Origin of the sequence: Ruminococcus sp. FC2018, from assembly GCF_000621805.1 — a bacterium.
Taxonomy (GTDB): Bacteria; Bacillota; Clostridia; order Oscillospirales; family Ruminococcaceae; genus Hominimerdicola.
Window position 1 is genome coordinate 57,672 of sequence record NZ_JHXH01000009.1, and the last position, 56,066, is coordinate 113,737.

The 56,066-nt window shown below is 47.0% G+C and carries 54 protein-coding genes and 5 tRNA genes (1 of these 59 only partly in view); 28 read left to right on the plus strand and 31 right to left on the minus strand.

All coding sequences use genetic code 11. The annotated features are described in order from the left end of the window. The 4 genes in view from T494_RS0107535 to malQ are tightly spaced (at most 4 nt apart) and all read right to left on the minus strand, a layout consistent with a single transcriptional unit that may run on beyond the window. Nucleotides 1-995, minus strand: the 5' portion of a protein-coding gene (locus T494_RS0107535; RefSeq protein ID WP_028505774.1) for a class I tRNA ligase family protein. The gene continues 1,024 nt to the left of window position 1, outside the view; the window shows 995 of its 2,019 coding nt (coding positions 1-995); the start codon lies at nt 993-995; its stop codon lies beyond the left edge, outside the window. Continuing rightward, a complete protein-coding gene (locus T494_RS12645) occupies nt 995-1,579 on the minus strand; it encodes a phosphatase PAP2 family protein (RefSeq protein WP_051540212.1) in 585 nt (194 codons plus the stop codon). The genes T494_RS0107535 and T494_RS12645 overlap by 1 nt, the downstream gene beginning before the upstream one ends. 1 nt (nt 1,580) lies before the next feature. Then, a complete protein-coding gene (locus T494_RS0107545) occupies nt 1,581-3,968 on the minus strand; it encodes a glycogen/starch/alpha-glucan phosphorylase (RefSeq protein ID WP_028505775.1) in 2,388 nt (795 codons plus the stop codon). A 4-nt stretch (nt 3,969-3,972) separates the two neighbouring features. Beyond that, on the minus strand, nt 3,973-5,589 hold the full coding sequence (gene malQ / locus T494_RS12650; RefSeq protein ID WP_051540214.1) for a 4-alpha-glucanotransferase: 1,617 nt from the start codon (nt 5,587-5,589) through the stop codon (nt 3,973-3,975). Between the two features lie 206 nt (nt 5,590-5,795). Here malQ and T494_RS0107555 point away from each other — a divergent pair, with 206 nt between their 5' ends. The 8 genes from T494_RS0107555 (at nt 5,796) to T494_RS13860 (ending at nt 10,461) form a co-directional block, all read left to right on the plus strand. Next, nucleotides 5,796-7,148 (plus strand): hemolysin family protein, encoded by a 1,353-nt coding sequence (locus T494_RS0107555; protein WP_028505776.1) that lies wholly within the window; start codon nt 5,796-5,798, stop codon nt 7,146-7,148. 29 nt (nt 7,149-7,177) lie between these two features. Beyond that, a complete protein-coding gene (locus T494_RS0107560) occupies nt 7,178-8,521 on the plus strand; it encodes a transglutaminase domain-containing protein (protein WP_028505777.1) in 1,344 nt (447 codons plus the stop codon). Nucleotides 8,522-8,672: 151 nt separating this feature from the next. After that, entirely contained in the window at nt 8,673-9,806 is a 1,134-nt protein-coding gene (locus T494_RS0107565) for a hypothetical protein (RefSeq protein WP_028505778.1), read from the plus strand. A gap of 137 nt (nt 9,807-9,943) precedes the next feature. Beyond that, nucleotides 9,944-10,019 (plus strand) — tRNA-Val (locus T494_RS0107570). Between the two features lie 111 nt (nt 10,020-10,130). Continuing rightward, a tRNA-Asp gene (locus T494_RS0107575) sits at nt 10,131-10,207 on the plus strand. An 18-nt stretch (nt 10,208-10,225) separates the two neighbouring features. Then, nucleotides 10,226-10,298 (plus strand) — tRNA-Phe (locus T494_RS0107580). Between the two features lie 13 nt (nt 10,299-10,311). Next, nucleotides 10,312-10,384, plus strand: a tRNA-Gly gene (locus T494_RS0107585). A 3-nt stretch (nt 10,385-10,387) separates the two neighbouring features. Further along, nucleotides 10,388-10,461 (plus strand) — tRNA-Gly (locus T494_RS13860). A gap of 108 nt (nt 10,462-10,569) precedes the next feature. On the opposite strand, the gene T494_RS0107590 is transcribed toward T494_RS13860, so the two are convergent. From T494_RS0107590 to T494_RS0107605, 4 genes are all read right to left on the minus strand, one after another. Beyond that, a complete protein-coding gene (locus tag T494_RS0107590; RefSeq protein ID WP_028505779.1) occupies nt 10,570-11,127 on the minus strand; it encodes a zinc ribbon domain-containing protein in 558 nt (185 codons plus the stop codon). A gap of 181 nt (nt 11,128-11,308) precedes the next feature. Beyond that, nucleotides 11,309-11,650 (minus strand): ArsC/Spx/MgsR family protein, encoded by a 342-nt coding sequence (locus T494_RS0107595; RefSeq protein WP_028505780.1) that lies wholly within the window; start codon nt 11,648-11,650, stop codon nt 11,309-11,311. After that, a complete protein-coding gene (gene dtd / locus T494_RS0107600; RefSeq protein WP_028505781.1) occupies nt 11,647-12,108 on the minus strand; it encodes a D-aminoacyl-tRNA deacylase in 462 nt (153 codons plus the stop codon). The genes T494_RS0107595 and dtd overlap by 4 nt, the downstream gene beginning before the upstream one ends. A 22-nt stretch (nt 12,109-12,130) precedes the next feature. Continuing rightward, entirely contained in the window at nt 12,131-12,988 is an 858-nt protein-coding gene (locus T494_RS0107605) for an aldose 1-epimerase family protein (RefSeq protein ID WP_028505782.1), read from the minus strand. A gap of 294 nt (nt 12,989-13,282) precedes the next feature. Between T494_RS0107605 and T494_RS12655 the strand changes: the two genes are divergently transcribed. Both T494_RS12655 and T494_RS0107620 read left to right on the plus strand, forming a co-directional pair. Further along, nucleotides 13,283-14,194, plus strand: coding sequence for a prohibitin family protein (locus tag T494_RS12655; RefSeq protein WP_197021138.1), 912 nt, complete (start codon nt 13,283-13,285; stop codon nt 14,192-14,194). A 380-nt stretch (nt 14,195-14,574) separates the two neighbouring features. Next, nucleotides 14,575-14,979: a DUF3592 domain-containing protein gene (locus T494_RS0107620; RefSeq protein WP_028505783.1), complete on the plus strand. Its 405-nt coding sequence runs from the start codon at nt 14,575-14,577 to the stop codon at nt 14,977-14,979. 40 nt (nt 14,980-15,019) lie between these two features. Here T494_RS0107620 and T494_RS0107625 read toward each other — a convergent pair whose 3' ends face one another. The 3 genes from T494_RS0107625 to T494_RS12660 all read right to left on the minus strand — a co-directional run bounded on the left by T494_RS0107625 (nt 15,020) and on the right by T494_RS12660 (nt 17,686). After that, nucleotides 15,020-15,517 carry a hypothetical protein gene (locus T494_RS0107625; protein WP_028505784.1) on the minus strand — a complete coding sequence of 166 codons (498 nt, stop codon included), beginning with the start codon at nt 15,515-15,517 and terminating at the stop codon, nt 15,020-15,022. 69 nt (nt 15,518-15,586) lie between these two features. Next, complete coding sequence (locus tag T494_RS0107630; RefSeq protein ID WP_028505785.1) at nt 15,587-17,107, minus strand: bifunctional ADP-dependent NAD(P)H-hydrate dehydratase/NAD(P)H-hydrate epimerase; 1,521 nt, start codon at nt 17,105-17,107, stop codon at nt 15,587-15,589. Nucleotides 17,108-17,125: 18 nt separating this feature from the next. After that, nucleotides 17,126-17,686, minus strand: a complete 561-nt coding sequence (locus T494_RS12660) for a DUF6106 family protein (protein WP_051540219.1) — start codon at nt 17,684-17,686, stop codon at nt 17,126-17,128. Between the two features lie 174 nt (nt 17,687-17,860). On the opposite strand from T494_RS12660, the gene T494_RS0107640 reads away from it, so the two are divergent. From T494_RS0107640 to gpmI, 11 genes are all read left to right on the plus strand, one after another. Next, the gene (locus T494_RS0107640; protein ID WP_028505786.1) at nt 17,861-18,655 is read left to right on the plus strand and encodes an amidohydrolase family protein; all 795 of its coding nucleotides are present in this window, start codon (nt 17,861-17,863) and stop codon (nt 18,653-18,655) included. Between the two features lie 23 nt (nt 18,656-18,678). Further along, nucleotides 18,679-19,653 (plus strand): biotin--[acetyl-CoA-carboxylase] ligase, encoded by a 975-nt coding sequence (locus T494_RS0107645; protein ID WP_028505787.1) that lies wholly within the window; start codon nt 18,679-18,681, stop codon nt 19,651-19,653. Nucleotides 19,654-19,784: 131 nt separating this feature from the next. Next, a complete protein-coding gene (locus tag T494_RS0107650; protein ID WP_028505788.1) occupies nt 19,785-20,642 on the plus strand; it encodes a pyridoxamine kinase in 858 nt (285 codons plus the stop codon). 5 nt (nt 20,643-20,647) lie between these two features. Further along, the gene (locus T494_RS0107655) at nt 20,648-21,193 is read left to right on the plus strand and encodes a tRNA (cytidine(34)-2'-O)-methyltransferase (protein WP_028505789.1); all 546 of its coding nucleotides are present in this window, start codon (nt 20,648-20,650) and stop codon (nt 21,191-21,193) included. Further along, entirely contained in the window at nt 21,186-22,058 is an 873-nt protein-coding gene (locus tag T494_RS0107660) for a DegV family protein (protein ID WP_028505790.1), read from the plus strand. Before T494_RS0107655 ends, T494_RS0107660 begins: the two co-directional genes overlap by 8 nt. A 25-nt stretch (nt 22,059-22,083) precedes the next feature. Continuing rightward, entirely contained in the window at nt 22,084-22,302 is a 219-nt protein-coding gene (locus tag T494_RS0107665; protein WP_028505791.1) for a hypothetical protein, read from the plus strand. 121 nt (nt 22,303-22,423) lie between these two features. Further along, nucleotides 22,424-23,644, plus strand: a complete 1,221-nt coding sequence (locus T494_RS0107670) for a phosphoglycerate kinase (RefSeq protein WP_028505792.1) — start codon at nt 22,424-22,426, stop codon at nt 23,642-23,644. A 108-nt stretch (nt 23,645-23,752) separates the two neighbouring features. Further along, nucleotides 23,753-24,607, plus strand: a complete 855-nt coding sequence (locus T494_RS0107675; RefSeq protein ID WP_028505793.1) for a hypothetical protein — start codon at nt 23,753-23,755, stop codon at nt 24,605-24,607. Nucleotides 24,608-24,626: 19 nt separating this feature from the next. After that, nucleotides 24,627-25,181: a DUF3592 domain-containing protein gene (locus tag T494_RS0107680; RefSeq protein ID WP_028505794.1), complete on the plus strand. Its 555-nt coding sequence runs from the start codon at nt 24,627-24,629 to the stop codon at nt 25,179-25,181. Between the two features lie 271 nt (nt 25,182-25,452). Then, on the plus strand, nt 25,453-26,229 hold the full coding sequence (gene tpiA, locus T494_RS0107685) for a triose-phosphate isomerase (RefSeq protein ID WP_028505795.1): 777 nt from the start codon (nt 25,453-25,455) through the stop codon (nt 26,227-26,229). A gap of 40 nt (nt 26,230-26,269) precedes the next feature. Then, nucleotides 26,270-27,850 (plus strand): 2,3-bisphosphoglycerate-independent phosphoglycerate mutase, encoded by a 1,581-nt coding sequence (gene gpmI / locus T494_RS0107690; RefSeq protein ID WP_028505796.1) that lies wholly within the window; start codon nt 26,270-26,272, stop codon nt 27,848-27,850. Nucleotides 27,851-28,217: 367 nt separating this feature from the next. Here the strand turns inward: gpmI and T494_RS0107695 are convergent, their stop codons facing one another. The 9 genes from T494_RS0107695 to T494_RS0107735 form a co-directional block, all read right to left on the minus strand. Then, nucleotides 28,218-29,504, minus strand: a complete 1,287-nt coding sequence (locus T494_RS0107695; protein ID WP_028505797.1) for a folylpolyglutamate synthase/dihydrofolate synthase family protein — start codon at nt 29,502-29,504, stop codon at nt 28,218-28,220. Nucleotides 29,505-29,523: 19 nt separating this feature from the next. Continuing rightward, nucleotides 29,524-29,901 carry a VOC family protein gene (locus T494_RS0107700; RefSeq protein WP_028505798.1) on the minus strand — a complete coding sequence of 126 codons (378 nt, stop codon included), beginning with the start codon at nt 29,899-29,901 and terminating at the stop codon, nt 29,524-29,526. A 24-nt stretch (nt 29,902-29,925) separates the two neighbouring features. After that, on the minus strand, nt 29,926-31,767 hold the full coding sequence (gene uvrC, locus T494_RS0107705; protein ID WP_028505799.1) for an excinuclease ABC subunit UvrC: 1,842 nt from the start codon (nt 31,765-31,767) through the stop codon (nt 29,926-29,928). Nucleotides 31,768-31,781: 14 nt separating this feature from the next. Continuing rightward, on the minus strand, nt 31,782-32,147 hold the full coding sequence (locus T494_RS0107710; protein WP_028505800.1) for an ACT domain-containing protein: 366 nt from the start codon (nt 32,145-32,147) through the stop codon (nt 31,782-31,784). Between the two features lie 12 nt (nt 32,148-32,159). Then, nucleotides 32,160-33,386: a HAMP domain-containing sensor histidine kinase gene (locus T494_RS0107715; RefSeq protein WP_028505801.1), complete on the minus strand. Its 1,227-nt coding sequence runs from the start codon at nt 33,384-33,386 to the stop codon at nt 32,160-32,162. After that, on the minus strand, nt 33,383-34,045 hold the full coding sequence (locus tag T494_RS0107720) for a response regulator transcription factor (RefSeq protein ID WP_028505802.1): 663 nt from the start codon (nt 34,043-34,045) through the stop codon (nt 33,383-33,385). Before T494_RS0107720 ends, T494_RS0107715 begins: the two co-directional genes overlap by 4 nt. Nucleotides 34,046-34,195: 150 nt before the next feature. Next, the gene (locus tag T494_RS0107725) at nt 34,196-34,969 is read right to left on the minus strand and encodes an ABC transporter ATP-binding protein (protein ID WP_028505803.1); all 774 of its coding nucleotides are present in this window, start codon (nt 34,967-34,969) and stop codon (nt 34,196-34,198) included. Between the two features lie 19 nt (nt 34,970-34,988). Next, nucleotides 34,989-37,328 carry an FtsX-like permease family protein gene (locus tag T494_RS0107730; RefSeq protein WP_197021139.1) on the minus strand — a complete coding sequence of 780 codons (2,340 nt, stop codon included), beginning with the start codon at nt 37,326-37,328 and terminating at the stop codon, nt 34,989-34,991. Between the two features lie 78 nt (nt 37,329-37,406). Then, nucleotides 37,407-37,706, minus strand: a complete 300-nt coding sequence (locus T494_RS0107735) for a hypothetical protein (protein ID WP_028505805.1) — start codon at nt 37,704-37,706, stop codon at nt 37,407-37,409. A gap of 217 nt (nt 37,707-37,923) precedes the next feature. On the opposite strand from T494_RS0107735, the gene T494_RS0107740 reads away from it, so the two are divergent. Both T494_RS0107740 and T494_RS0107745 read left to right on the plus strand, forming a co-directional pair. Next, the gene (locus tag T494_RS0107740; RefSeq protein ID WP_028505806.1) at nt 37,924-40,623 is read left to right on the plus strand and encodes an ABC transporter ATP-binding protein/permease; all 2,700 of its coding nucleotides are present in this window, start codon (nt 37,924-37,926) and stop codon (nt 40,621-40,623) included. A 113-nt stretch (nt 40,624-40,736) separates the two neighbouring features. Then, complete coding sequence (locus T494_RS0107745; protein WP_028505807.1) at nt 40,737-41,675, plus strand: DMT family transporter; 939 nt, start codon at nt 40,737-40,739, stop codon at nt 41,673-41,675. A 36-nt stretch (nt 41,676-41,711) separates the two neighbouring features. Here the strand turns inward: T494_RS0107745 and T494_RS0107750 are convergent, their stop codons facing one another. The 10 genes from T494_RS0107750 to T494_RS12670 form a co-directional block, all read right to left on the minus strand. Then, a complete protein-coding gene (locus tag T494_RS0107750; RefSeq protein WP_028505808.1) occupies nt 41,712-42,563 on the minus strand; it encodes a prephenate dehydrogenase in 852 nt (283 codons plus the stop codon). Nucleotides 42,564-42,668: 105 nt separating this feature from the next. Then, the gene (locus tag T494_RS0107755) at nt 42,669-44,042 is read right to left on the minus strand and encodes a Sapep family Mn(2+)-dependent dipeptidase (protein WP_028505809.1); all 1,374 of its coding nucleotides are present in this window, start codon (nt 44,040-44,042) and stop codon (nt 42,669-42,671) included. Further along, on the minus strand, nt 44,035-44,907 hold the full coding sequence (locus tag T494_RS0107760) for a metallophosphoesterase (protein ID WP_028505810.1): 873 nt from the start codon (nt 44,905-44,907) through the stop codon (nt 44,035-44,037). Before T494_RS0107760 ends, T494_RS0107755 begins: the two co-directional genes overlap by 8 nt. 4 nt (nt 44,908-44,911) lie before the next feature. After that, nucleotides 44,912-45,757 (minus strand): patatin family protein, encoded by an 846-nt coding sequence (locus tag T494_RS0107765; RefSeq protein WP_051540223.1) that lies wholly within the window; start codon nt 45,755-45,757, stop codon nt 44,912-44,914. 31 nt (nt 45,758-45,788) lie between these two features. Next, nucleotides 45,789-46,310 (minus strand): hypothetical protein, encoded by a 522-nt coding sequence (locus tag T494_RS12665; protein ID WP_037344267.1) that lies wholly within the window; start codon nt 46,308-46,310, stop codon nt 45,789-45,791. An 18-nt stretch (nt 46,311-46,328) separates the two neighbouring features. Next, complete coding sequence (locus T494_RS0107775; protein WP_028505812.1) at nt 46,329-46,931, minus strand: hypothetical protein; 603 nt, start codon at nt 46,929-46,931, stop codon at nt 46,329-46,331. Beyond that, complete coding sequence (locus tag T494_RS0107780) at nt 46,928-47,446, minus strand: MotA/TolQ/ExbB proton channel family protein (RefSeq protein ID WP_028505813.1); 519 nt, start codon at nt 47,444-47,446, stop codon at nt 46,928-46,930. Before T494_RS0107780 ends, T494_RS0107775 begins: the two co-directional genes overlap by 4 nt. Before the next feature lie 140 nt (nt 47,447-47,586). Beyond that, on the minus strand, nt 47,587-48,855 hold the full coding sequence (locus T494_RS0107785; protein WP_242836412.1) for an ROK family transcriptional regulator: 1,269 nt from the start codon (nt 48,853-48,855) through the stop codon (nt 47,587-47,589). A gap of 180 nt (nt 48,856-49,035) precedes the next feature. Then, nucleotides 49,036-49,287: a YdbC family protein gene (locus tag T494_RS0107790; protein WP_028505815.1), complete on the minus strand. Its 252-nt coding sequence runs from the start codon at nt 49,285-49,287 to the stop codon at nt 49,036-49,038. A gap of 30 nt (nt 49,288-49,317) precedes the next feature. Then, complete coding sequence (locus T494_RS12670) at nt 49,318-51,261, minus strand: polysaccharide biosynthesis C-terminal domain-containing protein (RefSeq protein ID WP_051540225.1); 1,944 nt, start codon at nt 51,259-51,261, stop codon at nt 49,318-49,320. A 222-nt stretch (nt 51,262-51,483) separates the two neighbouring features. Here T494_RS12670 and T494_RS0107800 point away from each other — a divergent pair, with 222 nt between their 5' ends. From T494_RS0107800 to T494_RS14010, 5 genes are all read left to right on the plus strand, one after another. Continuing rightward, nucleotides 51,484-52,275, plus strand: coding sequence for an alpha/beta hydrolase (locus T494_RS0107800; RefSeq protein ID WP_028505816.1), 792 nt, complete (start codon nt 51,484-51,486; stop codon nt 52,273-52,275). A 12-nt stretch (nt 52,276-52,287) separates the two neighbouring features. Next, nucleotides 52,288-52,500 carry a DUF1653 domain-containing protein gene (locus T494_RS0107805; protein ID WP_028505817.1) on the plus strand — a complete coding sequence of 71 codons (213 nt, stop codon included), beginning with the start codon at nt 52,288-52,290 and terminating at the stop codon, nt 52,498-52,500. An 83-nt stretch (nt 52,501-52,583) separates the two neighbouring features. Next, complete coding sequence (gene spoIIID / locus T494_RS0107810; RefSeq protein WP_028505818.1) at nt 52,584-52,856, plus strand: sporulation transcriptional regulator SpoIIID; 273 nt, start codon at nt 52,584-52,586, stop codon at nt 52,854-52,856. Between the two features lie 280 nt (nt 52,857-53,136). Then, entirely contained in the window at nt 53,137-53,586 is a 450-nt protein-coding gene (nrdR, locus tag T494_RS0107815) for a transcriptional regulator NrdR (RefSeq protein ID WP_028505819.1), read from the plus strand. A gap of 262 nt (nt 53,587-53,848) precedes the next feature. After that, nucleotides 53,849-55,483 carry a hypothetical protein gene (locus tag T494_RS14010; RefSeq protein WP_197021140.1) on the plus strand — a complete coding sequence of 545 codons (1,635 nt, stop codon included), beginning with the start codon at nt 53,849-53,851 and terminating at the stop codon, nt 55,481-55,483. Nucleotides 55,484-55,583: 100 nt separating this feature from the next. On the opposite strand, the gene T494_RS0107825 is transcribed toward T494_RS14010, so the two are convergent. Further along, the coding region (locus T494_RS0107825) for an IS3 family transposase (RefSeq protein ID WP_028505820.1) at nt 55,584-56,066 on the minus strand (483 nt) is incomplete at its 5' end.

Below are 56,066 nucleotides of genomic sequence, written 5' to 3' on the forward strand. Positions count from 1 at the left end.
CAATCGATATTGCCTGTAAGTCTGAAAGGTACCAGCTTTTTGCCTGTGCGGTATCTTATGCCGTTTGCGGTGAGCACTCTGCAAGCCTTCTCGCAGTCTGCAAGGGCAGTGAATGCAATGGTGAAAGAGGGCTTCTTCGGCTCCTCGATATACTCATGCTTTGGCAGCTCGCTTTGTATCTGTTTGTATTTTTCTTCAAATTCCCGCTTTACATAAATAACAGGCGGTTTAAGGAACTCGGATATAGTTTTCCACACAACCGGACGGATATCCTTGCGTTTCTGCATTTTCTCCACCCAGTCCTGCAGCAGCTTTTCATAGTCGGTGAGCTTGAAATACCAGTTTGTCACCGGTTTCATAGTTGGTTTTTCCCCTGTAAGGGTGCTTACCGGGTCAACAAGATTTTCCGGCATATACTGGTGCCCCATATCGCACTCGTCTGCGTAGCCCTTTTCGGAGGTGCAGCCGTCAACAGGGCATTTGCCTACGACCTGTCTGCCGTTGAGGAACACCCCTGCTTTTTCGTCGAAAAACTGCATGGTAGATATCTTTTCAAGCTGTCCTTTTTCGTAGAGTGAGCTGAGAAATTTTTTTGTAAACTCTGCGTGTATCTCCTTGCTGCGGTCAAGACCTGAAGCGGCGAACAGATTTGGTTTTATGGCGTATTTTTCAAGGGTATCAGCCTGCTTGTTGTGGTTGCTCCGTACAAAGTCCTCAAGGCTGCCCTCAAACTCGCCCTTTTCCACCTTCTGTCTCCAGCCCTCTGCGATAGGTGAGCCGTAGCAGTCGGTACCTGTAACGAAGATGACATTTTCGCTGCCTATCCTGTCACGGAGAAACCTTGCATAGGTATCTGCAAACACCAGCATTCCGCCAACGTGACCAAAATGGAGCTCTTTGTTACCATAAGGCATACCACCGGTTATCACCGCTCTTTTGGGGAATTCCGGGCGTGGTATCTCAAAATTGCGCTTTTCTTTATTCTTTTCTTCCATTATACTACTTCTTCCTTTTCCTTATCCTTTTCAGATTCACAGCTGGGCTGCTCATCCACAGGTGCAGCCGGTGCGAATTTCTTTTTGTATACCGTGGTGCAGATAATTGCAGAGATAATGCCAAGTGCCGCACCAACAAGTACATCTGTGGGGTAGTGAACACCCACATGGAGCCTTGAATATCCCATGAACAGCGACACGCAAAGTGCGGGTATTCCGAACTTTTTGGGCATCATAAGTAAAATAACGATCAAACAACCGAAGGTGGAAGCGGAATGACCCGAGGGGAACGACGGGCTATCCATTTTCCCCACAAGGGAGCTCAGCCCTTCAATCATTTCGTAGGGTCTTGTTCTGACAAAAATATGTTTAAGAACAAATGCTCCGCCGTATGCGATGAACAATGAAGCCGCACACACAAAACCTGTGCGCCTTGTTTTTGGTATTATTACCAGCAGCAGTATCACCGCTATGGCAAGCTCACCGTGATTGCCTATATAGCCCATGAACTTACACATGGGGTCAAGCACGGCGTTTCTCAGATGATCCTGTATCCACAGCAGTACATCACCTTCCCAGCTCATTTTAAACACCTCGCTTTGAAACAGGGACTATCTTCCAGATGTTCTGTGCGTAGTCCCTTATAGTCCTGTCGGATGAGAATTTTCCTGCGCTGCACATATTCAGCCAGCATTTTCTTGCAAATGCCAGTTTGTCCTTGTAATCGCTGTTGCATCTGAGCTTTGCAGCCACATAGCTTTCAAGGTCGCCCACAACGTAGTAGTGATCGGGAACGTGCCAGCTTGCACCATCGGTGAGAGCCTTGTAAAGCTCCTTGAAGCTGCCCTCCTGATCCGAGGGGACACCACCGTCGTCAAAGTTTGAATCTATCAGCTTCTCAAGCACACGACCGATCTTTTCGTTTTCAAATACCAGCTTTCTGGGGTCGTAGTCCGGCATTATATCCGCAAGCTCCTCAACTCGTGCACCGAAGATATAGTTGTTCTCCTCGCCGGCCTCCTGCACTATCTCGACATTTGCCCCGTCGTAGGTGCCAAGGGTAACAGCACCGTTGAGCATCAGCTTCATATTGCCTGTGCCGCTTGCTTCGGTGCCTGCGGTGGAGATCTGCTCCGAAACGTCAGCTGCGCACACCAGTTTTTCGGCGGCGGAAACGTTATAGTTCTGCACAAATACCACCTTGAGCAGGTCTTTTGTCTGCTCGTCGGAGTTCACCATTTTTCCTATCTCGCCCAGCAGCTTTATTATTGCCTTTGCACGCCTGTAACCGGGTGCGGATTTGGCACCGAAGATAAAGGTGGTGGGTGTAAAGTCCCTGATGCTTCCGTCCTTGATGCCATAGTAGATATAGATTATGGACAGTGCGTTGAGCAGCTGCCTTTTGTATTCATGCAGTCTTTTTATCTGGATATCGAAAATGGTATCCGGATTTATTTCGATGCCGTCATTTTGCTTTATGAAATCAGCAAGCTGCTGTTTTTTGGTCTTTTTGATACGGATAAACTCACCCAGCACATTTTCATCATCTGCATACTTTGCAAGCTCCTTGAGTCTGTCAAGGTCGGTTATCCAGCCGCTGTCACCCAGAAGCCGTGTGATAAGGGCGGAAAGCTCCTTGTTGCAAAGTGCGAGCCAGCGTCTTTGGGTAATGCCGTTGGTCTTGTTCTGGAACCTTTCGGGGTAAAGCTCATACCATTTTTTCAGGGCATCTTTTTTCAGTATCTCGGTGTGTATCTCCGCAACGCCGTTTATATACGATGAAACGTAGATAGCCATATAAGCCATATTGACTCTTCCCCCGGCAACAGGCTGTATTGCGGCGATATCCTTTTTATCCATGCCTTTTGAATACATATCCCTTATGAACCTTTCGTTTATCATAAGGATATAGGTGTAAACCTTGGGGATAACGCTTTCCACCAGGGAGCAGTCCCACTTTTCAAGTGCCTCTGCCATGATCGTATGGTTGGTATAATTGAATATCTTGTGCGCTTTTTCAAAAGCCGTTTCAAAGTCATAACCCTCACATACCAGCTGTCTTATTAGTTCGGGTATAGCGATGACCGGGTGGGTATCGTTGAGCTGTATGGTAAGGTACTTTTCAAGCTCATCAAGGCTGCCAAAGCGTGCCTTGTGCTTACGTATCGCATCTGCAACAGAGGCAGCGGAGAAGAAATACTCCTGTCTGAGTCGGAGCTTTTTGCCCTCGCTTGTATTATCGTTGGGGTAAAGCACCCGTGAGATATCCTCGGCTGCATTTTTTTTCGCCTGTGCACCGGTATAGTCGCCGTCGTTGAACTTATTAAAGTCAAAGTCGTCTACCGCTTCTGCCTGCCACAGCCGCAGATTACCTACGTTGTCCGTGCCGTATCCGATGATAGGCATATCGTATGGAACAGCTCTTACAGTCATATCTGCATATTGAATGTTCACAGCGTCCTGCTGGCATCTTACAGACCAGGGATCGCCGTATTTTGTCCAGTTATCCGCCTCTTCCTTCTGGAAGCCGTCAACTATCTTCTGTTTGAAAAGACCGTATTTGTATCTTATTCCGTAACCGTCAAGGGGCAGGTCAAGTGTGGCGGCGGAATCAAGAAAGCATGCAGCGAGCCTGCCCAGACCGCCGTTGCCCAGGGCTGCGTCTTCGATAGTCTCCAGCTCGCCAAGGCTCCTGCCGTGCTGTTTGAGAACATCCTCCACATCCTCGTATACCCCTGCACACATCAGGTTGTTGTGAACGGCACGTCCCATAAGAAATTCCATTGAAAGGTACATGGCACGTCTGCCCGAAAGGTGTTTTTCAAGGCTTTGGGCGTGATTTGGTGAAATATGCTCCATCACAGCTGAGCTTACACATTCGTGGAGCTGCCAGTCAAGGGCGTTTTCCACGGTGGTGTTGTACTTGCTGCGAAGCTGGCTTTCAAGAGCCTTTGCAAATATGCTTTTATCCATTATATCAATCCTTATCCTTAGTTTTATCTTTGGTTTTCTTTTTATCCTTATCCTTGACCTGTTTTTCGCTGTCGGAAGGCTTTTCGGATAACTCTTCTCCTTCAGGTGAGCTTTCCTCTGCCCGGGCAGGCTCATCATCCGGGCATCTGCCATAAAGCACCGTAAGCTCACGCAGCCTGGTCAGAAGGCTGTCGGTGATGACATCAAGGCTCTGTATGCGCCACTGCCAGTTGCCTCCAAGAGTAGAGGGCGTGTTCATTCTTGCCTTATTGTCAAGCCCCAGCAGATCCTGCATCTGTGTGATCGCCGTGTCGCTGACGCTTGCCCAGCAGAGCTTTATCATTGCCCATGGCACATCGGCTTGTTTTGTGACCCCAAGGTACTGCATACAATGCTTTGCGGTCTTTTTGTCTGCATTCCTGATCCAGCCGAGTATAGTCTCGTTGTCATGGGTGCCTGTGTAGCAAACACTGTTTGAACCCTGGAAATTGTGGGGGAGATATACGTTGTCTGCACCGCTTCCGAAGGCAAACTCCAGCACCTTCATGCCGGGATAGCCGCTGGCATCAAGCATTTTTGTGACTTTTTTTGTGAGAAAGCCCAGATCCTCTGCGATTATGTCCACGTTGCCAAGCTGCTTGCCCACAGCCTTGAAAAGAGCCATGTCCGGACCCTTGCGCCACCGTCCCTTTCTGGCATTCTTTGCGCCGTAGGGGATACAGTAATAGCTTTCAAATCCACGGAAGTGGTCTATCCTTATGGTGTCGTACATTTTAGATGCGGCTTTGATACGCTCTATCCACCATCTGAATTTCTTTTTCTCTATATAGTCCCAGCGGTAAAGGGGATTGCCCCACAGCTGACCATCCTGGGAAAAGACATCCGGCGGGCAGCCTGCCACCTCGATGGGCTTTTTGTCCTTGTCAAGATAGAAAAGCTCCGGCTGTTCCCACACCTCAACGCTGTCATAAGCAACGTAGATAGGGATATCGCCGATTATCCGTATGCCCTTTGAGTTGGCATACTTTTTGAGCTTTTCCCACTGCTGATAGTATTTATACTGGACAAAGCACCAGAAATCTATTTCGTTGGCATATTTTTTTATTGCCGAGCCGATAGCCTTCTGCTTGCGCATACGAAGACCGTCTTCCCACTCGTACCAGCCCTTTCCGCCGTTTGCGTCCTTCAGAGCCATGAAAAGTCCGTAGGAGTAGATCCAGTCAAGGTTGGAGATAACAAACTTGCTGAAGCCCTTTTCTGTTTTTTTGCGGAAACGCTTGTGAGCCTTTTTGAGCACCTTGAAGGTGTTTTCGTAAACAGCTGAATAATCAACGCTGGTGCTGTCGCTGCCCCAGTTTATCCCCTCAAGGTCCTCCTTTTCCAGGTAGCCCTCCTGGCAAAGAGTATCAAAGTCGATGAAATATGGGTTGCCCGCATGGATAGAGAAGCTCTGATACGGGGAATCTCCGTAGCTTGTGGGTGAAACGGGAAGTATCTGCCAGCAGCTTTGCTTTGCCTTTGCAAGCAGGTCCACAAAGTCGTATGCCTGCTTTCCCATTTTGCCGATACCGTATTCTCCCGGAAGGGAGGATATGTGCATAAGTACACCGCTTGAACGCATATTGGTATTCTCCTTTCGATAAAAGATCACAGTTTAGAACAATTATACTACTTTTTTTCTGTTTTGGCAATAGCAAGCCGGAGAATTTTTCTTTTTATGATGGTATATTTCTATTGACAAACGGGTATTTGTTGTGTAGAATTATAGTGTAAGATGTCGGGGATGTCCCCGGCTTGTTTTTAACTAATGAAAAGGTTGATGTATAAATGGATCTTGCAGGGCGGACCTGGCTGGCAATGACTATTTGCATAGTTCTGACCTTGCTTCTGGGCTTTTTCACGGCGTGTGAAAGTGCAGCGGTGGAGATAACGGAAGTAAGGCTCAGAAAGCTGCTTGCGGACAACAACAAAAAAGCAAGGCTGCTTACAAAGCTCCTTGAAAGTCCGGGGCGGTTTGTCTCTGCCAATGTTATCTCTCGTTCTTTCATGCTTGCAGCTGTTTCGGCTGTGAGCACCTATTATTTCTATCCCCTTTGCAAGGGAGCGTTTTTGCGCTGGCTTTATATTGACACGGCGCATGGAGCGGGATATTACGGGGTCTGCTGTCTTAGCTTTGCTGTGGCGGTGCTTGGTACGGTGCTGGTGGTAACGATAGCAGCGGTAAGCATACCAAGAAGGCTCTGTGCCTGCGGCAGGATCGGGGAGAGGTTCTTCCTTGCCGTCAGCGGAGTGTACAGCGTCTGGATGAGCCTGTTCATGCCTCTGGTGTGGCTGGTGGAGCTTGTATCAAAGGGCGTTTTAAGAATATTCGGCGTTAAAAGCGGCGCAGATACAGAAGCTGTCACCGAAGAGGAGATACTGATGATGGTGGATGCCGTCAACGAAACAGGCGGTATCGAGGAAAGTCAGGCGGAAATGATAAGCAATATTTTTCAGTTTGACGACATAGAGGTGGGAGAGGCTATGACCCACCGCACCGAGATCGTGGGCGTGGAGCAGGACGAGGATATCCGCCGGGCGATAGAGCTGGCTATCCGTGAGGGCAAATCAAGACTTCCGGTCTATTCTCAGAACATGGATAATATCTGTGGTGTTATCTATGTCAAGGACCTGCTTAGTCTGGCACTTGAAAATGACGGCGAATTCCACAGCGCAAAGGAATATATGCGGGAAATCCGGTTTGTTCCCGAAAGCAATAAATGCGGTGAGCTTTTTGAGGAGTTCACCAAGTCAAAGACACAGATAGCTGTTGTTGTGGATGAATACGGAGGAACAGCAGGCATTGTTACAATGGAGGACCTGCTGGAAACTATCGTGGGAAATATCCAGGACGAGTATGACGACGAGGAAGAGGAAATACAGAAGCATTCAAACGTTATATTCGATTTTTCCGGCACGGCGGATTTTACCGATGCCATGGAGGCACTGGGAAAAGAGGCGCCTGAGGATACGGATTTTGATACCATAGGCGGATTTGTTGTAGATATCCTCGGTCATATACCCGAGCAGGGTGAACGGGCTGTCGTAAACTGGGAAAACATTGAGTTTACCGTGCTCTCGGCTGAGGACAATAAAATCGAAAAAGTAAGAGCCGTCATAAAGGATAAGGATAATGTCTGATATGATGCGGTGATAGCGGAGGAGCAGTTATGGCTGTAAAGAAAAAAAACAGAATACTTGTACTTGCCATGACTGCGGTGGTGACAGCTTTTCTCGCCGGCGGAGCGTATGCGGGAACTAACCGTTACGACGAGGTCTATAAGGACGTAAAAATGTATTTCAGCTCGGCAGATACCGACGAGGTGTTCTATAACCAGGCTACACGTACCACCATCAATTATGAGGTGGAGGAAAAGTCGGAGAACAAGACCGAGAAAACACCGCCCCCGGTCACTAAAGAGGAGTTTGACAGCATAAACGATGCCTATGTGTCCCGATACTTCCTGGACTTTCTGGATGACAGCGAGCAAAAGGCTTATCATCAGCTTTACAAGGGCATATATGACTTTAAAAAAAGTATTCCCATTGAAAACAATGTCCTCAAGCAGAGCGATGTGGGAGATTTTATAGTCCTTTTCACCTCCTCAAATCCTTATGTGAATTACATCGGCGCAAACTATACCATCTCTCTGAATAAAAAAGGCTACGTTACGGCTGTGAACGTTGAGTATTCCCTCACCAAGGAGGAGGCGGACAGCCAGCGCAGGGAGCTTGACAGAAAGATAGAAAGCATCATTTCGGGCATTACACCGGGAATGTCCGATTACGACAAGGTCAAGTACCTCCACGACTATATCGTTACCCATTGTACCTACGACGATAAGTGCCCCCAGCCATATTCGGCATACGGGTGCCTTATCCAGGGCAGATGCGTGTGCGAGGGCTATGCCAAGGCTATGCTGGCGCTTTGTGACAAGGCTGGCATCAAAGCTATTCCCGTGGTGGGTAAGGCAGCAGAGACCGGTGACGGTCAGGGACATATCTGGAACAAGATATCAATATCCGATAAGTGGTATAACTTCGATGTTACCTGGGATGACCCCACGGGTGAAATGGGCGAAAAGTATATAAGATACGACTATTTCGGACTTACAGACAAGCAGATAGAGCGAAACCATACTCCCGATAACAACAAATATATGTCATATCCTTCGGCAGAAAGCAGCCAGGCAAATTACTTTGAGATAAACGGACTTGTATGCGACGACGGCAGGGAAGCCGGAGAAATAATGGAAAAAGCGATAATGCTGGCAATAGAGACCAGGGAAGGTTTTGCAAGGATAAGGTGTACCGATAAGGACGCCTATACCCATGCCCTTGAAACTCTTTTTGAGGCAGAAAACGGCACAACAGGGACCTTTACCGTGCTTAACAATTACCTGGAGAGCCGCAGGATGAAAAAAGTGGTAAGCTATTCCATTATCAACAACGATGAGGCGTACACCATAACGGTAAAATTTGACGTTAGTGCGCAAAGTGAGGAAAAAATCTAAAAAACTGTTGAATTTTAGATAATACTGTGTTATAATAATGTTTGTGCAGAAATTATTGCGAGAGAACCTTTTTGCAGTAATATAGAAAAAGAGAATAAATCATTTATATTACAAACAAGGTGCAGTTTTGCTCCCGGAAAGGATGGAACGTATGAGTTCAAAAACAAAGAAAAACGGCAAAAAGTCAAAAGCGGCAAGGAATGTGCTTATATTCTTTATCGTGTTCATACTCCTTGAGATGGCACTGGTGGTCAGTCTGACCATGGTGTTCAGAAATAAGGACGCTACACCAAGACTTGCAGGATATAACTTCTATATAATGAGGACCGATAAAATGGGGACCAGTGTACCAAAGGGCGCACTCGTTGTAGCATCTGACGGCACCCCCAGCAAGGACAGCATAAGCAAGGCTCTGCTTTGCAAGAATGTTCCTACGGTGGGAACAAGCGTGTTCCGTCTGTACTCCATTGAGTCCAAGGAAGGTCAGGAAGGTCTTGTATACAAAGTATATCAGGAATCCGACTATGACGAGAAGGAAAAGAAGATAAATACCCTTTATACCATCAGTTCTTCCAATATAATCGGTATCGCAAACACTTACTACGAAACAGCCGGAAAGCTTATTGCGTTTGTAACCTCCACCGTGGGCATCATTCTTTGTGTGGCTGTTCCTATATTCCTTCTTGTGATTATCGAGCTTATTATTTTCATCGTAAGGCGTTCGTCCTCGAAGTATGATGATGAATATGACGATGAATACTACGATGATGAGTACTATGATGACGACGAGTATTATGACGATGACGAGTACTATGACGATGACGGGTACGACGACGGATATGACGATGAAAACGGCGGCGCACATTCCGATGCTCCGCAGGTACAGCCAAACAAGAAGAACGATGTAAAGCTTGATGATTTCCTGTTCGGCGGCGAAAAGGAAACAGAAAGGATCGCGGCTAAGCACCACGGTGCTGTGGAAGATGATATCCAGCAAATGAAGACTGCTGAAAAAGCTGTTGAGGATACGGCACAGGAAAGCCCGAAGACGGAGATCGACAGTTCCTATTATGAAAAGGCTGCAAAGCTTATTGACGGCGACCAGGGGGCTGCAAAGACGGAGCCTGCAAAGCCTGCTGTTAAGCAGACTGCACAGCCGGCTAAGACCGCTGTACAGCCACAGCGCAGACACAGAGCAAAGGTCAATGATAACAGCTCTATTGAGGATCTGATGAAGCTTATGGATGCTGAGCAGAAAAAGCTCAAGAGCAAGAGCCAGGAATAATAATTGCAGAAAAGCCCCGATAATACGGGGCTTTTTTATGTCTGAGGATATTTTGAAAAAATAATTGAAAAAGTGCTTGACAAATGCGTTTTGTTGTAGTATAATATCAATGTTGCTGAAAAAGCAATAGAGAAAATGGGGGTATAGCTCAGCTGGGAGAGCATCTGCCTTACAAGCAGAGGGTCACAGGTTCGATCCCTGTTGTCCCCACCATAATGAGAAATGCGGAGGTCATCGACCTACGATGGCTTTCGCAGGACTCTTTATATATCGCTCTTCAAATGTCGGCGCTCGGCACGGCAGGTTGAAGATATTTTTTTCGATGGCCGGGTAGTTCAGCTGGTTAGAACGCTAGCCTGTCACGCTAGAGGTCGTGGGTTCGAGCCCCATTCCGGTCGCCACTCTTTTTTAAGAGATTTGCCTCTGTAGCTCAGTAGGTAGAGCAGGGGACTGAAAATCCCCGTGTCGATGGTTCGATTCCGTCCGGAGGCATTCAATTTAATATGCGGCTTTAGCTCATCTGGTAGAGCGCCACCTTGCCAAGGTGGAGGTAGCGAGTTCGAGCCTCGTAAGCCGCTTATGCGGGCTTAGTTCAACGTTAGAATACCTTTCTTCCTGAAAGGAGAAGTGAGTTTAATTCTTACAACCCGCTCCATAAGTATGACCGTCACTCATATGGGTGACGGTCTTTTTTGCATTTTAGGTGTTTTGCTGCACAAAAAAGCTGTACCCTTTTTCAAGAGTACAGCCGATTTGTTGTATATTACTTTTTATCCTGAAGGAACTGCAGCACGCCGCCTACCGCAATAGCGAGGCAAGCAAGAAGCATGATGTAGAATCCTGCGCCCTTGGATACAAGACCAAGTGAGTCTTTGAACTGGAATATCCACTCAAAGATGAAGAACACTACTGCAACACCACCGGCAATAAGCATATTCAAGCCCTTTTTGGTAACTGCAAGGAATGCAGAACAAAGAGCAATGAGAATGCCGAGGATCCAGTGGAATGCGCCGCCGTCAAAGAAGTTGGCAGACTTGGAAATGCCGAACATTGTTACCTTCAGATAAGGCAGGAACATGGAAATAAGAAGAACTACTGCTCCGCCCAGAGCAACAAACTGAGGAATACCAAATGATTTAATGTCAGTGATATTTGACTTGAAATCATTTACCATGTCCTGAGGATTAAATCCGTTTTTGTTACCTCCGAAGTTGTTTGCCTGATTCATTGGCTGCTGTGGCTGCTGTGCCATAGGTGCGCCGCAGGATGAACAGAATGGGCTTCCGTCCGGAACCTGTGCTCCGCATTTTGGACAAAACATATTACTACCCCTTTTCATATTGATTGACGAAATTGCTTATTATTTTTGTCAGACATTCGTCTACGGTCATTATATCATCATTCTTCACACTTTACAATGCTAATTGCATAAAATCGGCGTTTTTAACAATTTACACAGCTATTTCTTTAAGATTATTGACGAATGCACAATGGTTTTATTATTATTCCCAGTTTTTCCAGACATCGGGACAGTAACCAACAGTCGCATGCTTTCCGTTTCTCACAACGGGAGCGGTGATTATCTGCGGATTTTCAAGGAGCTTTTCCTGCTTTTCCTCAGCGCTGCCCAGATATCTGAACAGGGTGGCTGCCTCACCCTTTGCCTTTGGATCCAGCAGCTTGTCAATGTCCCCCACCGCCGCAAGTACGCTTGTGAACTCACCCTTGCTCATGCCCTTGGAGTTAAGGTCAATGTACTGAAAGCTTATCCTGCGCTCTTTGAAATATCTCTGCGCTTTCTTGGTGTCAAATGATGAGGAGCGTCCGAATATCTGTATGTTCATGCAAGTATCTCCCCGTTTCTGCACTCCAGATAAATGGTGAAAGGACCGTCGTTTACAAGCTCGACCTGCATTTCTGCGCCGAAAATCCCGCTTTCAACCTTGCCGTTTATTTTCTCGGCACACTTGGTCTTAAACAGTTCAAAGAGACGGTTCGCCTCGCCGGGACTGCCGGCATAGATAAATGACGGGCGATTGCCGTGGTGGCAGTCGGCAAGCAGGGTAAACTGGGAAACTGCCAGAATATCTCCGTCCACATCGTTTATGGAAAGGTTCGTCTTGCCGTTTTCATCGGAAAAGATACGCAGCTTTGATATTTTATCCGCCAGCTTTTCGCAGTCTGCATCGGTATCATCTTTTGCGGCACCGAAAAGTATCATAAAGCCCTTTTCGATCTTGCCAACTATTTTTCCATCAACGGTAACAGATGCTCGGGTCACTCTCTGGATTATTGTTTTCATGCTGTTTTCTCCTTTTCAGTAGTCAGAATATCACTATGTTGTAATAGTACCTGTACTGCTCGCCTTTTCCCAGCTTTATGGCGTTGGGTTTGTTCTCGATATTTTCAAAATCGTCGTCGTAAAACGTGGGCACAGAGGTCCATGGTTCAAGGCATACAAACTGTGCTCTGTCGTCGCCTGTTGGTGACCACACGGTTATGCAGTCGCTGACAGGATACTCCAGGCGGACATAGCTGCTGCTTTTTCGGGATCTGAGGGAGATAGCCTTTGAGTTGGGATAGTTAATGGGTATGGAATCGTTGTCAAACAGCTTTCTGGTCATGTCCAGCTGTTTGCCGTATTTCACCAGAGTAACAGTCTCATCCCCTATCTTCTGGGTGATATGCTCGTCCAGGTCAAACTCAACATAGTAATCGTCAAAGCTTTCTCCTTCGTTCAAAGGACAGTTGAATGCAGGGTGCGCACCCAGATAAAAATACATATCTTCATCACCGGTGTTGGTCACCAGATTTTCAACGCTCAGGCAGTTGCCGCTGATGGTATATTTAACGTCAAGGCAGAACTTGTACGGATACTGTGCCAGAGTCTCGGTGTTGTCGGTAAGGCGGAAGGAAAGAGAGTCGTCGGTCTGCCCTGTGAACTCAAACTCCATGTCCCTTGCAAACCCATGATTTGCCTTCATGGTGTACTGCTTCCCACCGGCAGTATATTTCCTGTCTTTTGGGGAGCAGATAAAGGGGAAAAGAATGGGCGCATAACGCTTCCATGCGTCGCCGCACTGCCAAAGATACTCCTTACCGCCAAGCTTTACCGAGTGGAGCTCGGCACCGAAGGTGTCGGCGGATATTTCCAGCTTACCATTTTTTATAGTATAAAGCATTTTTGTACCTCCAATGTAATAATTTCATTAAAATCATACCACAATTTTCATATCTTTTCAATAGGGTTTTTCCTGTGCGGCTGGGGAATATGAAAAACGGCGAACAAAGGAGCAAGAATGAGAAAAACAAAGAAAACAGCATATTACATTGATGCAGATGTTCCCATTTTGCTCCCGTTTGCCCGGGAAGACTTTGCGAAAAAAATAAACTCGTGATATAATATGCTAAACCGAAAGGTTGAGGATGTACATCCGCAAATAGGAGAGAAATACACAGACAGAAAGGAATTTAAAATGGCTCAGGATAATGTTATTGACATTGGAAAAAGAAAGAAAGGAACTGTGAAGATAGTTCTTTGTATCGTTGCAGTGCTGTTCGTAGTTTTGGCTGTTATTTCGGCGATAAGGATAGTACCTGCGGGCTGCACGGGAGTTGTTACCACATTCGGAGAGGTATCCGACACATCGCTGACTGAGGGACTGCATTTTGTGATCCCCTTTGCACAGAAGGTCGAGATAATCTCCAACAAGATCCAGATCTATGAGGCTACCGCCGATGCAGTATCAAACGATATGCAGGCTGTAAGCACAAAGATCGCAGTAAACTACCGTATACAGAGCGAGGCTTCCGCAAGGATATTCAGGGATATCGGCGTTGACTACAAGGACGTTATACTTATGCCTACCGTTCAGGAGGGCATGAAGAGCGTCTGTGCAAAGTACAATGCAGAGCAGCTTATAACCAAGCGTGCAAGCGTTGCAGACGAGATAAAGACAGAGCTTGCTGCCAAGGTCTCGGAGTACGGGATCGAGATCGAAAAATTCAACATTGTGAACTTTGATTTCTCAAAGGAATTCAACGAGGCTATCGAAGCAAAGCAGGTGGCAGAGCAGAATTATCTCAAAACCAAGACCGAGCAGAACCAGGCTATCGTTGTTGCAGAGGCAGAGGCTAAGAAAAAGGTGATCGCTGCCGAGGCAGACGCTAAGGCTATCAAGGCAAGAGCAGACGCTCAGGCGGCTGCAAACAAGACCATTGCAGAGTCTCTCAGCCCTACGCTGATACAGTATCAGACCATTGAGAAATGGAACGGCGTACTGCCCAAAGTGGCAAGCAGCGCAAATCCTCTGATCTCACTGGATCTTGACGATGAAGCAAAGACAAGCAGCACCACCACCGACCAGCAGCAGAAAGCTGCACAGTAAACAAAGGCAAGAACCCCGGACCGCTTGTGATCCGGGGCTCTTTTTATGCGTGTATGAAAAGCTGTTTGAGATACTGCGGTCACCGTTGCTGCACAGCTTATCAGCACGGGACGTACGGAGATATAAATATATCATCAACAGGTTTCTTCGCCTGTGCTGTGCAGATGAAAAATCGGCAGCATCTGCGTGCGGTCAGAGCAAAGGTCCTGTTGCTGCGTGGTGAAAAGACAGCTGTCTGTCTTTGGCATAAAGATAGCATGGCAGGGATAGAATGTCAATACGAAAAGCCGAATTTTATCCGAACTGTAAATCCGCTGTTGCATTTTTGATATCGTTGTGTTATAATGGTTACAAGTTTTAGCTTGAAAGGAGCGTTTGTTATGGGTGTCAAAGGCATTTTGCTTATCATTGAGGGACTTGTGTTGGCTGTGGGATTTCTCATGGTTTATATGGCTGTGAAAAGAAAACAGAGGTGCACCGAGCCTGCTGTTGCAACTATCGTGGACATAAAGCGTGACACAGACACCGATGACAAGGGCAACAAGTCATACAGTTACAGACCTGTGCTTGAGTACAAAGTGGGAGTGGAGACCTTCAAGCGCACCGCAAAGGCGACTTCAAAAGACCGCAAGGCATATAAGGTGGGTGCGCAGGTGAACATCAAGTTCAATCCGCTCAAGCCCAAGGAGTTTATGACCGCAAAACAGAAAAGCGGTTACGGCACAGGCATACTGCTTATGGTCATTGCACTGGCGGCAGCGGTGGCAACACTTATTTTTGCATAAGCTATCCTAACGGACCTTTGGTAATTTCCAAAGGTCTTTTTTACTGGCTGTTTTCAAATTCATATTTCAGCTCCCCGGGAAAGCTTATTTCTTTAAGCTCGCCGTCTTTGAAGCGTGCGGAAAAATCCTGTCCGTTGAGGGAAGCTTTTTCGATTATGTCCTCTCCCTCTTTGGAACAGCTCACATCTGTTTTGCCTATTAGCTTTTCCACCGCACCGCAGCAGGTATCTGCCATGGACATACCTCCCAGGCTGCTGCGGTCAAGCTCATATTTCAGCCCCATAAACTCCATGGTACACACCTTGCCTGTAAGACCTATTTTCATCCCTTTGACGGTATCCGGCTGTGAAAACTCCATTTCCCACACGTCTGCATCGGCTCGCTTAACATCGGCTGTATATTGCTTTTCGTGGTGGGTCATGGTAACACGGCAGCTGAACTTTTCGTCTATGTCACAGGGCTTTGCGCCGGCGGAATTTGCACAGGCGGTAAGGCACAGGGCTGCAATGGGCAGCAAAAGATACTTTTTAAGGTGCATTGTTTTCCCTCCGTAAAAAAAGGCTTTCTTCCGAAACCAGAAGAAAGCCGTGTTTTTTAATGCGATGTGTTATGCCTCAAGCTGTGCGAAATATCTTCCCAGAGAAGCGGCAATGTCCGTTGGCAGAACGCTTCTTGGAGAGGAGCCTTCACACAGCATCTCAGCGGTTTTGCCCATGATATAACTTGCCCCTGCGCAGGCATCAACAGGCTTGCAGCCCTGGGCGATCAAAGAGGCAGCCATGCCTGCCAGCAGGTCTCCCGAGCCGCCTTTGGAGAGGGCGGTATTGCCTGTATCTGTCAGGATACACCGGTCACTGTCCACCGCAAAGCTCTCACAGCTTTTTGAAAGCAGGGTAACTCCGTATTTTCCGGCTGTTTCACGGGCAATATCCAGCCTGTTGGAAAGCACCTGTTCAATGTCCCTTCCGCACAGCCGTGCCAGTTCCATGGGGTGAGGCGTAAGTATCACATCGGATTTTTTCTTCTGTAATACATCTATATTCGCCGCCAGGGAATTTATGCCGTCTGCATCTATCACCAGGGGACAAAAGCTGTTCATCACCAGCTCAGCCACCAGCTGTTCAGTCTGCTGTGTGTGCCCAAGACCGCAGCCTATAAGCATACATTGGGAGCGTTTTGATTTTTCAATAAGCACCTGTGTGTTGGCTGCGGTGAGAAAGCCGTCTTTATCTGTTTCAAGGTGGGTGTAGGTACACTCAAGAATACGTGATGAAAGCGAGTTTATGACCTTATCTGCCGAGCAAAGCTCGTACAGTCCCACTCCGCTGCGCAAAGCACCCAATGCGCTTATCCCCGCAGCACCGATATAGCTATGGCTGCCGCACACAGCGGTGACCTTACCGAATGTACCTTTGTTGCCGTAGGCAAGTCTTTCGGGCAGTATGCTCCTGACGTACTGCTTGTCGCACAGCTCAACGGTGAATGGGTCGGTCTCGCAGCCTTGTGGTATGCCGATATCCGCCACCGTGACCTTGCCGCAGAAATACCTGCACGGAGAAAGGAGCAGCCCTGCTTTTTTTCTGTGGAAGGTCAGCGTCATGTGTGCTTTGAAAGAATCCTTGTCTGCAAGCCCGTTTGAGGCGTCGCACCCGGAAGGCAGGTCGCAGGCGATACGAATTGCATCGGTCGAGTTCACAATGGCAAACACACCGGCAATATCTCCTGTCAGACTGCCATGAAAGCCTGTACCGAAGAGGCAGTCGACGATCACATCAAATCCTGAGAAAAAGTCTCTGTCCGGGGACGAACGGAGTATGGTCACATTGGGGTCAAGCTTTGCAAATGCCGCTTTTGCAAGATCTGTGGCTGAGTCGCCGCATGGGAGCATAACGGTCACATCAACTCCGGACTGCGCAAGAAAATCTGCGCAGACAAAGCCGTCTCCACCGTTGTTGCCCTTGCCTGCAAGGATAAGGCAGCGGTGCACACCGCCGGACATACAGGCTTTGAGCACAAAACGCCCCAGAGCCTGTCCTGCGTTATCCATGAGACGGGAAAGGCTGACGCCGCTGTTATGGGAAAGCTTTTCGCAGTTGACCATCTGCTGCACGGTAAGTATGCGCTCCATTTGTGACCCCCCCTTTTTTTACACCTCGTCTGTTTGAACCGGGGTATATATCTTTGTGAACTCGTTTCGTATCTCTCTGGGGAGATAGGGTATCATCATGCTGACAAGTCTGTCGTTGGGCGAAAAGAAAAGTGTGGTATCGCCGTAATCCTTGTATTTGAAATTGATAAAAAATTCTTTCATCTCACCGCTGTTGTCCGATGCAAGCACCATGGTGCTGTCTGCATCGACCTCCATATCGTCGTCCCAGATGCCTATTTCGGAGATATTGTTCAGACTCAGTGAGCAAAGCCTTTTGCGCTTGCTCTGGGCAATTATCTTATCAATATCCAGTTCACCGTTGGTGAAGATATACTCGTATTCTATCTCCAGCTTTTTGGCAAGCTTGAAAGAAAAATAAATTGCCAGTATGCCAAGAAATATTGCAAGCGGCGCAAATTTAGACTCAAACGCCATTGCGGTAAATATAAGTGCCATTGCAAGGGCGAAGGCAGATACCTTCACCATTATTCCCAGCACTTTATCACGCTGTGTGGGTGTCTTTTTGACCACCTGCTCCATAAAACTGTCTGTTACCACTGAAAAATGCTCCCTTCGTTTTATTAAACTTCCCTAATATTTTAACACGTTGCAAGTTATTTTTCAAGGGTTTTGCAAGATTTGCCGAAAATATAGCATTGATTGTTGAAAAAAGCTGAATAATGTGGTAAAATAATATGGATATAAGCATAAAGCAGGGAAAGGGAAGATAAAATGGTAATTGATTTTCATGTACACGCATTCAACCCTAAGATAGCTGAAAAAGCAATAAGTGTTCTTGCTCAGCGCTGCGGCATAACCCCTTACACAAGGGGGCTTGTGGAGCAGACGGTGGAATGTATGGACAGGTGGGGAGTGGACAAGTCGGTGCTTTTGTCCATTGCCACAAAACCCAGCCAGCAGACAGTGATAAACGACTGGGCACAGCAGCAGGAAAGCCACAGATTCATCCCCTTCGGCAGCGTTCACCCGGATGCACAGGATGCTGTGGAGGAAGTGTTCAGGATAAAGCAAAGGGGCTTGCACGGAATAAAGCTCCATCCGGATTATCAGGATTTTATGGTGGACGATCCTAAGGTCGACCCGGTGCTGGACGCCGCACAGCAGGCAGATCTGCCGGTCATATTCCATTCGGGGTTCGACGTGCTTTCACCCGATCTTATACACTGTATGGCCGGACCTGCGCTGAAAATGATAAAGCGTCACAAGGGCTTGAAAATAATACTTGCCCATCTTGGCTGCAACGACCACTGGCAGGATGTGTACGATATCCTCGCGGGAGTAGACGGTGAGGTTTACTTTGACACTGCGTTCACCTCATGGAGATGCCCTGACGATATAATGACGAAAATAATCAGAAAGCATGGTGCCGACAGGATTCTTTTCGGCAGCGATATGCCCTGGGACAGACCCGACAGGATACGGGACAAGATACTGGGGCTGAAGATATCCGACGACGACAAGGAAAAGATACTGGGGATAAACGCACAAAGACTGCTGGGACTGTGAGCGGTCGGCAAGGAGGGATAGCTATGTCCGTAAAAGAAAAAGTAGCAAGTATTCTTGAACAAAACTGCGGAAAGTTCGTATCCGGACAGGAGCTTGCCCAGCAGCTTGGCTGCACACGGGGAGCGGTCTGGAAGGCAATAAGAGCCCTTCAGAAGCAGGGCTTTGAGATAACTGCGGTGACCAATAAGGGATATTGCATGGAAACAGGCGGAGATATACTTACGCTCAGCGGAGTGAAAAAGCATCTCTCCCACAGATGCCGTGATATGGATATCCTGGTCTATGACTGTGTGGACAGTACAAACGATATTATCAAGGAATGTGCCAAAAAAGGTGAGGCGGAAGGCAAGGTAGTTATTGCCAGACAGCAGACAGGGGGCAAGGGAAGACTTGGAAGGTCGTTTTACTCCCCAAAGGACACGGGACTGTATCTGAGTATCCTGCTGAGACCGAAAATGCAGATGTTCAGGGCAATGCGGATAACCACCTGCGCAGCTCTTGCCGTGTGCGATGCAATAGAAAGCGCAACGGGAAGAAAGCCCGATATCAAATGGGTCAACGATGTTTATCTTAACGGAGCCAAGGTGTGCGGCATACTTACCGAGGCGGCTGTGTCGGTGGAAAACGGCGGATTTGACTACGCTGTGCTGGGTATCGGGGTAAATGTATACGCTCCCGAAGGGGGGTTCCCCGACGAGATAGCGGACGTTGCCGGTGCTGTTGCCGATAACACGGTATCCCAGCTCAAAAACAAGCTGGCGGCGGGGATAATAAGCAGCTTTATGGACTATTACCACGATATTGAAAAAGGCGGGTTCCGCCGTGCATACAGCAAAAGGCTGATGTGGAAGGGCGAGGATATATATATCATAAGCCGGGAGCAAAAGACCCCTTGCCGGATAATAGATGTGGACGATGAGTGCAGACTGGAAGTGGAAATGGAAAACGGCGAAAAAAGGCTGATCTCCAGCGGAGAGATAAGCATAAGACGGCGCTGATGACTGCTGTGCGGCAAATAACGGTTGATAACTGTGAGATAATTTGCAAAAATGACCGTTTACCTATTGAAAAATGAGAAAAAATATGTTACAATAAATTGATAAGTATGTGTTGTGAGGGTAGTGCTTTTATGAGAGAGATAAAAAAAGTCGCCGCAATACAGGATATGTCCGGTCTGGGGAGATGCTCCCTGACGGTGATAATTCCTGTTCTGAGCGCAATGGGTATACAGGTCTGTCCTGTTCCCACGGCGGTGCTTTCGGCTCATACGGGCTACGGCGAATTCGTAATGCACGACCTTACAGACTTTATGGTGCCCGTGCTGGAACACTACAAGAAGCTCAGGGTGGACTTTGACTGCATATACAGCGGCTTTCTGGCATCTGCGGAGCAGATAGACCACTGCCTTGACTTTTTCAAAGCCTTTCCAAATGCTCTGAAGCTGGTCGACCCTGTAATGGGGGACGACGGCAGGGCGTATGCCACCTACACCAAGGAGCTTTGCGGCAGAATGGGCGAGCTTGTGGCAGTGGCGGACATAATAACTCCAAACCTTACCGAGGCGGCGATACTCCTTGGGGAACAGTACCCTAAAAATGCAGTATCACAGGAACTTATCAAAAAATGGCTGGTGCGTCTTTCGGAAATGGGAGCGGACACCGTGGTTATAACAAGCGTTATGCTTGAGGACGGGAACATGGCTACTGTGGGCTACAACAAAGCCGACGGCAGCTTCTGGCGGCTGGACAACAAGCTTGTGCCGGCACATTATTCCGGAACAGGGGATATGTTCGCCAGCGTGCTTATAGGAAGCATACTCAAGGGTGACGACCTGGCTGTGGCTATTAACAGAGCGGGAGATTTCACCGAACATTCGGTGAGAGTTACATACAGATGCAAAAGACCGTGGACAGAGGGACTGATGTTTGAAGGCGAGCTGGGGAAGCTGTTTTCGGACAGAAAGTACAACGACTGTGTGAGGATATGATGAGTTTGGATAAAAAAACGGGACCCAGGCTCCACATAGTCCTGGCAGAGCCGAGGATACCCCAGAACACGGGGAACATATCAAGGACCTGCGCAGTTACCGGTGCGGTGCTGCACATGATAAAACCCTACGGCTTCACCATAACCGACAGCCAGCTCAGACGGGCAGGGCTGGATTACTGGGATAAGCTTGAGATATATGAATATGAAGGCCTTGATGAGTTCTTTTCAAAAAACAGCGGAGATATGTTCTTGTTCACAACAAAGGGCAGAAAGGTCCATTCGGATGCCGTTTATGACATAAACAAGGATACATATCTTATTTTCGGCAGAGAGGACAAGGGACTGCCCGAAAAGCTGCTTTACGATAATCCCGATAAATGCGTAAGGATACCCATGCGTAAGACCCTGCGCAGTCTCAACCTTTCAAATTCCGTGGCAATAGCGGCTTATGAGGTGCTCAGACAGTGGGGATATCCCGAGCTTTCCACTAAGGGACAGCTTACACAATACACTTGGCAAGATAGCGGGGAGGATATATTTAATGGCTAAAATAAAATTCCTTACGGATTCCGCCAGCGACATTTCGGTGGAATATGAAAAAAAGTATGACATAATGATACTTAATTTCAAGGTGGCAATGGGCGATAAAAGCTACACCACCCGTGTGGATTTCGATAACAAGAAGTTCTATAAGATGCTGGATGCATATGACGGGGTCCCTACTACATCACAGATAACCGCAATGGAGTATGCCGAGGTTTACAAGGATCTTTACAAACAAGGCTACACCGATGTGATAAACACCACCATAAACAGCCAGGGCTCATCTACATACGGCAACTCCGTTATGGCGGTGGATATGTTCTTTGAGGAGAACCCGGAGGCAAAGGGAAAGATAAACTTTTACAACATCGACGGCAGAGGTTATACCGGCGGCTACGGATACGCCGTTATCCAGGGCGCAAAAAAAGCAAAGAAGGGTATGGCTGCAAAGGATATCGTTGCTTTTATGAAGGACTGGATAGACAACTGTGTTATCTTCTTTGCTCCGTATACTCTTAAATACGCCAGAAAGTCCGGAAGGATACCTTCCGCTGCGGCATTTGTGGGTGAGGTCATGGGACTCAAGCCCGTTATGAGGATACAGGATAACAAGATAGTTACCGAGACTAAGGTCAGGGGCGACAAGGCAGTGATCCCGAAGATACTTGATCTTACTGTTGAACACATGATACCTAAGACACCCTACTGTATCGTTTACGGAAACGACGAGACGGTAATGGAGGAAATGGCTCAGGTTATGATAAAGAAGGTCGGCTATCCGCCGGAAAAATACTTCCAGATCGGTGCGGCAATAGCGATCAACGCAGGTCCCAGAGTTGTGGGTGTTATTTTCAAGGCACAGCATAAGTGAAATTGAGCTTTTGGAGGAGTGCTGAATGAACGGAAGATTGCCGTGGATACTTATGGGCGGCGGTATCGCCATAATACTTGTGACAGGCTGGTGCAGATTCCTTATCGACGTGGACAGAGTATGGTCGATCACGGCACTTGTTGTTGGTCTGCTTATGGTAGGTGCGGGAGCGATCATCAATTCAAAAGGCGGCAATGACAAAAGCGGCAATGACGAGAGCGGCAGGGAAAATGCCGACAAATAACAGCACTGCTGAAAGCTTGCATATCACGCAGACCGCTTTGGGATAGACAACCCAATGGCGGCGATAAAATGTAAATCATGGGGCTTGCCCCAAATATAATAAAGAGAGGATGTCTGTAATTATGGCAGGATTAAACAAGGTTAGTGTTGATGACATTAACGTAAAGGGAAAGAAAGTTCTTGTGAGAGTTGACTTCAACGTACCGCTCAAGGACGGTGTTATTACCAACGATAACAGAATAACAGCTGCGCTCCCTACTATCAAAAAGCTTGTAGCTGACGGAGGAAAGGTAGTGCTTTGCTCACATCTGGGCAAGCCCAAGAACGGTCCGGAGGCTAAGTTCTCACTTGCTCCCGCTGCTGCAAGACTTGCAGAGCTGGTTGACACAAAGGTTACTTTTGCAGCTGACGATACAGTTGTAGGCGACAATGCAAAGAAGGCTGTTGCCGAGATGAACGACGGCGATATCGTTGTTCTTGAAAACACAAGATTCAGAGGCAATGAGGAGACAAAGAACGGCGAGGAGTTTGCTAAGGAGCTTGCAGATCTGGTTGACGGTCAGGTGTTCGTTATGGACGCTTTCGGTTCCGCTCACAGAGCACACGCTTCCACAGCAGGCGTTACAAAGTTTGTCAAGGAAACAGCAGTGGGCTACCTCATGCAGAAGGAGATCACCTTCCTGGGCAACGCTGTTGAGGATCCTGTAAGACCTTTCGTTGCTATCCTTGGCGGTGCAAAGGTCGCAGACAAGCTGAACGTTATCAACAACCTGCTTGAAAAGTGCGACACACTTATCATCGGCGGCGGTATGGCTTATACATTCCTCAAGGCTCAGGGCAAGGAAGTTGGTCTTTCACTGGTTGACGACACCAAGCTTGACTACTGCAAGGAAATGATGGAAAAGGCTGAAAAGCTTGGCAAGAAGCTGCTTCTTCCTATCGACACAACTATCGCAGCAGGCTTCCCTGATCCTATCGACGCTCAGATCGACGTAAGCGTTGTTGACGCTGACAGCATCCCTGCTGACATGGAGGGTCTGGACATCGGCGACAAGACAGCAGCTCTCTTCGGCGACGCTGTAAAGAGCGCAAAGACAGTTGTATGGAACGGTCCTATGGGCGTGTTCGAGAACCCTGTTCTGGCAAAGGGAACTATTGCAGTTGCAAAGGCACTTGCCGAGACAGATGCTACTACTATCATCGGCGGCGGCGATTCCGCAGCAGCTGTTATCCAGCTGGGCTTTGCAGACAAGATGAGCCACATCTCCACAGGCGGCGGAGCTTCCCTTGAGTACCTTGAGGGCAAGGTTCTTCCGGGTATCGACGTTATAGCAGATAAGTAATATTCCACAGGCTGAATACTCAATAAACGACATAAGTCTTGGTAATGAAAGCTTGGGGCAGGCAGCAAAAATGCCTGCCCTTTTCTGTTTTGAGAAAAAGGAGAGAACATGAAGTATTACCTCAAAAGCATAAAAGCCAACGGTCGGCTGCTGTTAATGATAATGGCGATAAATCTGTGTATTGATCTGTTGGTTTTTGCTTCAAGCCTTCCGAATGCTGAGATGAAGGGGTACTGGGTCCCTACAGCAATATGTCTGGTGATAACAGTGGGGGTAATGCTGTTTTTCATTGCATTGATATGCGTGATAACAAAGAAAAATATAGAGTGTTACAGGCTGCTTGATGAAAAGGGACCGTGTCCGGAGCTTATTGAGGCGTATGCAAGGGCGAGAAAGTATAAGCTGAGTGCAAGAGACCACTGTGTGCTTGCCTCGTATTATCTGGCAATGGACGATCCGGACGGGGCGGACAGTGAGCTTGCTGTCGCCGGACAGCTGCAAATGTACGATGTTGTCACAAAGGTCTATTATTCGGAGCTTTTCACAGAGACGAGAATAAAGCAGAGAAGATTTCCCGAGGCAGCTGTGATGTACAACAACTATCTGAGCATAAACGGGGAGTATTGCAGGTCTCATCCCGGGGCATTGGCTGTTGAGCATTATTCAAACGGTGCTTTGTTTCAGGCAATGAACGGAAATATGCAGGGCGCAATGGAAAATCTCAACGCCATGGAAAAGTCCATAAAAAGGACACGCAAGTTTGCTTTTACCAGAAACACTGCGCTTATGGGTGTATACCTCATTATGAGGGATTATGCCAATGCGGACAGCATAAAAGACATGATGCTCAAGGACATTGACACCTTTGACGGGTTCGATCTGATATGCGACAAACAACTGGTAATGCATGACATAGTAAGTATGCAAAAGACGTTCGATGAGCGTACCGGGGATACATATTAAAAGAATATGAGAGGAAAGAATGAAAATGGAATTTTTGGCTGTGCTGGCAGATGAATCAAGTGAAACACCGCTTAAAGGCGTGTTTTCAAGCTGGCAGGGAATAATCGGGATAATACTTGCTGTAGTAGGGGTAATGATGATCTATGTGGGCATAAAAGTCTATAACGGATTCAAGGTGGATTTTTCAACTTCCCAGAATATTCCCGAGGAGGATACTCACGTTCCTGCCACAGCAAAGATACAAAATAAGGTGAAAACCACAATGCCCGATTTCAACGGTCAGGGAGAGCGTGAGATAATCGAGTGGACAATGGTGTATGAAGTGGACGGGGAAAAGTATAAGCAGACTATCCCCGACAACGGGTACGAGAAAGGTCAGATAATCGATATCATGTATGAGCCCGGCGATCCCAACAACTTTTATGTTTACGACAAGCAGGCGGAAGAGGCGGCTGCACTGGCAGAGGAAAACGGTGAGCAGCAGGAGCCGGCAGAGAAAAATAAGCTGGGACTTGGCATGGTCGTTCTTGCACTGCTTCTCATAGGCATAGGAGTTATGATGATAATAAGCTGATGTGCGTTGACAAAACGGTACGGATGTAGTATAATCTAATTGCCGATGTCCTTCACCGCTAATGGCGGTGAAGTGCACACGGTCTTTTGGCGGATAGCACCGCCAAAATCCGTAGGGAGCTTGCGCTCCCACGGGCAAAGATCGCCTCGTCGCAGCCGATGTCGAGCAAGCTCACATCGGGCTTTGCTCCGAGATAAATAAAAGGTCGGAAAACAATGATATTGTTTAATAATAGGGCAATTGCCCAATCAATAGAAAAGGAGTTTTTACTATGAAAAAGTCGGTAAGAAAGGCTATCATCGCCGGAAACTGGAAAATGAACAAGACAAGACCCGAAGCTAAGGAGCTTCTTGAGGCTATCAAGCCTCTGGTTGCCAACGCTGAGGGCAAGGTAGAGGTCATCGCTTGCGTGCCTTTCACAAACCTTGAAACTGCTATCAATGCAACCGCAGGTTCAAACGTAAAGATCGGTGCAGAGAATTGCCACTTTGAAAAGAGCGGTGCGTTCACAGGCGAGATATCTGCTGATATGTTGGTGGAGCTGGGCGTTGAGTACGTTGTTCTCGGTCACTCCGAGAGAAGACAGTACTTCGGTGAGACAGACGAAACGGTAAACAAGAGAACAAAGGCTGCCCTTGCAGCAGGTCTGAAGCCTATCGTTTGCGTTGGCGAGCTGCTTTGGGAGCGTGAGTGCAACATCACAGAGGAAGTTATCGCAAAGCAGATCAAGCTTGATTTCTACGATATCTCTGCACAGGACATCAAAAAGTGCGTTATCGCTTATGAGCCTGTATGGGCTATCGGAACAGGCAAGACCGCAACAGCTGACCAGGCTGAGGAGGTTTGCGCATTCATCAGAAAGATGCTGGCAAAGCTTTACGACGAGGCTACCGCAGAGGCAGTTACTATCCAGTACGGCGGATCAATGAACGCAGGCAACGCTGCAGAACTTCTCTCCAAGGAGAATGTTGACGGCGGACTTATCGGCGGTGCATCCCTCAAGGCAAACGACTTCAACACAATTGTACAGGCTGCTGTTGAAGGCTGATAATACAGTTCACTATAAGTGAGTAGAATGGAGATATATTATGAGTAAAAAAACAGTTGTACTTGTTGTTATGGACGGTGTGGGAATTTCCAAGACACATCTTGGAGATGCTGTAACAGAGGCAAACACACCTACCCTTGACAGACTGTGGAAGGAGTGTCCTCACACCACATTGAAGGCTCACGGAGATGCTGTGGGACTGCCCACAGACGACGATATGGGTAACTCCGAGGTAGGTCATAACGCACTTGGCTGCGGACAGATCTATTCTCAGGGAGCAAAGCTGGTAAACGAGTCTATCGCAAGCGGAAAGATGTTTGAGTCTGCAACATGGAAAAAGCTTATCTCAAACGTTAAGGACAACGGTTCCACATTCCACTTCCTGGGACTGCTCTCCGACGGTAACGTTCACTCGAATATCGCTCATCTTAAAACAATGCTTGCACAGTGCAAAAAAGAGGGCGTTGCAAAGGTAAGATGCCATATCCTGCTCGACGGACGTGACGTTCCCGCAACAAGCGCACCTATCTATATTGAGGATCTTGAAAAGTGCATCGCAGAGCTTAACGATGCTTCCTTTGATGCACAGATCGCATCCGGCGGCGGAAGAATGAAGATCACTATGGACAGATATCAGGCTGACTGGGGCATGGTCGAGCTTGGCTGGAACACCCATGTTCACGGTCAGGGCAGACAGTTTGCAACTGCACTTGAGGCAGTTGAGGCTCTCAGAGGCGAGACAGAGGCTATCGACCAGGATCTTCCTCCTTTTGTTATCGCAAAGGACGGCAAGCCTGTAGGCAAGGTCGAGGACAACGACAGCGTTGTACTGTTCAACTTCAGAGGCGACAGAGCTTTGGAGATCTCAATGGCATTTGACGGCGGAGCAGAGTTCAAGCACTTTGACAGGGGCGTTATGCCAAAGGTTATTTATGCAGGTATGCTGGAGTACGACGGCGATCTGAAGATCCCTAACAACTACCTTGTAAATCCTCCCGAGATCAAAAACACACTTTCTGAGGTGCTGGTAAATGCAGGGCTTAACTCCTACGCTGTTTCCGAGACCCAGAAGTACGGTCACGTTACATATTTCTGGAACGGCAACCGTTCCGAGAAGTTCTCCGAGGAGCTTGAAACATGGAAAGAGATCCCTTCTGACAACGTTTCATTCGACCAGAGACCTTGGATGAAGTCCGCAGAGATAACCGACGATATGATCGAGGCTATCAAGTCGCAGAAGTACGACTTCATCAGATGCAACTATCCTAACGGCGACATGGTAGGTCACACAGGTTCGATGGATTCCACGATCGTTGCAGTTGAGGCTGTTGATATCGGTCTTACCAGATTGCTCAAGGTGGCACAGGAGTACGACTGCACAGTTCTTATCACAGCCGATCACGGCAACGCCGATGAGATGCTTGAAAAGAACAAGAAGGGCGAGATCAATGTAAGAACAGCTCACTCTCTCAACAGAGTTCCGTTCTTCATCGTAAGCAAGGATAAGTACGAGATAATCGATGCTGAAAGCACAAAGTACGGCCTTGCAAACGTTGCACCAACGGTGCTGAAGATATTTGGAATCAAGGCTCCCGATTGCTGGGAAGACTCAATGATATAATGATTCGGTTGGGGAAAACCCTTTTGAAAGAAGGTTGGAAAATGGCATAGCCATTCTCCGGAGTAACCGTGGTAACGGTTGCTCCATCCCACAAACCCCACCCCTAAAACTTTTAATGATTTTTCGCCGTTTGGGTCTGCGACCCAAACAACGAAAAAGTAGTGAGAGCTTAGAATTGAGACTTGAAGAAAGCCTTTCAAAAGAGCACTCACAATCGAATCATATACATATATGATCTATGGCTTTTCACATAGTGGTAGATGTATGTCCGAATGGGTAAACTGTTCGCTTGCGAACAGTAGGGGGCGACCGGAAAGCCCCCTGAATAAAGCGCACAGCGTATATTTAAAACAAAAAGCTGAGGTTTTCACGCCTCAGCTTTTTTTATATCCGTTTTAACTTGTGATGCAAGATAAAGTGAGCCGCATATCAGCGTCATATCGTTTGGGTGCACTTTTTGCAGAGCCTTTATCTGTAGATCTATAGGCAGTGCGCAGGGCTGTGCCTCACCGCCGAGCGCAGCTATCCTTGCCGCAAGCTCACCTTTGTCTATCGCCCTGTCCGAGAAGCCGTCCACAGTGTAAAACTCGTCCACATAGGAGATAAGTGCCGCAACGGCGTCATCAATATTCTTGTCTTTGCACATTCCTATAATTGCATGGCATTTCATTTTGCAGTCCGAAAGCACCTTTGCCAGCGCACGCAGTCCGTCGGGATTGTGTGCGCCGTCAAGGATAGTCAGAGGTTTTTTGCAAAGCACCTCTACCCGTGCGCTAAGCACAGCTTTTCCAATTCCTCTGCGAATGTTATCGTCGGTCAGTCCCAATGTATCTTTAAGCAGTCCGCACCCATGGATAACGCTCAGAGCGTTTGTTATCTGGTGCTCACCGCCCATGCTCAGTTTATAGTTCATACCGCTGTATTCAAAGCTTGAACCGAAGCAGTCAAGTGCTTTGACAGTCAGTCTGCGGGTGTCAGGGATTATGAGCAGGCTGTTTTTTTCGGCAGCGGTTTGACTTACCACCTTTACAGCCTCCGGGGAATTATTGACACTCAGAACACAGGGTACGCCGGGCTTGATTATACCTGCTTTCTGTGCAGCTATCTCAGCGATAGTGTCTCCAAGTATTGCCGTGTGGTCAAGGTCAATGGTGGTTATCACCGTCAGCACAGGGGTAGTGATAACGTTGGTGCAGTCAAGCAGTCCGCCCAGTCCCGTTTCCAGCACCACAATGTCGCATTTGTGTTTTGCAAAGTACAAAAAGGCAATAGCCTGAGATATTTCAAACTGGGAAAAGTCATTTTTGTCGGGTGAAATATCCACCGCCGCCTTGACCCTTGCGGCAAGCTGTGAAAGCTCTCTGTCGTCAATGTCCTCACCGTTGAGCCTTATCCTGTCGTTGTAGTGCAGGATATAGGGGGAGGTAAAACACCCTGTTTGCAAGCCTGCCTCCATAAACACGCTGTTGAACATCTCGCAGCAGGAGCCTTTACCATTGGTGCCTGCAACATGGACAAATTTCAAGCTGTCCTGCGGTCTGCCCAACGTGTCCAGCAGGCGGCTTATCCGCCCCAGGTCCTTGACGGGCTTTCCGGAATGGGAAAAGGAGTTTATAAAATCTATGCCCGATCTTTCAGTTGAGTTTTCTATCATTTTTATTATCCTTTTTGATTTATAATTCGCTGAACAGCTCCATCTCCTCACCCAGCGGTCCGTAACAAAATGCCATTCGCAGCGGATACTCCGGGTCAGAATCAATGACTCTTGTATTGGGCTGTATAAAGATCTCGTAGCCAGCCTGTGCGACTTTTTCTGCGGTTTTGTCAACGTCATCCGTTTCAAATGCAACGTGGCGTATCACGCCTTTTCGGTGCTCGCCTTCCTCACCGCAGAACACTTCTATCAAGCCGTTTGAGGTGTCTATCATTATTCCGCCGTCCCATTGGCGACGAAGCTTCATTCCCAGCACGCCGATGTAAAAATCCTTGACCCGCTGAAGCTCCTTGCTTGTTTTACATTTCATCGAGATATGGTGTATGCCTTTTATCATAGTGTTACCTCCGCTGCTTTACGGTCACATTTCGTCGATTATGGCTTTGAGCTGTGCAGCTGTCTCGGGGTTTACTCCTGCTGTTTTGGCAAGCTCTTGTGTGGTCGCTGCTTTAAGAGCTTCCTTGGTCTTGAAAGTGGTAAGCAGCTTGACAGCTTTCTTTTTTCCCACGCCCCGAACCTTGGTAAGCTCCAGCTGATAGGCATTCTTGCGGTGCTTTTTCGCCTGATAGGTTATAGCATAGCGGTGCACCTCGTTCTGAATGGCGGTGGCAAGATTGAATGCGCTTCGGTTTTTTGAAAGAGCGATCTCGCCATCTCCCGTGGCGACAGCTCTTGTTCTGTGGCATGAATCCTTTACAAGTCCGAACAGAGGGCAGTTTACCCCCATTTCCCGGAGCATCGGCTCCACAGCATTGACGTGCCCCTTTCCTCCGTCAAGAAGTATCAGGTCGGGCATTATTGAAAATCCCTCGTCGGTTTTTTCAAAGTAGTTTTCAAACCGTCTGCGCAGCACTTCACGCATACATTCGTAGTCGTTCTGCTCCTCAACAGTCTTTATGGAAAATCTCTTGTAATATTTTTTGCAGGGTCTGCCGTTCTCAAAAACCACCATGCCTGCAACCATATTTGTGGAGGCAAGGTTTGAGATGTCGTAACACTCGATAAACCGAGGGGGCTTTTCAAGTCCCAGAGCTTTGGAAAGCTCTTCAAGTGCGGTGACCTCACGCTTTGTTCTCCCCGTCTTGTTTGAGATAAACTCGGCGGCATTGGACTTTGCCAGCTGGGTAAGGCGCACAAGGCTGCCTCGCTGGGGTGCGAAAAGACGGACGGTGTGTCCTGCCTTCTGCTGCAAATACTGCTGCACGATCTCACGGTTTTCAAAGTCCTCTTCGATGAGTATTTCCTTGACTATCTTATCTCTGGAAGAGTAATACTGCATAAGGAATTGCTCGAGCATCTGGGAGCTTTCCATTTTTTCTCCCAGGAAGTGGTCGGATTTGTCAAACAGCCGTCCGCCACGATACATGAGCACGCTGGCACAAGCCATTTGTGCGTTCTGCGCAACGGCAACAATATCCATATCTTTTATTTTCTCATCAATTATCTTCTGGCTCTCGGCTGCTTTGTTAATAGCGTTTATCCTGTCACGGAGCTTGGCAGCCTTCTCAAATTCCAGGTTTTCCGCAGCCTCGTTCATCTCCTTTGTAAGACGCTTTACAGAGTCCTGTGAGCCGCTGGTTATAAAATTCACCGCCTGGTCAACAATGTGATTGTATTCATTTTTGCTTATCCTTCCGGTGCACACACCCATGCAGAGCTTGATATGCTGGTTAAGACAGGGACGCTGTTTTTTTATGTCCCGTGGGAATACTCTTGAACAGGTGGGAAGCATGAATACTTTGTTTGCCTCGGTGACAGCCTGTCTGACTGCAAAGGAGCTGGTGTACGGTCCGATATAGCGTGCTCCGTCCTCCTCTTTCTGAAGGGCAGCCTGAAGCCGTGGGTATTCTTCATTTGTGACTTTTATATAGCTGTAACCCTTGTCGTCCTTCAGCAGAATATTATACTTTGGCTTGTATTGTTTGATAAGGGAACATTCCAGCACCAGAGCCTCAAATTCGGAATCGGTAACGATAAACTCGTAGTCGTACACATTCTGCACCATTTTCCACACCTTTGGCAGGTGGTCCTGACCGGCACGGAAATAGGAGCTGACACGGTTTTTAAGGTTTTTCGCCTTGCCGATATAGATTATTTCATGGGTTTTATTTTTCATTATATAGCAGCCCGGGGAATCGGTGAGTTTATGAGTCTTGTCCCGCAGGAACTCTATCCGGGGGTTGTCATTTTCGGTGATATACATTTATTAACTCCTTATCAAACAATTGTATAACCTGATCTGTTCAGAGCAGAAAGCGCCTCATCAAAGCGTTCTTTTTTCACAAGTATATAATCGGTGTTATAGGTAGAGACAGCAAACACTCCTATGTTGTGACGTGCAAGAATATCTGTTATCTTTGAAAGGATACCGATCAGAGAAAAATCCAGCGTTCCACATATACGAAAGGCTTTCCAGCCGTCCTCACGGGCGCAGGTGTTAAGCGGTACATCCTTTGTGGGACATACAAGGGATATTTCTTCATCTGTCCTGCTTATAAAAAACAGCTTGATTTTTGTATTTATTTCATCAAAAGTGCTTACCTTGCAAACGGTAAGGTCATAGTCAAGTTTTTGTATATTCATTGTTACTCCTTTTTAAGCCTTTGGAAAGACCACAGTCATGCGCATTTCTCCGTCTTTTTGTTCGGCAAATATCTCCCCGTTCATTTTGAGCATAAGCTGCCTGCAAATGTAAAGTCCAAGTCCGCTTCCGCTTTTGTCGGTGCTGTTTGAGCCTCGCCAGAAGCTGTCGAAAATATGCAGCATTTCCCCCTGTGGCAGGGTACAGCCGCTGTTTGCAACGCAAACCAGCTTGCAGCCCTCCTCCTCGGTGACTGAAATGTGTATATACTTACCGTCGCCGTATTTCAAAGCGTTCTCCATAAGGTTTCGCATCACCTCTACGCTGCGGCGGAAATCTCCCTTTATAATACAGTCAAGGGGATTGTTGACGGTAAACTGCGTACCGCAGTCGTAAAGTCTTTGTGTGTAATGACTGCTTACAGATCCCAGCAGAGCTGAGAGATAGAACTCTCCCTCCTGCACTTCCAGGTGCAGAAAATCCTCACTTGCCGACCGTGTCAGCTGGGTCACGAATTTTTCAATATCGTCGGCATTCCTGTCAATGTTTCTTGCTGCCTCGGCAAGCTTCTCCTTGTCTGTATATATACCCTTGGTCATTGCTTTTGAATAAAGCTTTATTGCCGAAAGAGGAGTTTTTATATCATGGGAAATGGAAAGGATAAGGGTCTGTTTTTCTTTCAGCAGCTCAAGCTCCTGCTCTTTCTGGTCAATAATATTTTCACGCAGCATATTAACGCCCCAGACGAATTTGCCGAAGTATCTGTTCTTGTTCTCATCAAGGGGCTGGGTAAGCTTGCCCTTTGAAAGGTCATACGGTACGCTTGAAAGCTTGTGGAACGGGCGGATAAGACGCATACGGAAATAGATCAGCACAGCTATAAGCAAAAGACTGATCGCACCAAGGGATACATTGAGTATCAGTCTTGCATTTTGATTATCGCTGTCGCCGAAACGGTAGTCAAATCTGTAAAGCTTTTCGTTTATTTTTATAATGTAATTATCACTTTTGGAATCGAAAAAGCTGCTGTCCTGTGACTGTTCCGTAACGGCGGTGACGTACTCACATCCGGAAATGTCAGGAGCCGCTCCCTTTTCTATCTGTTTGCACAGTCTGTTTATCTCGACCTTATAAGGTCTGCCTTCCGTTTTTACGTCGCTGCTAAGCCATATGTTTGCCGCTGTAAATACGGCTGCGATGATAAGCAGGGAAAAAGCAATAAATATACTGTTTTTCTTCATACGAATTTATACCCCACACCCCATACGGTCTGTATTCGTACAGGCTTTTTGGGGTCGTTTTCAATTTTTTCTCTCAGCCATTTTATGTGTACAGTCAGCGTTTGCTGTTCGGAGAAACTGTCGCTGCCCCACACCCTGTCGAACAGAAAATCCTTGGTAAGAGTCTTGCCGGCATTTTCCACAAGCAGCTGCAAAAGCTCAAACTCCTTTGGAGTCATTTCAAGGAGCTTGTCATTGCGAAATGCAGTTTTTTCCGCTTTGTTAAGCCGCAGATCACCGCTGACCACCTCGTCCAGGGAGTATCTGCGTTTGAAAACACCTGCGATCTTGGCAAGAAGAATGTCTATATCAAACGGTTTTTCAAGGTAGTCGTCCGCACCTATCATCAGCCCGTTCAGCTTGTCACTTTTATCACCCTTTGCGCTGAGGATAAAGATCGGGGTGTCATTTTTCCTGCGGATGCGCTCGCACACGGAAAAACCGTCCATGCCCGGAAGCATAATATCAAGCAGCACCAGCCTTGCACCGTATTTTTCAAAAATATCGATAGCTTTTTCTCCGCTGTCGGCTACGGTAACGGTGTAGCCCTCGGCACGGAGAAAATCGCTCATCAGCGTGGAAAGCTCCTTGTTGTCCTCGGTTATGAGTATATCTATCATGCCATCACCCCATTCGGATATTTTACCTGTATTTAAGAATATCATAGCCGCAAACGCTTGTCAAGCACAACAGTGCAAAAGCCCGATGACGAAGGTGTTTTCATCATCGGGTGCTGCAGCTTGCAAAATATGAACTGTGTCTATATTTTGTCACCAGCCCATTTCCATAAGCCAGTTGTTGAGTGTTCTTTCTCTTTCCCTCATGTTTGACCCTTCGGTGAACACCCCAAGGGATTTTTCTCCCCTTATTTCTCCGTCAACGATAAACATTACCCTTGAACACTTGGAGGCAACTCTTGCATCGTGAGTAACCATCATTATCGTTGTGCCCTCGCGGTTGAGCGAGCACAGCATATCCATTACCTCGTCAGAGGAACTTCTGTTCAGCGCACCTGTCGGCTCATCGGCGAAGATTATCTGCGGGTCGTTTATCATGCTGCGGCAGATGCAGGCTCTCTGGAGCTGTCCGCCCGACACTTCGTTGATGTCGTGCCCTGCGGTGTCGATTATCCCCATTTTGCGCATGAGCGCCTCGCCCTGCTCTCTTATCTGCTTGCGTGAGCGCTTTTTGCTCTTAGACTCGGTAGCAGGGAGAATGATGTTGTCAAGTATCGTCAGATTTTTAAGCATATGCATCTGCTGGAAGATGAAACCCATCTTTTCAAGCCTTACGTTTGCCAGCTTTTTTTTCGGCATTGAAGCGATATTTTCGCCGTCAATCATTACCTCGCCTGAGGTCGCATCGTCCATTCCCGATGCGGTGTACAGAAGGGTGGATTTGCCCGAGCCTGACGGTCCCATTATTGCGACCATTTCGCCCTTGTTTACATTGAAGCTGACGTTGCGAAGTGCGTTGTTCTGCTTTTTGTTGGTGATATATGTCTTGCAAAGGTCTTTTACTTTAAGAATAGTCTGTGTAGCCATGATGTTTTCTCCTTTTCTCTTATTCTATGCTTGATGTCTGCTGTGCTGTTATCCTTTTTGTGTAAGCCGCCGTTATCCATACGCTTATCGCCATGAGTATCATTATCAGTACGGGGTAGCCTACTGCGACCCTGAGTGTGTTCATTGAATACTTAACGCCCTGATTTACACCCATGAAACTGAATATCGGATTGCCTATCAGCTTTGATACCGGCAGTGCGAGCACGCCTGCGATAACTGCTGAGATAACGCCTGTGATGATGAATCTCTTTGTGTGCCACTTGATTATCTTGTCGTCTTTGAAGCCGATAGCCTTCATTGTTGCGATCTCGCCTGTCTCCTTGATGACCATTGATCTTTCCATAAGAACTGCTACCATGATAACGATAGCTGCCGAAAGGATCAGGAAGAAGATCTTGATAGTGTCGAACAGAGGTCCTACCGATGTGATGTCCTGTGCGAGCTTTGCGCCTGTCTTTACATCGCTTACCTCCGGGAACAGCTCCTTGATCTTTTCGATGCGATCTTCAACTTCCTTGTCGCTGGGGTCGTCTGTGAACCTGATCTGTGTGCTGAAGCAGCCGCTTGAGAAGTTGTAGTCAACATCGAGATCCTCGTGAAGTCTGATGCTCTGTCCCATGTTTATCATTGCATCGTACATACCCGAGATGATAAGCTCGTATTTCTTGCCGCCTATCGTAACTGTGATAGTGTCGCCGATGTCAGCGCCGAGATCCTTTGCTGTGTTTGGCTGGACCGCTACCTCGTTTGCATTCGCCGGAGCGCTGCCCTTGGTGTAAATATGTTCGTCTGCGGCGTTGTTTACGCCCTGTATCGTGGTGACCTTGGTAGTCTTGCCATTGAATTCCTGCTTTGCTGCGAGCATCTCTTCTCTGTATACTCTTGCCGGCATACCGTTTTCAGCGAGTGTCTGCTCCATTTTCCTGAACCTGTCTGTGAGCATCTGCTTTCCGCTGCCGTCCTTGGTGTTCATATAGGTGTTGTCGTTGTCGTTGAATGCAGCGTCACTTGGTACACATGCAAGCAGCGAGAGCATTTCCTTGCTGTTGAGAGTATCTGCACAGATGTCGAGGAACTGTATCGGCAGCATCGTCAGAGCGAATACCACGATGATGATAAGAAATCTCTTTGGTGCGCTCATAACGTCGTTTGATGCCATGAAAGATGTTGTGCCCAGTCTTGACTTTGAAAGTCTGAGGAAGCCCTTTCTCTTGAATCTTTCGCCTGTCTCGCCGTTTCTGATCGCATCGACAGGGGAGAGCTTGTTTGCCTTTTTTGTGCAGAGCAGTGCGAACAGCATTATAACTGCAACGACTGCGATGCCGCAGATGATGTTTATGATAGGATTGCTGCTTGATTCAACCATTATCGAGCTTGCCGAGATGTCTGTCAGCAGACTTCCGAACGGGAAGCTCAGAGCTGTTCCGATCACTGCTGCAACTACCGAGATAGCGAGGTACTTTACAAGGTACTGGCTTCTGATCTTGAGGTTGCCAAGACCGATAGCCTTCATAACGCCTATCTCTCTGAACTCAGATGAGAGTGTGAATGAGATCGTGAATCTCAGAACGATAAGAGCTACGATGACGAGTATCGCACTTACTGCTAAAAGCAGCAGAGAAACTATCATATCAAAGATGTATGATGACTTGATGAAATCTCTCTTTCCGCAGAACACAAGGCTCAGGTCTGACTTGTTGAGCGTGTCGATGATGTCGTCTGAATATTCGGTATTGATAAAGTAGAACTTGCCCGATACACCGAGCTTATCAGCCTCTTTCATAAAAGGCTCTGCGTCCTCGTCGTTGAGTATCATTCTGCCGTTGCCCATGAGAGACGAGCCCATACCTGCATCGTAGAATGTTCCTGCTACCTTGAATTCCTTTTCAACATCGCCGAGCTTGAACTTCAGCGTGTCGCCGACCTTTATTCCGCCCTGAGCATCATACTTGTTTGCGATGAGTATCTCGCCCTTTTTGACCTCGGTTATCTTGTTCTTGTCCTTGTCAAAGTAATTGAGCTTTGTTCCGCCGATAGGCATAAGGTCTGTTGTTGATGTGAAGTCTGTCTTGCTGCCGTCATTGAATCTGATCTCGTCGGGATCCATGAACCACATCGGCTCATATTCTATCTTTGAATACTTATCCTTGGCTTTTTCTTCGAGCACCTGCTCAACTGTCTGTGTCTCCGTCCTGTTGTATGTTGCGCACATAACATCGGTGATGCCCGCATTGTCAAAGTATTTATCCAGCGATGATGTCGATGCTATCATACTGTTTACGCTTCCCGATATGAACATTACCGAGATGATGATGAACAGCAGGATTATCGTGTTCATCGTCCTGCCTCTTTTGAGGTCTTTTTTTAAGATAGTAAAAAACATTTTTCTCTCCCTTGCTCCCTTTATTGTCTATGCTTATTTCTTTCTAAGCCTGAAAACGATTATGCCTGCAACAACTATAACCGCTGTGCCTGCGATCCACTTTACCGTCTGGCTCTTTATCTCGCTGTAAATTATCTGCTTTATGCTGCTGTACACTGACTTTGCCTTTGTGCTGTCCAGATCAAGCTCAGAGGCGATGTGTGCTATGATAGCTTCTTTTTCTGAATTGGAAAGGATGTTGTGATTCTCGATGAGGTTTATTACGGTTGTACTTTGTTCGTTTGTAAGTCCTGACTGCTGAGCAAGTCTGTTGATAAAAGTTGTTTTTGTCATTTTTGTCGTCTCCTTTCAGTTATCTGTGGTGGTGTATCTCTTAGTGTGACTAAAGTATAACATGGAAATTCTTAAAAAATCCTTAAAATAAAAAACGGCATATCTGCGTGGTTTATGCCGAGTCTGCCATAGGCATTTCTTGGAGATTTAATAATTAAATCGTTGACGAAAGTAAGGCGTTATGGTATATTATTGTATAAGAGAGGAGCGAATAAAAATGCTTCAGATCAGAAATATATCAAAGCAGTACAAAACGGGTTCGCTGGTGCAGAAAGCACTGGACGATGTGAGCCTTGATCTGCGTGACAGCGAGTTCGTTGCGGTGCTTGGACCATCGGGAAGCGGCAAGACCACACTTCTGAACATTATCGGCGGACTTGACAGATATGACAGCGGCGACCTTATTATCAATTCGGTATCCACCAAGGACTATAAAAATAAAGACTGGGACTCCTACCGAAACCACTCCATAGGCTTTGTGTTTCAAAGCTATAATCTGATACAGCATCAGTCTGTGCTGGCAAATGTGGAGCTGGCACTGACTATCGGCGGAGTGTCAAGGAGCGAAAGAAAAAAACGTGCGAAAAAAGCCCTTGAAGATGTGGGACTTGGGGAGCATATGCACAAAAGGCCCAACCAGCTCTCCGGTGGACAGATGCAGCGTGTGGCTATTGCCCGTGCGCTTGTTAATGACCCGGATATACTTCTTGCGGATGAGCCAACCGGTGCCCTTGACTCACAGACATCTATACAGGTAATGGAGCTTCTGAAAGAGGTGGCAAAGGACAGACTTGTGGTGATGGTGACCCACAACCCCGAGCTTGCCCAGGAGTATGCCACAAGGATAATCAGACTCAAAGACGGGTGCGTGACCGATGACAGCGATCCGTTTAGTCCGCAAAAGGCGGAAAAGGACAAAGTGGCAAAACAGGGCAAAGCCGGAATGAGCTTTCGTACGTCTCTTGCCCTGAGCTTTAATAATCTGCGGACCAAAAAGGGAAGGACCATACTTACGTCCTTTGCAGGTTCTATCGGAATTATCGGAATTGCGCTTATACTCGCCCTTTCCACAGGTGTGAATACATATATCTACGAAAAGCAGAAGGAGACCATGCTGTCGTACCCCATCACCATAACCAGCAGAGCTGTGGACATAAACGCACTTAACAACAGCCGCAAGAAGGCAGATGAAAACCGGGAAAAGCACAGCGGTGCGGTGTATGCCAGCTACAACAGGCTTGAGCGAAGGCATACACGCCGCTCCAGTGTAATGGATAACGATCTTACTTCATTCAAGAAATATCTTGACGATCCCCAAAGCGATATACGCAAGTATCTTGGTGAAAACGGGGTGATCTATACCTATGATCTGAGCTTTGAGGTGTTCAGCTATGACAGCAAAAACAGGCTTGTCAACAGCAGTGCGGATCCGGATAAAATAGGAGATAAACGCAGCTCCGGCGGAAATAACAGCAGCAATCCTACATCGGTGCTCTCATCTCTCAACGGCACCACCGGTTCCGGTGCAAAGAACTTTACCGAGATAATGAAAGGCACAGGCAGCCAGGTGGTGAGCAGTGCCATAAAAAATAATTATGACCTTGTTTACGGTGAGTGGTGCAGTGAGTACAATGAGGTTGTGCTTGCCCTTGACGAAAACAGCTCGGTCTCTGCCGAGGCACTTTATCAGCTTGGGATCATCACCGCAGAGGAGTATACCGAGATAGCCGATAAGATAAGCAGCGGCGAAAACGCAGGGGAAAAGATGTTCTCCTACGAGCAGGTCTGCCAAAGAACATTTTATATTGTGCCTGCCTGCGACAGATATGTAAAAGGCGCAGACGGCAGATTTACCACAGTCAGCGAGCTTGACGAGCAAAGGCTGATAAAAAGTGCCATACCCGTTAAAATATCGGGAATAGTCAGGGAAAAAGAGGACATAACCGTAGATATTGATTCGGTCATAGGCTATAACTCTGCGCTGACAAATTATATAATAGAGCATACCGATGCCAGCCAGGTAGTCATGGCGCAGGAAGCGTCGAAGGACATAAATGTGCTCACAGGAATGAAGTTTGACGCTGCCGACGATAACGCAAAGGTAGCAGATGCACGAAAGTACATTGCATCTCTGGGAGTGGGAGACAAAGCCAGCCTCTACACAATGGCTATGTATTACAGCGGCATAGATGTTTCCGACCAGACAGACGAAAACGAAATGGCAAAGCTGCTTGACCGGATGGTAGCCTCCGAGGAGAGCAGGACGCTGCTTATCCAGGTCTATGACCGGTTTATCGCAGGTACATCCTACAAAGACAATATGGAGTCCTTCGGCAAGGTCAGCCTGGATTCCCCGTCATCAATAAATATATACTGCGACAGCTTTGAGGATAAGGATAAGATAAACCAGTGTATCCAGGATTATAACGACTCCGTTGAAAGCGACAAGGCTATAACCTATACCGACTATGTTGCGCTTATAACCGAGTCCATAACCTCTATCGTAAACGCAATAACCTATGTGCTCGTGGCATTTGTTGCCGTGTCGCTGGTGGTATCAAGCATAATGATAGGGATCATCACCCACATTTCCGTGCTTGAAAGAACAAAGGAGATAGGGATACTCAGAGCACTTGGTGCTTCCAAGCGCAATATCTCCCGGGTGTTCAACGCAGAGACTTTCATAATCGGCTTTTGCTCAGGTGCACTTGGAGTCATTCTCTCTGAGATACTGCTTTTCCCCATAAATTCCATTATCAAACGGCTTGCCCAGGGGGTAGATGTCACCGCAAGACTTCCGATATTGTACAGCGTTGTGCTGATACTTATAAGCATGGCAATAACCATGATAGGCGGCTTTATACCCGCAAAGCGTGCGGCAAAAAAAGACCCTGTCATCGCCCTGCGAACAGAATAGAAGATATGAAAAAAGGTCTGTACCCGAAAAAAGAGTACGGACCTTTTGGATTTGACTTTTAGCTGTAAATATAGTATCATATAGAAAGCTTTGAACTAACGGGACGTGTAAAAATGAAAAGATTAAAAATACAAGCAGCAGTCTTTGCAGGAGCGCTGCTTTGCTGTTTTTTGTGGGCAAGCGCATTCCCGGGAATAAAGATAGGCTACCGCCTCTGGGGGATACAGGGCAGCGATACCTGGCGCATAATCAGATTTGCAGGAGTGAGGTTTTTCCTTGCAGGCTTTCTGGTCATACTCTTTGCAAGCATTGCCCGCAGGAAACTGCTTTTGCCAAAGGCAAATGAAATGCCGAAGATAATGCTGCTGTCTGCCTTTCAGACTATAGGGCAGTATGTGTTTTTCTACCTTGGACTTGCGCATACAGGCGGTGTCAATTCTGCGGTAGTTGACTCGCTGACCACTTTTTTTGCAATAATCATCGCTGCACTTGTGATGCATATGGAAAAGCTCACACCTGGGAAGATCCTTGGGTGCCTGCTTGGATTTTCGGGTGTGCTGATTATCAATCTTTCATCGCAGGGGTTTTCCTTCAGCCCTCTGGGAGACGGACTGGTTGCGCTGTCGGCACTTTGCTACGGCGTGTCCTCAAATCTTATAAAGCTTTATTCTCAACAGCATGATACGGTCATTTTCAGCGGCTATCAGTTTGTCTTCGGCGGCGTGGTCATGACTGTTATCGGTCATGGCGGGCTGTGTCTGAGCGGTGAAAGCGTGGCTGTAAACCCTGATGATGCAACAAAGGCTGTACTTATGCTGGTGTATCTTGCCCTTGTTTCAAGCGTGGCATATACCCTTTGGGGACTGCTTCTTAAAAAGAACGACGTGTCAAAGATATCTGTCTTTGGCTTTATGACACCTGTTCTTGGCGTAGTGCTGTCTGCATTGCTGCTGGGTGAAGGGGGACAGCTGGGTGTAAGGCACATTGTTTCGCTGCTTCTTATCGCCGCAGGAATAACCGTTGTGAATCTGAAACAAAGCAGCGTCAAATAATAATGCCCCTGATAGACAGGGGCTTTTTTCTTGCTGTTATTTTTCTCCTGCACTTTTGGCGTTTGAAAGCTCCTTGAGCTCTCTGCCTTCTTTGAGCAGTCTGTGAAGCTGCTGAGAGTCCTCGCAGGCTATTGCATCACGGTACTCGCTGAGCCGTGCAATTATATGGTCAAGCTCATCTACCAGCGGCTCTTTGTTCATCAGAAACAGGGGAGTCCACATATCCTCGTTGAGCTTTGCCACCCTTGTGAGATCCTTGAATGAGCCTGCGGAAAAACCTGTTTCACGCAGCAGACTTGGGCTTTTAACATAGCTGCTTGACACCACATGGGCAAGCTGTGAGGTGTATGCGATTATCTTGTCGTGTTCGTCACAGGTGGAACGGACTACCTTTGCAAAGCCCATCTCGTAAGCCAGATCCGAAACTGTTTTTACGGCACTTTCCGAGCTGTTCTCTGTGGGGGTCATAATAAAGCTTGCCTTTTCAAAAAGGTTGTCCACGGAGTAAGCAAAGCCGGAAAACTCCCGTCCTGCCATTGGGTGGCAGCCGATAAAGCTTACACCGCAGTCAGCAAGCGGCTTTTCGACCGCCTTTACGATCTCGCCTTTGACGCCGCAGGTATCAATAACTATGCCGCCTTTTCTGAACTTGTCCTTGTAATCAAGTATAACATTTATGGTCTGAACGGGGTGAAGACTGACAATTACCACGTCGCAGCTGTCAAGCCTGTCCGCAGTTATCTCACCGTCGATCGCTTCCTGCTCCAGAGCAGCACTGACCGCACCACGGTCAATGTCAAGACCAAAGCAGCTGTGAGACGTGTGCTTTTTAATTGCCTTAGCCAGCGAGCCGCCTATAAGTCCCAGACCAACTATTGCGATCTTCATACCCATTCTCCCTTCACTTTACGCTTTTACTTAGTAGAGGATAACACAAAAGCCCCGTTTTGTCAAGACGGGGCAGGCAGTAAAATGCCTTGAACAGCGGGCTTGCTATTTTGTAAGCTCTACAATGGCATTGGCGTACATATTCAGATTGGCTTTGAAGGTCTCAAGACGTATGTGCTCATCGGCACCGTGCATATTGTTGTTCTCCCAGGGGAACTCTGCACCGAAAGCCACAGCTCCCGGTGTGTTGTGAACATAGGTAATGCCGCCTTCCGCTCTGCATTCTCCCTTTTTGCCGCTGACGCCCTCGTAAACCTTCAGCAGTGTCTGCACCAAGCGGCAGTTTTCGTCAACATAGTGTGGCTCCATGCGTTCAAGAGAGGTTATCTCAAATCCCGATCCTTCAAGGGTATTCTTTATAATTGAATATATCTCATCCGAGGTCTTGTTGATGGGGAAGCGTATATCTACTCCGCCTTTGATCTGCTGTCCCTGCTTTTCCAGCTGTGTAAGCACGCAGGTCATATCTCCCGATATTTCGTCAGCAAATCCCAGACCGATCGCCTTTCCGCTCAGATCCCCGTGGACGAATATCCTTGAAAGTTTGTCAAATCCTGATATGCCAAGCTGGGAAAATGCTTGTGTGAGTGCAGTCGCCGTGTTCAGTCCGTTCTGCGGCAAAGAAGCGTGGGCGGATCTTCCTGTTATGACACCGCAAAGCTTTCCGCTTTCCGTTTCAAGCAGCAGATCAAAACCCTCAGACTCGTGGCAGGCATCTTTCATTTCCTGCATGGTGATGCCGGAAAGAATAAACTCCGCCTTGCCGGGGACAGCGTTTATGACCGTGCCGGCTTTAAGGTGGTCCACACGCCTGCTGCCGTCGTCAGATGTTCCCCTGAAAGTCAGATGTATCATGCCTTTTTCGCAGTTAAGAACAGGGAATGTACCGTCGGGGGTAAAGACATATTCAGGGAATGGATATTTTTTCTGATAGTACTTTATGTCATCGCAGCCCCCTTCTTCAAACCCGCCGAAAACAACTCTGAAATTGCGGTTTATGGGGATGTTAAGATCTCTTATTGCCTTAACTGCGTACAGCACCGCAACGCTGGGACCCTTGTCGTCGATAGTTCCCCTGCCGTAAAGGATACCGTCTTTGCATGTGAGCTTGAAAGGGTCATAGCTCCAGCCTTCACCGGCAGGAACAGTATCAAGGTGGGAAAGAATAGCCAGCACAGGCTCGCCCTCCTTGAAATCCCCGTGAACAGCGTAGTTGTCCACGTTTTTTGTTTTCATTCCAAGCCCTCTGAGGAAGTCCTCACCCCATTTGAGTGCCTTTGCCGACCCTTCGCCGAAAGGTTTAACGCTGCTGTCAAGTGTGGCGACGCTTTCTATTCCGATTATCTCTCCCAGCGAGGCAACTATTTCGTCCATGTGACTTTCAAAGTATTTTTCAAACTCCTGCTTGTATTCAAGCATTTTTTTCACACCCTTTTCTAAGTGTACAAACCAGTATTTCCGAGGGATTATTTAATCTGAACTTTCCCAGTCCGGATGTAACCACCATTTTTCTTTGCTCTGCATATGTCTTGCTGTTGTAGATCCCCTTTGTGTATTTTGGGAAAAATTTTCTCTCCGGAGAAAGCAGCCCTCCTATAAAAGGCAGCCTTACTATCCCGCCGTGACAGTGACCGGAAAATGTCACGTCTGCGCCCCACTGTGCATACTGTTCAAAAAAGAACGGATTGTGAGCAAGGAGAAAATTGCAACTGTCTGTATCAGCCTTTCCCAGTTTGCTTTCCAGATAATCCACCGTTGGCACAGGAAGATCGTTGTAGTGCCAGCTGCTGTTGATATAATATCTCAAAGGCAGCTTCAGACCGTAAAGATTTATATGCTCTTTGTTCTCTGTGAGCGTGATCTTTTCGTTGCACAGCACTGTCACACCTATCCGGGTGAGCTTCTCCCGCAGAGCCGCCAGACATTCCGGCTGGAAAAGCTCATGATTACCCACAATGTAATAGGTAGGTGCTATGGACTGCAAGCATGACATAAAATACGCCTTCGGGCGCATATCCGTTTCGTCACGGCTGAAAAGATCCCCCAGGAAAAAGATGTAGTCGGGGCTTTGGCACTTGCAGTAAGCCATGATGTTGTTAAAGTTGTCGCCATAGCGTTTCTTGTGCAGATCTGAAAGGATAAGCAGCCGCTTGCCCTCAAAGCTTATTGGCAGAGCCGGGCAGTACAGCTCCCTCTTATTCACTTTCACCTCTCTGTTTCCTACAAGAAAACAGCCTGCTCCGACAGATGCCAGAAGCAGACCAAATACTGTTTTTTTAGACATTGTATCACCTGTCAAGATATTTCTTCAGATCGTTCATCGCCCATCTGGCGTGCTTGTATCCGTGGTCGTAAAGCCTTTTGAGCTTTTGGGGATCGTTCTCCACCCTGCCCACTCCGAAAGCGGTCTTTGGTGTAAAGACAAACACCTTGCCCTGCTGTTTAAGCTCCATAAGCTCTGCGATGCACTTGTTATAACGGCTTGCCCTTGTTTGCATAGCCTTGCAGAAGCGTGGATAGCGGCGATATTTTGCCAAAGCAAGCGCTGTTATCTTTTCTGTTTGTTTGAGATAGCCAAGAGGTCTGGTAAGGACAACGATGTTCTTATCGCAGCCTGCCTTTATAGCCTGCTTGTATGGGATAGAATCTGCAATGCCGCCGTCCATGTATTTTTTTCCGCCTATCCGGATAACAGGGAAAAGCAATGGCAGAGCACAGGTAGCTTTCAGAACGTTCCATTGTTTATCGTCGGCGGGAACTTCAAGATATTCAGCCTCCCCGGTCTCGATATTTGTCACCACGGCAGTAAAGCCGTTTGATTTCTCAAAGGCATCGTAATCAAAGGGCAGGATCTCGTTGGGTACAGTATCAAAGGCGTATTTCAGACCGTAGTAGCACTTGTTTTTCGGGTCCAGCAGATTGTGGGGCCCCATATACTCCTTGCGGTTCATTATCTCGGTGGCGAGAGTGTAATTCCTTCCTATCTGTTTTGAAGCATAGCTTACACCAAAGGCTGCGCCCGCCGAAACACCGATAGCGTAGTCTGCGTATATTCCTTCCTCAAGCAAAGCGTCCATAATGCCGCAGCTGTATACAGTCCTGCTTGCACCGCCCTCAAAAGTTATACCCAACATTATTATATGTCCTTTCGGGAGAAATTATGTCTTATTCCTTTTTGCTCTCAGATGAGCTGTCTGAGGAGGAGCTGTCTGACGAGCCTGAATCCGATGAGGTGCTGCCCTCAACACGCTGATACTTGCGGTCCACCTCTCCCAGCATCTTGGTGAGGTCGTCCATTGCGTTCTTTGTGGCGTTGTCGTCAGTTATCCTGATAACAACGTTGTCCTTCATTGTGGAGATGGTAGCCTTTATCTCGTCCAGAGTCTTGACCTGATTCTCGTAAATGTAGGAGCTTCCGCTGACCTTAACGTCAACATAAACAGGAGCCTCTGCGGTGGTTACCTTTTCGCTTGATGAGCTTGGGCTGTCGGCACCTGCTTCGCTGCCGTCAGAGCCTTTTCCTGTTCCCCAGCCGAAGCCAAAGCGCAGCAGGAAGAAAGCCAGCAAAAGCAGCAAAAGGATAAGAAGCATTATAAGCAGTCTCTTTTTCTTTCTCTTTTTAAGCTTTTTATTCTTTCTTTCCAGTTCGTCGATATACTTTTTTTCTACATCTCTTTCAATGCTCATTTTCATTATCTCCTTTTTCTAATTGGATTTTGATGAATTGATATGTGTAAAGTACAGATTCTTGTAGTTGCCCTTCACCGTGCTGAGAATGTCCTGAACACGGTTCACATCTCTGTAAAGCACCTTGTCGCCGTCATAGATAAACGCCGCAAGGATTATGGAATCCTTGTCCAGACCATAGGAATTCAGAGCGTTTACAATGTCCTTTGAAAGGTCATCTCCTATGGCAACGCTCACCGGTGTGCCTCCGTTCTGGGATATGTACAGCGTATCTTTGCTGTCGGCATATTTCATTTCTATGCTCACCATCATTCCGCTGTTGAAGCCGTCAAGGGCACTCTGCATTTTCACCACGGCAGCAGTATTCTCCTTGTTGCGCTCCTCAGCCTGAGCGACCTGTGCCTTTGCATCCTCACGAGCCTTTTCGATCCGGGAGCTTGCATCCTGCTGAGCCTGCACGACCCGGGACTCAGCCGCATCTATTTTTTCCTGCGCCTTTTTCTCAACGTCCTGTGCGCTGTTTGAGATGTTGAGCATTACCCAGAAAAGCATTATCATGATAATATCAAGCAGGCTGGTCAGCTCGATGATGATACCTTTGTTTTTGCGAAAAGTATTCATACGATCTCTCTTGCCTCAACGGGATTAGAAGAATTGCGCTCCAGAAACAGCTGGACGTTTTTCTCGTTGTCCTCTATCTTTGCAGCCACAACACCGTCCAGGAGCTTAAAGATAATGGAAAAGATCAGTCCCCAGAAGGTAGATGTCAGCGCACCGTAAAAGTTACCCTGAACATTGCTCATATCGCTTACCATTCCAAGAAGTGAAATGACCGTGCCAAGGATACCAAGAAGCGGGAATATGCCCGTAAGGTTCACAAAAAGGGAATAAAGCTTGCCGGTATGGTTCCTCATGTCGACCACATCGGTCTCCTTCAGCCTTGACACCTCGCCCTCAGCTTCCTGGCTTGATGAGCGGGCGTCGGGGACAAAGACGGTGAGATGCAGTTTTTTGTAAAGTCTGTCCGCTGAATTTTTAGTTGAGTAATAAACAAATCCCGTGAAAACAGCCACGAGAAATATGATAAGGTCAAAGCCCCAGAGATTCATGAATATGACCGAGAAAAAACTTTTCATAAGGATATCCACCCCCAAATTACATAATACCACACTCGCCTCCAAAAATCAAGGCTATTTGTCACATAATGTTGGTTTTTAGAAAAAATAAGTGCCGTATTTTATACGGCACCGTAAACAGTTTGTATTTGGAAATCTTATCAGTTTTTTGTCTCAAAACCGCCCTTGTTGAAGAACAGCTCTCTGATGGCAAGAGCACATCCGGAGAGGAATCTGTGCTTGTCCTCGATTATGGAAAGCTCTATCTTGCTTGAAACATACGATCCGCCCACTTCGGTGATAGCATTTTTCAGCATCTGGAATTCTTTTTCGTCGTGAAAATTGAAGTTGTGAAGCACTATCTTCTGAGGGTTGGTGGAGAAATAAAGATTGTTGAGCAAAACAGCTGTGAGCCTGAAACGCTCATTGATGATCTTTACAATACTCTCGTCGCCCTTGTCATAGGAAGCGTTGACCATTTCCGTGGTAACGTTGTCAAAGTTTCCTCTTGCAGCGGCATAAAGAAAAGGAGTCTGCTCCTGCGAGAATACCTCTTTGATCTTGCGCATAGTTGCCTGTGGTGTAAGCTCGTTCTCCACGCAGCCACGCCTTCCGCACTCACATACCGTGTCGGAGTTAGGATTGATTATCATTTTATCCACGAAGTTGGTACGGTTGTCATAGGAAACGATAGGCTCGTTGAGGTTGGTAACAACAAAGTGGATAGTCTTTCCGTAGTGAAGAAAGGCAATATTGTGGCGGTTGACATCCTTTGTTTTCTGGAAATCGATGTTTGCCATAGCCGTGCCCTTAACGGAATTATCAAATACCAGCGGAAGCTGGGTGAACTTTCTCACCTTTGCGAAGACGGTGGAGTAATCCGGATCCGAATCGGTCACCTTTATCCCGAGCTTTTGGTACATTGTGGGGAATATGCCAAAGCCGATACCCAGAATATTCTCGGCGGTAAGGCAGTTGTCCGAAAGGATCTCCTTGATGGAGCTGATTATAAAATCCTCTATCTCACTATACTCAGTTTTATCGTTGATCTCGTTGTTTCGCTTGTCAAGAACGGCACCGGAAAGTGTGGACAGACCTACGCTGATGAGATTATCCTCAATGCTTACGCCGACCACGAATTTATAGTGGTGGTTTATATCTATTAGTATCTTTTTCCTGCCTCTTGGTGCTTTTTCCGTAACGTGTCTGTATTCGCCTATTTCCTGGATTATGCCCTGTTCTATCATTTCGTTGGTGATGATAGTGACGGCAGCCCTTGTAAGCTCAAGCGTTCCGGCAATATCGATCCTTGACGTTGGTCCACGGGTTTTCAGTATTTTAAGGACCTGCATACGGTTGCGCCTTTTCAGATCCAGTTTGCTTATTCCATGCTGTTCCATATTATCATTGCCTCCGGCGTAAATAGTCATTTGATCCTGCAAACTTATTTTGTTTACTGTCACAACAAATTATAACAGCATTTTTTGAACGTAAAATTAACATTCGATTATAATTTAACCATTCTGCATTTTTTACATTTTGTTAATATTGTTCAATTAACACCGAGGCAAAAAGATCCCCCTGCCGTCAAGGCAAGGGGCTGCAGATCGTCATATTATCTTTTCCTCGTCGATGTCGTCCTCGATCTCTTCACCGTTGATGAGCTTTCTGAGGTTTTCAAATTCCTCTGTTGAAAGGGTGACTCCCTTGCCCATTCTGGTGTGATCGGGATTCCATTCTCTGATGTCGTACTTTGGCTCTCTGTCGTTCCAGCTTATAAGGTTGAGCTCCTTTGTCCAGCCCTTTGCGTTTTCCGACAGCACACCGATATTTTCCTTTATCTCGTATTTAAGCTCTGCCATTTTCAAGACCTCCAATTATTTATTTTTAGCTTATTTATTGACTGATTTACGGATAAATGCCCCTATCTCTTCCGAGAATGCAAGCACATAGCATGGTATAAACAAAAGTATGATGAAAACTGCGAACAAGGGTCTGATATAATACCCTGTGATAGCGGCGGTGATAGCGGTAAGGCAAACCATTTCAAACAGCTGCTTTCTGACTACAAGGCATGGGACCATTACCACTGCACAGAAGACAGCTGCGGCGAAAAATCCCCATTGTGAAAAAACGATCCCCAGCACCGGCAGCATCATCATGTAGCCCAGCCAGCGCTTTTTCCTTACCACCGCACCCAGCAGCAAAGCTGCGCACAAAGCAAGTATCTCCGTAATTCCCAGCACTTTTTTATATATGCCTGCACCGATAACTCCGAACAGTATCATAGCAACGCAGAATGCAACGACGTCCTTGAAGAAGGATGCGTTTTCAAAGTGCTCAACAACTTTTCTTGGGAGAAATCTGCTCATAAGTCCTGTAAGGGACTTTGCGTTGTAAACAAATATCATTGCAAACAGCAGCAGCATTGCTGCGGCAATGGGTAAGTCGGTAATTTCCAGGTTATCCAGGAACCGTGGGAACATGACGTTCAGAACTGTCATCGCCACAAGAAGAATGTTGCTCAGCACCAGTTTTTTTATGTTTATCTTAAAAGGGATAAGATAGCGTGAATCTATATACCGGGCGATAAAAACGGAGAAGTAAGCTGCAACGGTAGATATTGCCGGTCCGTAAAGTCCTATCCTCGGTATAAGGATAAGGTTCAGAGCTACGTTTACAACGCCGGATATAAGGCTGGTGAAAAGGGAACGCTTTGACTTCTTTGTTGCGATATAAATGGAGCCCATAAAAGTGGTGAAACAGGAGAAAACCGATGAATAGATGAGGATAGGAGAGTAGTTCATGCAGTCTCTGAAATCCTTGCCGATCATCAGATTGGTAAGGGGCTGTATCACCAGCAGGCAGCCGCCTGCCAGGATATAGATGAGGCTCTGGTTGAAATCAAAGACATTCTCGTAGAATTTGTTTCTGTCCTTTGATTCGTTTTCGGTAATGGCGGACATATTCCACGCCTGCCCAAACATAAGATACACCGTTGCAACTATGTTAGGTATCTTATAAGCCGCCGACAGCACGCCGTTTGCGTCCTCGCCCATAATATACGTTGTCATGAACGAGTCGGAGCTGTTGGTTATAAGCCACAGCAGCTGAGCGGGTATAAGGGGAAGGGAATACTGGAGCATGACCCGGTAAAGGTCCTTGTTCCAGCGCTTTATGTCGAAATGCTGCCAAAGCTTGCAGGTGAACATCAAAAAGATCACCGATATAAAATCCGCAAGGACAATGGCGAGAAGATATTTTGCGATAGGTGTGCTCAGCACTCCGCCTATGCCGAAGAACTTAAAATCTTTGGGGAAGACGGTAAAGAAAAGAATGTTGAATAAAAGAGTGAAAAATGTTGCGATTATGCCGTTGAGGGCAAAAAGCTTGACCTTTTCCATTGCCCGCACGTATGTTGAATAAAGGGTCTTCATGCTGGACATGAAGATATATAGGTACAGTATTACGCCGTAATCCTTCAGATACCTGTCGGCAACTCCTGTCATCATAACGATAAACTGGAGAACTCCGAAAGCTGCCAGACCGCCAAGGCAAACCACGTTGCCAATGGTGAATACCGCTTTTTTGTCGTAAGCCTTGTCAAGACCAAAGCGAATTATCGCCTCTGCGATAGTCATTGAAGCGATAGGTATTGCCCAGTTGGCTATCTGGGTGAGCAGGTCGGTAAAACCAAGCTCGTATTGTGACAGGGCGTTGGTATAAATAGGTATAAGCAGTAAAACAAGTATTTTTGAGCTGAAAGATCCTATGGCAAATGCAAGCGTGTTTGAAAACAACTTGCGATAGCTGCTTGGAGCTTTTGTGTCAGACATGTTCATACCTCTGTTTGATTTATTTGTATGCGCATACAAAACGCTTTTTCTTTCCGTATGTGGACATCTATTTGATTATTATACCACAGTCAAACCTTTTTTGCAACAGTAAAAACGGCAAAAGTGAAAAAAGCTTTTTGCATTTAGTGCTGTTGATTTTGCCGGGACTGTGTGGTATAATCGATTCGGAAAATAAAAGTACACAGTAAGGAGGACGGATATATGAGCATCACAATCTCAAGTGTCACTCTCCCATTTGCGGAGATACCGTATTTTTCCTTTGGCAGCGGAAAGAAAGCACTGGTCATGCTCCCTGGGATCTTCACCAAAAGCCTCATGACCCTTTCAGAAGCGGTAAAACTGGCTTTTGACGACTTTACAGAGGATTATACATTCTATGTTTTTGAGCGTCAGGTGCCTTTGAATGAAAACTGCACCATAGAGCAAACAGCAGCGCTCACCGCCGATGCACTCGATGCCCTGGGGGTAGGGAAAGCCTGCGTGTACGGCGTTTCCACAGGAGGAATGATCGCCCAGTGCCTTGCGGCGCAAAGGGGAGACCTTGTGCAGAAGCTTGCGCTTATCTCCACCGCACCATACATTGAGGAGGAGCCCGGAAAAGCAATGGGGGAGATAGGCGAGCTTTTTAAAAACGGAGAAATTGAAACCGCAGGCAGAATGTTTGCCCGGCTGGTATACTCCCGTGACTTTTATGAAAAGTACGAAAAAGCAATAATCGATACGGTCTGCGGCGCAACGGAACAGGAGCTGCAAAGATTTATCCGTCTGACAGGTGCGGTAGTGCGCTTTGATGGACGCAGTGCACTGGAAAACATCATGTGCCCGTCCGTTGTTGTCGGCGGAGCACAGGACAGGATCTTTTCAAAGCAGCTCCTGAAGGATACAGCCCGTACCCTTGGCTGCCCTCTGATGATATATGATGGCTACGGTCATGCGGTCTACGACGAACTGCCGCAGGTGAAAAAGGACGTTTTTGCGTTCTTTTCGGAGTAAGGAGCGGATGAAATGGAGATCAGAAAAGGAAAATACAGACACTTCAAGGGCAATATGTATGAGGTAATAGGCATAGCAAAGAACTCGGAGACCCTTGAGGAAATGGTGGTTTACCGTGCCCTTTACGGGGACGGGGAACTTTGGGTCCGTCCTGCTGAAATGTGGAATGAGACCGTAACCCGTGACGGAAAGACCTTTAAGAGGTTTGAATATATACAGCAGTAACAACGCAGTTGTGAAACTGCTGTAATATCCTGAATATCACTGCATATATTTTAATACACCAAAATGTATTGGAGTGATATTCTATGGATCACCGTGAGAAGGAACGGTGCGTACAGCTGGCAGAGTATATTGTAGCTCACAAGGGCACTGTGCGTGCCACAGCTGCTGTTTTCGGTGTAAGCAAGTCCACGGTACATAAGGATCTGACCGAACGACTAAAAAAAGCTTCACCGGTGCTGTTTAAGCAGGTCAAGGAAATCCTTGAGGAAAACAAACGTGAAAGACATATAAGGGGCGGCATGGCAACAAAGCACAAATACGAGAAGCGTCAGGAGCTTCTTGTAAAAGCAAAGTAGCGTGCCTGCGGGAATATAGATGATATACAGGCAGGGGAGAGAGCGTATCTCTCCCTTTTTTGTACAAACGGCTATTTTTTGGACAGTTTATATTATCTGTAATTTTATTATTTGCAATATATTGCGAAAATAAGCTGTTTTTGCCCTGAGGAAACATTGGACAAGAAAAAATTTTTCCAATAAAGAGAATTTTTTTGTACAAATAGCTTGCAATTTTGAAAAAAGTGTGTTATAATGCTGATTGTAGTATTACGACCCGGAATAGAACAGGAGTATAATTATGAAATGTCCTTTTTGCGGATTTGAAGATACCAAGGTCATTGACTCTCGTCCCAGCGAGGGCAAAAAGAGAAGAAGAAGAGAGTGCACCAACTGCGGAAAGCGCTTTACTACATACGAGGTAGTTGAAAAGCCTATGCTTATGGTGTATAAAAAGGACGGCTCCTTTGAGCCTTTTGACAGAGCAAAGCTCATCAAGGGACTCCAGACAGCCATCAAGAAGCGTCCTGTAAGCGTTGAGCAGATGACTGCGCTGGTAGATAATATAGAAAATACCTATGCAAACAAGATGCAGACCGAAACTACCACCAGCGAGATAGGCGATATGGTCCTGCACGGACTTAAAAAGCTGGACCTGGTGGCGTATGTGCGTTTTGCATCGGTATATAAGGATTTCAGCGACGTTGAATCTTTCATTCAGATAATTTCCGAGCTGGATACGGAAAAATAATAAGGATAGTATCTGCCCCTTTCTTTTCTGCATTTCAAAGGGAGAGGGCGTGTTATAAAGTGGGAGCGTACAGATATATAAGCACCCCAAGAGAGAGCTATCAATGCTTTTACCATTAGCATGGCAGGAAAACACCGCAGGCACAAATGTGCACAACGGTGTTTTTTTGCATTTTTATGGGAAAATCTCTTGATTTACGAAAACGTTTGTGATATAATGAATAATGCTTTTGAGCGCAATAATATTCAGGGGGAGAATAATTATGAGACCGGCTGTAAGTTATAAGCCATCAAACACATTTTCATTCGTAGGTTTTATCCTGATGTTCCTTTCAATGCTCATCACAGGCGCACTGCTTTCGTGGCTGTATGTGGTACTTCAGGCAGTTATACCTATAATCTATCTGTGCGTTCTTATCACAGTAGGCTTCGGCGCTGCCGTGGGAGGTATAGGTTATTTCTTTGTAAAGACCTATAAGATACGCCATCCTATGATAGCTGTGCTTGCCACCCTTATCGCAATGTTGTTCGTTTATTATTTCCATTGGTGCGTTTACGTGGCAAGGGATTATGACAAGAACATTTATGATTCCATGAAAACCAGTCCGGCTGCTTCGTATTACCTGGGACTTACCGACAGCGAGATGGATCAAAACGGACTTTTCGATGACCCGAGCCGTGTGGTCAGCGCTTATAAAAGTCTGAAGGTCAAGAGCTTTACAAAGCTGACCACATCTGAGCTGGACTCTCTGCCTGCAAAACAGAGGGATCTTTATAATAAAAACGCAACTGTCTGGGAGTTTATGGATCTGGACAATATTCTGGGAACAAATGACTCGGAGATAAAAGAGTCCGTTCAGAACCTGAGGGGCAAAAACGCCTATACATTTACATATGAGTACAGAAAGCAGCCCAAGCATAACATCGGCTTCCTGCTTGTTCATCCCGGCGAGCTGTGGGACGACATTCGTTCTATAAACACCCAGGGAAGATGGACCATGAGCTCCAGACACAGCTACTCGTCAAAAAGCAGCAAAACCCCTGTTACAGGTGTATTTCTGTGGCTCACATGGATAGGTGAGATGCTGCTTATGTTTATCCCCGCAGTGGCGATCGTCCGTGCAAGGGCTACATCACCGTTTATCGAAAACGATAACGACTGGGCTGTTACAGATAAGCCGCAGCTTTCCTTTAAGTTTGTGGATCCTTTCCCGGGAAATTCCAACGGAGAAAATCAGTTCAAGGTTACGTTCAAAAACGACATAGACAGCTTGTTCACGCTCCAGCCGCTGCTTCCGCAGATGGGCTCGCTGAATACATATTACACCGTCAGCTACTGTCACAGCCGAAATTACGATGAAAACTATCTGACTATTATGCATACAAGGATAAACAATGCAAAAAACAATCAGAGAGTTAATTCGGCAATAGTTAAGAATGTCCGTGTAGATGCTGATTATATCGCATCGCTTCATGGAATGTTCGGTTATCCCCAGCCCCTTGCCTGCAACGGGGTGAACAGATTTGCTCAGCAGGCTCAGCCCCAGCAGGAGCAGGCTAATGAGCAGCCGCAGCAGCAACAGCAGTACGCACAGCAGCAGGCTAATGAGCAGCCGCAGCAGCAACAGCAGTATACACAGCAGCAGGCTTATGCGCAGCCCCAGCAGCAACAGCAGTATACACAGCAGCAGGCTTATGAACAGCAGCCGCAGCAACAGCAGTATACACAGCAGCAGGCTTATGCGCAGCCCCAGCAGCAACAGCAGTACCCACAGCAGCAGGCTTATGAACAGCAGCCGCAGCAGCAACAGCAGGCTCCCGCTCAGAATTGGGGAGAAATGGACGCTATTGACACGTCCAACATCGACCTTAGCTCTCTGGACAGCCGGAACAGGTAAAAACAAAAACCACTCGGTTTTGAACTGACCCCAAAAAGTTAGACAAACTTTTTAAAGAAAAAATATGCAAAGCGACTAAGAGAGATCTTGGTCGCTTTTGTCATGCGGCAGCGAATTTGTATTCAATAGGTGACATACCGTTAAGTTTAAGCTTTATGCGTTTTGTATTGTACCACTCTATGTAAGCATGAAGCTCGGATATGAAGTGTTCTATTGATGTGAATTCTTGTAAATACAGCAATTCTGTCTTGAGTAATCCGAAGAAGTTTTCTGCACAGGCATTATCAAGACAGTTGCCCTTTCGTGACATACTCTGCCTGATGCCTTTATCTTTAAGCATTTTCTGATAATGCTTATGCTGATACTGCCAACCTTGATCTGAATACAGTATCAACCCTGTATTGTCGGGTATCTTTGCAAACGCCTTTTCAAGCATATCTGTGACTTGATTCAAATTAGGGTGGTAACTCAGGTTGTAGGATACAACTTCGCCGTTGAAAAGGTCGATAATAGGAGAAAGATACAGCTTGATACCAAACAGCGCAAACTCTGTCACATCTGTGACCCATTTCTGATTTGGCTT

Excerpts from the sequence above, each read along its gene's own strand:
- T494_RS0107565 (WP_028505778.1), top strand. The coding sequence starts at position 8,673 with ATGAGTTCAAAAACAAAGAAAAACGGCAAAAAGTCAAAAGCGGCAAGG.
- T494_RS0107560 (WP_028505777.1), top strand. The coding sequence starts at position 7,178 with ATGGCTGTAAAGAAAAAAAACAGAATACTTGTACTTGCCATGACTGCG.
- T494_RS0107545 (WP_028505775.1), bottom strand. The coding sequence starts at position 3,968 with ATGGATAAAAGCATATTTGCAAAGGCTCTTGAAAGCCAGCTTCGCAGC.
- T494_RS12665 (WP_037344267.1), bottom strand. The coding sequence starts at position 46,310 with ATGAGCATTGAAAGAGATGTAGAAAAAAAGTATATCGACGAACTGGAA.
- T494_RS0107590 (WP_028505779.1), bottom strand. The coding sequence starts at position 11,127 with ATGTTTTGTCCAAAATGCGGAGCACAGGTTCCGGACGGAAGCCCATTC.
- T494_RS0107650 (WP_028505788.1), top strand. The coding sequence starts at position 19,785 with ATGAGAGAGATAAAAAAAGTCGCCGCAATACAGGATATGTCCGGTCTG.
- tpiA (WP_028505795.1), top strand. The coding sequence starts at position 25,453 with ATGAAAAAGTCGGTAAGAAAGGCTATCATCGCCGGAAACTGGAAAATG.
- T494_RS0107670 (WP_028505792.1), top strand. The coding sequence starts at position 22,424 with ATGGCAGGATTAAACAAGGTTAGTGTTGATGACATTAACGTAAAGGGA.
- T494_RS0107745 (WP_028505807.1), top strand. The coding sequence starts at position 40,737 with ATGAAAAGATTAAAAATACAAGCAGCAGTCTTTGCAGGAGCGCTGCTT.
- T494_RS0107785 (WP_242836412.1), bottom strand. The coding sequence starts at position 48,855 with ATGACTATTTACGCCGGAGGCAATGATAATATGGAACAGCATGGAATA.
- T494_RS0107640 (WP_028505786.1), top strand. The coding sequence starts at position 17,861 with ATGGTAATTGATTTTCATGTACACGCATTCAACCCTAAGATAGCTGAA.
- T494_RS0107790 (WP_028505815.1), bottom strand. The coding sequence starts at position 49,287 with ATGGCAGAGCTTAAATACGAGATAAAGGAAAATATCGGTGTGCTGTCG.
- T494_RS12645 (WP_051540212.1), bottom strand. The coding sequence starts at position 1,579 with ATGAGCTGGGAAGGTGATGTACTGCTGTGGATACAGGATCATCTGAGA.
- T494_RS0107555 (WP_028505776.1), top strand. The coding sequence starts at position 5,796 with ATGGATCTTGCAGGGCGGACCTGGCTGGCAATGACTATTTGCATAGTT.
- nrdR (WP_028505819.1), top strand. The coding sequence starts at position 53,137 with ATGAAATGTCCTTTTTGCGGATTTGAAGATACCAAGGTCATTGACTCT.
- T494_RS0107735 (WP_028505805.1), bottom strand. The coding sequence starts at position 37,706 with ATGACAAAAACAACTTTTATCAACAGACTTGCTCAGCAGTCAGGACTT.
- spoIIID (WP_028505818.1), top strand. The coding sequence starts at position 52,584 with ATGGATCACCGTGAGAAGGAACGGTGCGTACAGCTGGCAGAGTATATT.
- T494_RS0107765 (WP_051540223.1), bottom strand. The coding sequence starts at position 45,757 with ATGTTGGGTATAACTTTTGAGGGCGGTGCAAGCAGGACTGTATACAGC.
- T494_RS0107700 (WP_028505798.1), bottom strand. The coding sequence starts at position 29,901 with ATGATAAAAGGCATACACCATATCTCGATGAAATGTAAAACAAGCAAG.
- T494_RS0107725 (WP_028505803.1), bottom strand. The coding sequence starts at position 34,969 with ATGGCTACACAGACTATTCTTAAAGTAAAAGACCTTTGCAAGACATAT.
- T494_RS0107630 (WP_028505785.1), bottom strand. The coding sequence starts at position 17,107 with ATGGAGCGCATACTTACCGTGCAGCAGATGGTCAACTGCGAAAAGCTT.
- T494_RS0107665 (WP_028505791.1), top strand. The coding sequence starts at position 22,084 with ATGAACGGAAGATTGCCGTGGATACTTATGGGCGGCGGTATCGCCATA.
- dtd (WP_028505781.1), bottom strand. The coding sequence starts at position 12,108 with ATGAAAACAATAATCCAGAGAGTGACCCGAGCATCTGTTACCGTTGAT.
- T494_RS0107645 (WP_028505787.1), top strand. The coding sequence starts at position 18,679 with ATGTCCGTAAAAGAAAAAGTAGCAAGTATTCTTGAACAAAACTGCGGA.
- T494_RS0107695 (WP_028505797.1), bottom strand. The coding sequence starts at position 29,504 with ATGATAGAAAACTCAACTGAAAGATCGGGCATAGATTTTATAAACTCC.
- T494_RS0107620 (WP_028505783.1), top strand. The coding sequence starts at position 14,575 with ATGGGTGTCAAAGGCATTTTGCTTATCATTGAGGGACTTGTGTTGGCT.
- T494_RS0107605 (WP_028505782.1), bottom strand. The coding sequence starts at position 12,988 with ATGCTTTATACTATAAAAAATGGTAAGCTGGAAATATCCGCCGACACC.
- T494_RS14010 (WP_197021140.1), top strand. The coding sequence starts at position 53,849 with ATGAGACCGGCTGTAAGTTATAAGCCATCAAACACATTTTCATTCGTA.
- T494_RS0107715 (WP_028505801.1), bottom strand. The coding sequence starts at position 33,386 with ATGAAGAAAAACAGTATATTTATTGCTTTTTCCCTGCTTATCATCGCA.
- T494_RS12655 (WP_197021138.1), top strand. The coding sequence starts at position 13,283 with ATGGCTCAGGATAATGTTATTGACATTGGAAAAAGAAAGAAAGGAACT.
- T494_RS0107720 (WP_028505802.1), bottom strand. The coding sequence starts at position 34,045 with ATGATAGATATACTCATAACCGAGGACAACAAGGAGCTTTCCACGCTG.
- malQ (WP_051540214.1), bottom strand. The coding sequence starts at position 5,589 with ATGCGTTCAAGCGGTGTACTTATGCACATATCCTCCCTTCCGGGAGAA.
- T494_RS0107760 (WP_028505810.1), bottom strand. The coding sequence starts at position 44,907 with ATGTCTAAAAAAACAGTATTTGGTCTGCTTCTGGCATCTGTCGGAGCA.
- T494_RS0107675 (WP_028505793.1), top strand. The coding sequence starts at position 23,753 with ATGAAGTATTACCTCAAAAGCATAAAAGCCAACGGTCGGCTGCTGTTA.
- uvrC (WP_028505799.1), bottom strand. The coding sequence starts at position 31,767 with ATGTATATCACCGAAAATGACAACCCCCGGATAGAGTTCCTGCGGGAC.
- T494_RS0107710 (WP_028505800.1), bottom strand. The coding sequence starts at position 32,147 with ATGAATATACAAAAACTTGACTATGACCTTACCGTTTGCAAGGTAAGC.
- T494_RS0107660 (WP_028505790.1), top strand. The coding sequence starts at position 21,186 with ATGGCTAAAATAAAATTCCTTACGGATTCCGCCAGCGACATTTCGGTG.
- T494_RS0107780 (WP_028505813.1), bottom strand. The coding sequence starts at position 47,446 with ATGAAAAGTTTTTTCTCGGTCATATTCATGAATCTCTGGGGCTTTGAC.
- T494_RS0107750 (WP_028505808.1), bottom strand. The coding sequence starts at position 42,563 with ATGAAGATCGCAATAGTTGGTCTGGGACTTATAGGCGGCTCGCTGGCT.
- T494_RS0107680 (WP_028505794.1), top strand. The coding sequence starts at position 24,627 with ATGAAAATGGAATTTTTGGCTGTGCTGGCAGATGAATCAAGTGAAACA.
- gpmI (WP_028505796.1), top strand. The coding sequence starts at position 26,270 with ATGAGTAAAAAAACAGTTGTACTTGTTGTTATGGACGGTGTGGGAATT.
- T494_RS0107755 (WP_028505809.1), bottom strand. The coding sequence starts at position 44,042 with ATGCTTGAATACAAGCAGGAGTTTGAAAAATACTTTGAAAGTCACATG.
- T494_RS0107730 (WP_197021139.1), bottom strand. The coding sequence starts at position 37,328 with ATGAACACGATAATCCTGCTGTTCATCATCATCTCGGTAATGTTCATA.
- T494_RS0107625 (WP_028505784.1), bottom strand. The coding sequence starts at position 15,517 with ATGCACCTTAAAAAGTATCTTTTGCTGCCCATTGCAGCCCTGTGCCTT.
- T494_RS0107775 (WP_028505812.1), bottom strand. The coding sequence starts at position 46,931 with ATGAATACTTTTCGCAAAAACAAAGGTATCATCATCGAGCTGACCAGC.
- T494_RS0107800 (WP_028505816.1), top strand. The coding sequence starts at position 51,484 with ATGAGCATCACAATCTCAAGTGTCACTCTCCCATTTGCGGAGATACCG.
- T494_RS0107805 (WP_028505817.1), top strand. The coding sequence starts at position 52,288 with ATGGAGATCAGAAAAGGAAAATACAGACACTTCAAGGGCAATATGTAT.
- T494_RS0107740 (WP_028505806.1), top strand. The coding sequence starts at position 37,924 with ATGCTTCAGATCAGAAATATATCAAAGCAGTACAAAACGGGTTCGCTG.
- T494_RS0107595 (WP_028505780.1), bottom strand. The coding sequence starts at position 11,650 with ATGAACATACAGATATTCGGACGCTCCTCATCATTTGACACCAAGAAA.
- T494_RS12670 (WP_051540225.1), bottom strand. The coding sequence starts at position 51,261 with ATGTCTGACACAAAAGCTCCAAGCAGCTATCGCAAGTTGTTTTCAAAC.